41 protein-coding genes and 1 tRNA gene (1 of these 42 running past the window's edge) are annotated in these 57,671 nt (G+C 39.2%); 28 read left to right on the top strand and 14 right to left on the bottom strand.

Translation table 11 applies throughout. The annotated features are described in order from the left end of the window. Positions 1-58 carry the 5' portion of a hypothetical protein gene (locus HDE68_RS22830; RefSeq protein WP_183884553.1) on the bottom strand. Its footprint begins 563 nt before the window's first position, so the window shows 58 of its 621 coding nt (coding positions 1-58); its start codon is at positions 56-58; its stop codon lies beyond the left edge, outside the window. Positions 59-455: 397 nt separating this feature from the next. Here HDE68_RS22830 and HDE68_RS22825 point away from each other — a divergent pair, with 397 nt between their 5' ends. From HDE68_RS22825 to HDE68_RS22815, 3 genes are read left to right on the top strand one after another with little or no spacing between them, the layout of a single operon-like run. After that, positions 456-3,413 (top strand): SusC/RagA family TonB-linked outer membrane protein, encoded by a 2,958-nt coding sequence (locus tag HDE68_RS22825; RefSeq protein WP_183884552.1) that lies wholly within the window; start codon positions 456-458, stop codon positions 3,411-3,413. Between the two features lie 11 nt (positions 3,414-3,424). Continuing rightward, complete coding sequence (locus tag HDE68_RS22820; RefSeq protein ID WP_183884551.1) at positions 3,425-4,777, top strand: RagB/SusD family nutrient uptake outer membrane protein; 1,353 nt, start codon at positions 3,425-3,427, stop codon at positions 4,775-4,777. Between the two features lie 38 nt (positions 4,778-4,815). Beyond that, positions 4,816-6,699 (top strand): CocE/NonD family hydrolase, encoded by a 1,884-nt coding sequence (locus HDE68_RS22815; RefSeq protein WP_183884550.1) that lies wholly within the window; start codon positions 4,816-4,818, stop codon positions 6,697-6,699. Between the two features lie 86 nt (positions 6,700-6,785). Here HDE68_RS22815 and HDE68_RS22810 read toward each other — a convergent pair whose 3' ends face one another. After that, a complete protein-coding gene (locus HDE68_RS22810) occupies positions 6,786-7,775 on the bottom strand; it encodes a Kelch repeat-containing protein (protein WP_183884549.1) in 990 nt (329 codons plus the stop codon). Positions 7,776-7,786: 11 nt separating this feature from the next. Then, entirely contained in the window at positions 7,787-9,142 is a 1,356-nt protein-coding gene (locus HDE68_RS22805; RefSeq protein ID WP_183884548.1) for a DUF4270 family protein, read from the bottom strand. A gap of 137 nt (positions 9,143-9,279) precedes the next feature. Here HDE68_RS22805 and HDE68_RS22800 point away from each other — a divergent pair, with 137 nt between their 5' ends. Then, complete coding sequence (locus HDE68_RS22800) at positions 9,280-10,662, top strand: sensor histidine kinase (protein ID WP_183884547.1); 1,383 nt, start codon at positions 9,280-9,282, stop codon at positions 10,660-10,662. 3 nt (positions 10,663-10,665) lie between these two features. Continuing rightward, complete coding sequence (locus HDE68_RS22795; RefSeq protein ID WP_183884546.1) at positions 10,666-11,337, top strand: response regulator transcription factor; 672 nt, start codon at positions 10,666-10,668, stop codon at positions 11,335-11,337. Here the strand turns inward: HDE68_RS22795 and HDE68_RS22790 are convergent. The 4 genes from HDE68_RS22790 to HDE68_RS22775 all read right to left on the bottom strand — a co-directional run bounded on the left by HDE68_RS22790 (position 11,327) and on the right by HDE68_RS22775 (position 14,961). Beyond that, on the bottom strand, positions 11,327-12,274 hold the full coding sequence (locus HDE68_RS22790; protein WP_183884545.1) for a nitrilase family protein: 948 nt from the start codon (positions 12,272-12,274) through the stop codon (positions 11,327-11,329). The two genes, HDE68_RS22795 and HDE68_RS22790, sit on opposite strands and share 11 nt — an antisense overlap. Positions 12,275-12,350: 76 nt before the next feature. Beyond that, entirely contained in the window at positions 12,351-13,160 is an 810-nt protein-coding gene (locus HDE68_RS22785; RefSeq protein ID WP_183884544.1) for a helix-turn-helix domain-containing protein, read from the bottom strand. 13 nt (positions 13,161-13,173) lie between these two features. Beyond that, complete coding sequence (locus HDE68_RS22780; protein WP_183884543.1) at positions 13,174-14,019, bottom strand: alpha/beta hydrolase; 846 nt, start codon at positions 14,017-14,019, stop codon at positions 13,174-13,176. Between the two features lie 105 nt (positions 14,020-14,124). After that, complete coding sequence (locus tag HDE68_RS22775; protein ID WP_183884542.1) at positions 14,125-14,961, bottom strand: mechanosensitive ion channel family protein; 837 nt, start codon at positions 14,959-14,961, stop codon at positions 14,125-14,127. A gap of 255 nt (positions 14,962-15,216) precedes the next feature. On the opposite strand from HDE68_RS22775, the gene HDE68_RS22770 reads away from it, so the two are divergent. Beyond that, positions 15,217-16,161, top strand: a complete 945-nt coding sequence (locus HDE68_RS22770; protein ID WP_183884541.1) for an NADP-dependent oxidoreductase — start codon at positions 15,217-15,219, stop codon at positions 16,159-16,161. 66 nt (positions 16,162-16,227) lie between these two features. Here the strand turns inward: HDE68_RS22770 and HDE68_RS22765 are convergent, their stop codons facing one another. The 3 genes from HDE68_RS22765 to HDE68_RS22755 form a co-directional block, all read right to left on the bottom strand. After that, complete coding sequence (locus tag HDE68_RS22765) at positions 16,228-17,409, bottom strand: cation:dicarboxylate symporter family transporter (RefSeq protein ID WP_183884540.1); 1,182 nt, start codon at positions 17,407-17,409, stop codon at positions 16,228-16,230. 77 nt (positions 17,410-17,486) lie between these two features. Continuing rightward, entirely contained in the window at positions 17,487-18,803 is a 1,317-nt protein-coding gene (locus tag HDE68_RS22760; protein WP_183884539.1) for a CitMHS family transporter, read from the bottom strand. Between the two features lie 22 nt (positions 18,804-18,825). Then, on the bottom strand, positions 18,826-19,530 hold the full coding sequence (locus tag HDE68_RS22755) for a DUF2490 domain-containing protein (protein ID WP_183884538.1): 705 nt from the start codon (positions 19,528-19,530) through the stop codon (positions 18,826-18,828). Positions 19,531-20,177: 647 nt separating this feature from the next. On the opposite strand from HDE68_RS22755, the gene HDE68_RS22750 reads away from it, so the two are divergent. From HDE68_RS22750 to metQ, 6 genes are all read left to right on the top strand, one after another. Further along, positions 20,178-21,281, top strand: a complete 1,104-nt coding sequence (locus tag HDE68_RS22750) for a sensor histidine kinase (RefSeq protein WP_183884537.1) — start codon at positions 20,178-20,180, stop codon at positions 21,279-21,281. Further along, entirely contained in the window at positions 21,278-21,967 is a 690-nt protein-coding gene (locus HDE68_RS22745; RefSeq protein ID WP_183884536.1) for a LytR/AlgR family response regulator transcription factor, read from the top strand. The genes HDE68_RS22750 and HDE68_RS22745 overlap by 4 nt, the downstream gene beginning before the upstream one ends. 105 nt (positions 21,968-22,072) lie before the next feature. Next, a complete protein-coding gene (locus tag HDE68_RS22740) occupies positions 22,073-23,119 on the top strand; it encodes an NAD(P)-dependent alcohol dehydrogenase (protein WP_183884535.1) in 1,047 nt (348 codons plus the stop codon). Positions 23,120-23,278: 159 nt separating this feature from the next. Further along, positions 23,279-24,337 (top strand): methionine ABC transporter ATP-binding protein MetN, encoded by a 1,059-nt coding sequence (metN, locus tag HDE68_RS22735; RefSeq protein ID WP_317617724.1) that lies wholly within the window; start codon positions 23,279-23,281, stop codon positions 24,335-24,337. Next, positions 24,330-24,986, top strand: coding sequence for a methionine ABC transporter permease MetI (gene metI, locus HDE68_RS22730; protein ID WP_183884534.1), 657 nt, complete (start codon positions 24,330-24,332; stop codon positions 24,984-24,986). The genes metN and metI overlap by 8 nt, the downstream gene beginning before the upstream one ends. 18 nt (positions 24,987-25,004) lie before the next feature. Further along, positions 25,005-25,823: a methionine ABC transporter substrate-binding lipoprotein MetQ gene (gene metQ, locus HDE68_RS22725; protein ID WP_183884533.1), complete on the top strand. Its 819-nt coding sequence runs from the start codon at positions 25,005-25,007 to the stop codon at positions 25,821-25,823. A 68-nt stretch (positions 25,824-25,891) separates the two neighbouring features. Here metQ and HDE68_RS22720 read toward each other — a convergent pair whose 3' ends face one another. After that, complete coding sequence (locus HDE68_RS22720; RefSeq protein WP_183884532.1) at positions 25,892-26,884, bottom strand: helix-turn-helix transcriptional regulator; 993 nt, start codon at positions 26,882-26,884, stop codon at positions 25,892-25,894. Between the two features lie 137 nt (positions 26,885-27,021). On the opposite strand from HDE68_RS22720, the gene HDE68_RS22715 reads away from it, so the two are divergent. Continuing rightward, positions 27,022-28,821 (top strand): ABC transporter ATP-binding protein, encoded by a 1,800-nt coding sequence (locus tag HDE68_RS22715; RefSeq protein ID WP_260171840.1) that lies wholly within the window; start codon positions 27,022-27,024, stop codon positions 28,819-28,821. Positions 28,822-28,846: 25 nt separating this feature from the next. Continuing rightward, positions 28,847-30,577, top strand: a complete 1,731-nt coding sequence (locus HDE68_RS22710) for an ABC transporter ATP-binding protein (protein ID WP_183884531.1) — start codon at positions 28,847-28,849, stop codon at positions 30,575-30,577. A gap of 22 nt (positions 30,578-30,599) precedes the next feature. On the opposite strand, the gene HDE68_RS22705 is transcribed toward HDE68_RS22710, so the two are convergent. Both HDE68_RS22705 and ribB read right to left on the bottom strand, forming a co-directional pair. Then, positions 30,600-31,187 carry a Crp/Fnr family transcriptional regulator gene (locus tag HDE68_RS22705; RefSeq protein ID WP_183884530.1) on the bottom strand — a complete coding sequence of 196 codons (588 nt, stop codon included), beginning with the start codon at positions 31,185-31,187 and terminating at the stop codon, positions 30,600-30,602. A gap of 77 nt (positions 31,188-31,264) precedes the next feature. Next, on the bottom strand, positions 31,265-31,939 hold the full coding sequence (ribB, locus tag HDE68_RS22700; protein WP_183884529.1) for a 3,4-dihydroxy-2-butanone-4-phosphate synthase: 675 nt from the start codon (positions 31,937-31,939) through the stop codon (positions 31,265-31,267). Positions 31,940-32,155: 216 nt separating this feature from the next. On the opposite strand from ribB, the gene HDE68_RS22695 reads away from it, so the two are divergent. The 13 genes from HDE68_RS22695 (at position 32,156) to HDE68_RS22635 (ending at position 53,246) form a co-directional block, all read left to right on the top strand. Continuing rightward, positions 32,156-33,142, top strand: a complete 987-nt coding sequence (locus tag HDE68_RS22695) for an amidohydrolase family protein (RefSeq protein WP_183884528.1) — start codon at positions 32,156-32,158, stop codon at positions 33,140-33,142. Between the two features lie 248 nt (positions 33,143-33,390). Then, complete coding sequence (locus HDE68_RS22690; RefSeq protein ID WP_183884527.1) at positions 33,391-33,996, top strand: RNA polymerase sigma factor; 606 nt, start codon at positions 33,391-33,393, stop codon at positions 33,994-33,996. 43 nt (positions 33,997-34,039) lie between these two features. Further along, positions 34,040-35,194: a FecR family protein gene (locus tag HDE68_RS22685; RefSeq protein ID WP_183884526.1), complete on the top strand. Its 1,155-nt coding sequence runs from the start codon at positions 34,040-34,042 to the stop codon at positions 35,192-35,194. A gap of 214 nt (positions 35,195-35,408) precedes the next feature. Further along, positions 35,409-38,762 (top strand): SusC/RagA family TonB-linked outer membrane protein, encoded by a 3,354-nt coding sequence (locus HDE68_RS22680; RefSeq protein ID WP_183884525.1) that lies wholly within the window; start codon positions 35,409-35,411, stop codon positions 38,760-38,762. Positions 38,763-38,789: 27 nt separating this feature from the next. Continuing rightward, positions 38,790-40,346: a SusD/RagB family nutrient-binding outer membrane lipoprotein gene (locus tag HDE68_RS22675; protein ID WP_183884524.1), complete on the top strand. Its 1,557-nt coding sequence runs from the start codon at positions 38,790-38,792 to the stop codon at positions 40,344-40,346. 266 nt (positions 40,347-40,612) lie between these two features. After that, positions 40,613-41,956, top strand: coding sequence for a serine/threonine-protein kinase (locus tag HDE68_RS22670; protein WP_183884523.1), 1,344 nt, complete (start codon positions 40,613-40,615; stop codon positions 41,954-41,956). 48 nt (positions 41,957-42,004) lie between these two features. Further along, positions 42,005-42,952, top strand: a complete 948-nt coding sequence (locus HDE68_RS22665) for a hypothetical protein (protein WP_183884522.1) — start codon at positions 42,005-42,007, stop codon at positions 42,950-42,952. A gap of 95 nt (positions 42,953-43,047) precedes the next feature. After that, positions 43,048-44,490 carry a PP2C family protein-serine/threonine phosphatase gene (locus HDE68_RS22660; RefSeq protein WP_183884521.1) on the top strand — a complete coding sequence of 481 codons (1,443 nt, stop codon included), beginning with the start codon at positions 43,048-43,050 and terminating at the stop codon, positions 44,488-44,490. A gap of 2 nt (positions 44,491-44,492) precedes the next feature. Next, the gene (locus HDE68_RS22655; RefSeq protein WP_183884520.1) at positions 44,493-48,446 is read left to right on the top strand and encodes an FtsW/RodA/SpoVE family cell cycle protein; all 3,954 of its coding nucleotides are present in this window, start codon (positions 44,493-44,495) and stop codon (positions 48,444-48,446) included. Positions 48,447-48,456: 10 nt separating this feature from the next. Then, on the top strand, positions 48,457-49,242 hold the full coding sequence (locus HDE68_RS22650) for an FHA domain-containing protein (RefSeq protein ID WP_183884519.1): 786 nt from the start codon (positions 48,457-48,459) through the stop codon (positions 49,240-49,242). A 135-nt stretch (positions 49,243-49,377) separates the two neighbouring features. Next, a complete protein-coding gene (locus HDE68_RS22645) occupies positions 49,378-51,702 on the top strand; it encodes a TonB-dependent receptor (protein ID WP_183884518.1) in 2,325 nt (774 codons plus the stop codon). A 1-nt stretch (position 51,703) separates the two neighbouring features. Beyond that, positions 51,704-52,516 (top strand): DUF4249 family protein, encoded by an 813-nt coding sequence (locus tag HDE68_RS22640; RefSeq protein ID WP_183884517.1) that lies wholly within the window; start codon positions 51,704-51,706, stop codon positions 52,514-52,516. 52 nt (positions 52,517-52,568) lie between these two features. Beyond that, positions 52,569-53,246 carry a hypothetical protein gene (locus HDE68_RS22635; protein ID WP_183884516.1) on the top strand — a complete coding sequence of 226 codons (678 nt, stop codon included), beginning with the start codon at positions 52,569-52,571 and terminating at the stop codon, positions 53,244-53,246. Between the two features lie 241 nt (positions 53,247-53,487). Here the strand turns inward: HDE68_RS22635 and HDE68_RS22630 are convergent, their stop codons facing one another. Beyond that, positions 53,488-56,874 carry a DEAD/DEAH box helicase gene (locus HDE68_RS22630; protein ID WP_183884515.1) on the bottom strand — a complete coding sequence of 1,129 codons (3,387 nt, stop codon included), beginning with the start codon at positions 56,872-56,874 and terminating at the stop codon, positions 53,488-53,490. A gap of 180 nt (positions 56,875-57,054) precedes the next feature. On the opposite strand from HDE68_RS22630, the gene HDE68_RS22625 reads away from it, so the two are divergent. Then, positions 57,055-57,125, top strand: a tRNA-Cys gene (locus tag HDE68_RS22625). Positions 57,126-57,671: the final 546 nt, after the last annotated feature.

Here is a 57,671-nt window from a genome sequence, read left to right as displayed (position 1 = left end):
AGCGTTCCATCAGGTTACGGATAGAACTGAGCTCTGAATAAATATCTTCTTCTTGCATTTTTAAAAGAACTTTGAGTTACAAGTAAAACATAAAGATTTAATTCTGCAAGATTTATTTTATTTTAAAAATAAGAGTTCAAAAGCAGGCTCAGGGGCTTAATTATCGGGAATATAGATAGTTTTAAATTAAGTCTATGGAATTAGTAGATTAATGTTTATGTTTGTCGCATATTTAATTATCACGTTGAAATGACGTTACAATCAATCCCTAATTTATCGAGCATGAAACCCGTTTTTTACCCTCCTCTTAACGCAGCAATCCGTTGTTGTTTCTCCTAAATTCTTTTGCCCTTTTTTAGGGGCTGATCTCCTTCTTTTTTAAGCATTTATTAAAGTACCGGCATTTTGTGCCGGAGGAATCTCTATGTCAAAAATTATCAAACACACTCTTGAACATGAATCTGAAATTTACTAAATTTTTATTATTTGCCGTATTATTGCTATTTGTGCCACGGCTATTATTTGCACAGAACCTCACCATTTCCGGACAGGTTAAATCGATCAGTGATGGTCTGGGAATTCCGGGCGTTTCTGTCTCTCTGAAAGGGGGGAAGGGTATGACAACAACCGATGGTAATGGAAACTATACGGTAAGCGTTCCGCCTTCTTCTGTTTTAATCTTCCGGGCAATTGGTTATTTGAATCTGCAGGCTGAAGCCGTAAAAAGCGGTCCGTTAAATATCCTGTTAACGGAAAATATTTCTGCACTGGACGAAGTAGTCGTTTCCGGACTGGCTTCCAGTATTAAACGGTCTAATCTGGCTAATGCAGTAACCACGATCCAGGCTAAAGAGCTGACTGGTACTACGACACCACAGACACTGGATAAGGCTTTATATGGTAAAATACCCGGTGCAAATATCCGTGCAAACAGTGGGGCACCTGGTGGCGGTATTTCCATACAGTTAAGAGGGATAAGTTCTTTGCAGGGCGCTTCTCAGCCCTTATATATTATTGATGGGGTATATCTGAACAACAGTACTTTAAGGACAGGCAGAAGCACCCTTACAGGTGCAAGTCAGGGCGAAGATGATGGCGCGAACAGAATTGCAGATATTAATCCTGATGATGTAGAGAGTATAGAAGTACTGAAAGGTTCTTCGGCTTCTGCGATTTATGGAACAAGAGCGAATGCAGGTGTAATCATTATTACGACTAAAAAAGGTAAAGCTGGTAAAACAAGAGTTAGTCTGAGCCAGGATGTTGGTTTTTCTAAAATCCAGCGTTTTGTCGGGAGTGCATCCTGGGATGAAGATAAGATCAAATCCTACTTTCCTGTTTCTGCACAGCCAGCGGAATTGAAACGTTATAGAGATGCAGTAGCAAATAACGGAATTACTGATTATGAAAAACTGATTTATGGGGAAACACCTATTCTGTTTAATAGTAATCTGAGCATATCAGGTGGAAATGATAAAACGAAATTCTATATTTCAGGGAATGCTGCAAAGGAGAATGGGATTATCAGGTATACTGGATTTGATAAGAAATCAATCCGTTTAAATCTGGATCATAATTTTAATGACTGGGTAAATCTCTCTCTTACCTCCAATTATCTGAATTCAAATAGTGACCGTGGTTTTACTGGAAATGAAAACCAATCGGGAACCAGTTTAGGTTATATCATCGGCTATATGCCAAATTATTTTAATCCAGTACCTGTCAATGGGGTTTATCCTGATAATCCTTATTCAGAAAATCAGAACCCTCTGGAATTGAGAGATAAAGCAATTAATAATTCTAAAATCAACAGGTTTATTCAATCTGCAAATCTGAACGTTTATTTATTGAAGAAAAAGGATGCTAACTTAAAACTGGCTTTGCAAGGTGGGGTAGATTACCTGGGAAGCCGTACAAGACAATATTTTCCTGATAATTTACAGTCTCAGAAAAGTTTACCTAATCCCGGGGATATTATATTGGGTAATGAAACTGATATCAATGCCAATGTTCAGGCCTTTTTAATCTACGGACAGCAGGTAAACAAAGTACATTTTAATACCCAGGTAGGTGCGGTGTTTTTACAAACACAGGCCAATTCAGTATTAAACAGGGGCAGGGGTTTAATTGCAGGACAACAGAATCTCTCACAGGCGGCAGTGCAATCGCTGCTTCAGCAAAGAGACCAGACCGTAAAAGATTTTGGTACAGTTGCACAGGAAGAAATTAATTATGATGATAAAGTGATTACCACTTTAGGAATTCGTTTTGATAAGTCTACCCTGAATGGAAATGCCAATAAGTTTTATGCTTTCCCTAAAGCTTCAGTAGCGGTTAACCTGACTAAATTTGATTTCTGGAAAGTTCCTGTAATAAGTCAGCTGAAGTTGCGTGCTGCTTATGGTCAGACAGGTGGTGTTCCTGCTTTTGGCGATGTTTATTCTTCACTTACCCCTGTGGTTATTGGTGGTCAGGTAGGCTCTGTAGTTTCTCCTTCGGCAGGAAATCCGGATATTAAGCCAGAACGTGCCGGTGAACTTGAATTAGGCGCTGACATAGGTTTCCTGAATGACCGCATTGTACTGGAAGGCACTTATTATAATAAAAAAGTAACGGATCTGATTCAGACGCTTACCCTTGCAGGTTCGGGCGGGATAACCACTAAAAAGGTAAATGCTGCGGATTTAGTAAACCACGGTGTAGAATTTGCATTAAGTGGTACGCCTGTTTCAAGTAAAAACTTTACCTGGACAAGCCGCCTTCTTTTCTGGAAAAATACAAGTAAGATCACAAAACTTGATGTACCATCTTATACTACTGGTGTTTATGGCGTAAGTTATGGTACTTATCTGATTAAAGAAGGATATTCTCCTACAACAATCGTTGGAACCCCGCAAAAAGCTAATGGGGATTATACTGTTTATGGTAATTCTCAGGCCGATTTTCAAACTTCATGGTCCAATACATTCTCATTCCTGAATGGATTTACTTTCTCTTCGCTGATAGATTGGAAAAAGGGTGGGGATATTATGAATATTACCTTATACAATACAGATAACGGAGGGACTTCTGCAGACTGGAATGGAGATTATAACCATAATGGTATTCCTAACGGAAAAGACAGACAGGGAACCGGAGCAGGTGTATATGTTCAGGATGCAGGTTATATCCGTTTGAGAGAAGTTGCATTAAGTTATACTTTACCGCAGGCATTTACACAAAGGGTGTTTAAAAAGGCGATACAAAACATACGTGTTGGAGCTTCAGCGAGTAATCTGTTTCTGATCACTAAATATAAAGGATATGATCCTGAGGTTTCAAGTTTTGGGACGAATGCAATTAATACAGGTACTGATCTGTTTAATTATCCTTCGTCAAAAAGATTCCTGTTTAATTTAAGAGTAGAATTTTAAAAAATATCCCAATGAAAAATCAATCTATTATTACCTATATAACGTTTGCAGTTGTTTTATTAGCCACTTCCTGCAAACTGGATAATATTCCGGATCCAAATAATCCTTCCATAGCCAGTGTAACCAACAATGCAAATGCTGCACAGTTACAGAATCTTGTTTCTGGTCTGGAATCCAGAAGTAAAGACTATGTAGCTACTGCCCAAAATGCTTTTGGTACGTTTGGCAGGGACGTATGGTATTTTAATTCTAATGATTCCCGGAATATCCAATTCTGGCTTGGACTGGGGGGCAGAAAACCAGATGCAGATTTCTATGGTGTTGCCAATATTTATTTAAGTCCTTATCAGGCAATTAAACAGGCCAATGTTCTAATCAGTGCGGTTAATAATACCTCTGTAATTACTGCAGAACAGAAATTAGCTTATAGTGGATTTGCTAAGACTATACAAGGTTATCAGTACCTGATCCCTGCTAATTCGCAATATAAAAACGGGATCAGGATTGATGTTTCCAATGAGTCGAAACCAGGTCCTTTTGTAACTTATGAAGAAGCGCTGAAGGCTATTCAGGCTGTTTTGAAAGATGGTTATACCGATTTAACAAAAGCCGGTACGACCTTACCTTTTAAGCTGACTTCGGGTTATGCCCCTTTTAGTTCACCTGCAGGACTGGCTAAAGTTAACCGGGCACTGGCGGCAAGAACTGCTATTTATCAGAAAGACTGGCAGGGTGCATTAGACGCATTAAGCCTTTCATTTTTCAGTATAACAGGAGACCTGGATCTTGGTCCTGCACATGTTTATGGAGCACCGCCAGAAGCATTTAACCCGTTTTTCTATGTGCTGAATTCAAATGTGAGTAATTTACCGGTAGTACATCCTTCTTTTGTGAAAGATGCTTTGCCAGGTGATTCGCGGATAACAAAAAAGATCTTTGTCCGTAACACCCCTTTAATTAATACAGTAGGTACTATTCCTTTATCCAGTTTATATCAGGATAAACGCTGGGCAACTAATACTTCGGCTGTTCCATTCATCAGGAATGAAGAACTGGTACTGATTTATGCGGAGGCTTCGGCGCAGTTAGGTCATTTTGACGATGCGGTAACAGCGATTAACAGGATCAGAACCGCTGCTAACCTTACTGTTTATACCGGAGAGAAGAACCTGAATGCCCTGATTACTGAAATTCTGTTTCAGAGAAGATATTCTCTGTGGTTTGAACCAGCCGGGCACAGATGGTTTGACCTGAGAAGATATGACCGTTTAAGTGAAATTGATGTTACATTAGATGCTGGAGCCGTATTTACGCAGTTGGAAAGGCCTTCAAGTGAAGTAAACTGGGATAAGTTTAATAAATAAACTTAATTGGTATCTTAAAAAGATTTAAATAAAATATTATGCTTCGAAACATAAGAATACGTTTGTTGCTAAACGGCCTGCTGTTGTTATCCGGATTTTCCGGATACACACAGGGGGTGACTAATAATCCTGATTCTGTTTATATCAGAACGAATTATACTAAAATTGAACGGTTGATTCCCATGCGTGATGGGGTCAGGTTATTTACTTCTATTTATATTCCTAAAGATAAAGCCGAAAAGTATCCCTTTATCATTAACCGTACCCCATATTCTGTAGCTCCTTATGGAGCTGAAAAATACAGAACAAATCTTGGTCCTTCGTCACTTTTTATCAGAGAAGGGTACATTTTCGTTTATCAGGATGTTAGGGGGAAATGGATGTCGGAAGGAAATTTCGTAGATACCAGACCTTTTAATCCACAGAAGAAAGGAAAGAATCAGATTGATGAGAGCAGTGATACTTATGATACTATTGACTGGCTGATTAAAAATATCCCGGGTAATAATGGGAAAGCAGGGGCATGGGGGATTTCATATCCTGGTTTTTACGCTACAGCCAGTATCTTAAGTAATCACCCTGCCTTAAAAGCAGTATCCCCGCAAGCACCTGTGACAGACTGGTATGTTGGTGATGATATTACCCACAATGGAGCCTTCTTTTTGGGAAATTTTATGTTTTTCTCCACTTTTGGGCAAATCAGGCCGCAGCCAACAATTAAAGCTCCCGAAAGGCTCAATTTAGGTACAGAAGATGGATATCAGTTTTTTCTAAAGGAAGGTACATTTACCAATCTGAATGATAAGTATTATAAGAATCAGATTCCGGTGTGGCATGAATTTATGAAACATGGTAATTATGATCAATTCTGGCAAAGCCGTACACCTTTACCACATTTAAAAGGAGTGAAACCAGCTGTTTTAACGGTTGGGGGTTGGTTTGATGCCGAAGATTTATATGGCCCGCTGAAGACTTTTGAAGCTATTAATAAACAAAATTCCAATCCTGATAATATATTGGTGATGGGCCCCTGGGCACATGGAGGATGGGCGAGATCAAGTGGCTCTTCTTTAGGAAATGTAGATTTTGGTTCAGAAACAAGTGTGTATTACCGGGAGAAAATTGAGTTTCCATTTTTCAATGAACATCTTAAAGGAAAAGTTACTGCAGGGTTGCCAAGAGTCATTGTCTTTGAAACAGGGACTAATCAATGGAAAAATTATAAAGTATGGCCACCGGCCGAAGCAAAAGATGTTGATCTTTATTTAAGTCCTGGTCATACTTTGTCCTTAAACCCTGCAGCGGGGTCCGGAGCTTATGATGAATATGTAAGTGATCCGGAAAAGCCTGTACCATTTACTTCCGAAATCAGAATTAGCCCGGGACGTGAATACATGATCGAGGATCAGCGTTTTGCAGCTTTCAGACCCGATGTGATGGTTTATTCTTCTCCTGTTCTGGATAAAGACGTCACTATTGCCGGACATATCTTAGCCGATCTATTTGTTTCTGTAACGGGTACAGATGCCGATTTTGTAGTTAAATTAATTGATGTTTATCCTGATAGCACCATGAACAGAAAAAATACACCTGCTCACATTAAGCTGAGTGGATTTCAGCAATTGGTCCGTGGAGATGTGATCAGGGCTAAGTACCGCAATAGTCTTTCTAAACCTGAACCTTTGGTTCCCGGACAGGTTACCGAAGTGAAATTTGAATTGCAGGATGCCAACCATACCTTTTTAAAAGGTCATCGGATCATGGTGCAGGTACAAAGTTCATGGTTTCCTTTAGTGGATCGTAACCCGAACCAGTTTATGGATATTTATCAGGCTAAACCAGCTGATTATTTAAAAGCAACGCACCGGATTTATACAGCTGGTGAAAAACAATCGCATCTTACACTAAAGGTTGTAGAGTAGGCTGATAGTTGGTTGGTATAAAAAAGAGCATGGCTAAAAAGGATTATTATATCCTTTTTAGCCATGCTCTTTTAACAATTGAAATATTATTTGCTTGGCGAAAATACCCAAAGGTCATCGAAATAGCTCGAGTTTTTACCTGTAGTCACATATCCTTTGCCGTCTACCCCGAAGCCGATTGCCGATTCCCTTGAAACACCCTGGAAGTCCTGATGTTGTTCCCAAAGATCTATTGTCGGATCGTAAGCCCATGTTGTTCCGGTTACACCGCTTGAAATTCCTCCTGTAATATATGCCTTATTGCCAATTGTAAATGCCGATGCAGATCTGCGTCTAAGGTCATACTGGTATTTTTTATTGCTTTCTATTTTATCATCCCGATAAATCTCATTCTTTTTTACCCAGGCATCACTTTGCGTATTATAGCTCCATAAATCGGATAGGTTAGCTCCGTTATTAGTTCCACTGCCGATATAAGAAAGATCTCCGATGGTGAAAGTAAAAGCATAAGCTCTTTTAGTACCTGGTAAACTAGTCACCTGTGTCCAGCTATCTGAAACAGGGTTGTAGCTATAGAAATCTTTAAGATCTCCATTGATTGAGGTACCTGAACCCACAAAACCTTTAGCACTACCAGAAAAGGCAACTGCCCCATATCTCGGATCACCAGGGAAATCAGCAATCTTTTTCCATTGTTTAGTTTCCGGGGTAAATTGATAGAAATCTTTCAGGGCATCTGTACCGTTCGATCCAGTACCTACATAACCTTTTCCATTCACACTAAAAGCTACAGCATAGTTTCTGGCTTCGCCCGGGAAATCTGCATTCGCAATTCTATACCAGTTTGTTAATTTTGGATCATACATCCAGAGGTCGTTTAATCTTTTCTCTCCGTTAAATCCTCCGGTTATATAAATTTTTCCATCTATGATGAAGCTTGCAGCAGCACTACGCGGAGGACCTTCAAAATCAGACCCTCTTACCCATTCTGTTGGATCGTCATTTTTGTCTTTTTTACAGCTTCCTAATAATATGATGACGATAATAAAGGAGGCGGATAATAATTTTTTAATCATTTTTTTAGAATTTAATATTTAGTGTATGTAATTATAAGCTTGATAGAAGGTTTTGTCTCATTGGTATACAATTGAGCTCTGCTCACAGAATTCAGTAACTGTTCTGTTGGTATACTTAAGAATAAGGAAGTGTTTTTATAAGTTCCTTTTTTTAGTTCTGTAGCGTATTGAGTAAGTATAAATCTGTATTTACCTGTTGATCCTATGTCGTTACCTGGCTCAAAATCGGCTGTTTGATTTCCTTCTTTATAATTGTTCGGCAGAATGCTCTTGGGTACATTTGCAGAGTTTGCAATAAATAAGATCATTTTTGGAGGCGCATTAAAAACTGAATAGTAAGTCGGTTTGGTCTCAATAAGCAGCTCAATCTTGTTTACTACTTTTTTTGATTCATTAAGAAAATTGACCAGCGTAGGAAATTGAAGTTTAGTAACTAAACCTGTTCCTCCCTGAATAAATAACATTTGTCCGGTAAGTGCAGCACTCACTTCTTTGTTGGTATTGCTTAGTGTTTTAAGTTTGGTCTGACTTCTGTCCGTATCAAAATGATTAAATTGATAATCGACAGATTTTGCTGAAAAGACTACCTGATCTTTTTTGGTGAACCCTTCTGAATTGACATAGTTATAATTGACATTCATCTTCACTGCATCAGCTTTAAACCCGTTAATGCTATTACCTGTTTTTGTCTTGAGGACTATACCTTTAAAGTATTTAATAAATTCGGCCTCACTGATAAAACGGCTGTCTTTTTTATTCATAAGATCTAAAAACTCTCTTCCCAGTGCTTCATTCAAAGGAATGATAATGCTGTCCCCACTCAAAGGCTTCACTTGTAATGCTAAATTGCCTATCGGAACCATTTCATGTTTAAATGTAGTTGTACTATATAATGCCTCTGCTTTTACATATAGCGGAATTTGTTCACCTTCAGTAGGACCAGGGACTTTACGTAAAATCATTTCCTCTGTGAGGCGTTGAACGGTATAGTTTTGCTGAACGCTTGTATCTCCTGAAGTTGATTTATTATATTTTAATACGAGGTTGAACGAGTCAAATGTTGCTCCTTTTGGAATAGTAGGTACACCTGCAGCAGGGGGTACAATTCTGAAATAAGAAGATGCTTTTAATATTCCAAAATCCTTATCATCTATTTGTCCCACTAATATTCCCCCGGTATTTGTGGTCGGTAAAGAATCCAGCAGATAAGTCGAAGCTTTAACCTGAACAGTATCAACAGTCTCTATATGGATTTCATCATTACCTCCCGGACTGAACGTCTTACCCTTTTTACAGGAGGCAAAAAGAATGGCCATGAAGCAAAATGCGAGGCAGGTTAACCTGTAAATAGTAGAAGTGTGTTTCATTTTTAACTAAAATTATTTGGTCAAATATGAGCTTGAATAGTGTTAATGAAGGTTACAATATGTTAAAAAGAGTTAAGTGATGTGGTTCCTTAAGATGAGCAAATTACATTTGCTGCCATGATCGGAGATAAAGGAATATGACAAACCGCATAAAATATATCTTAGGTTTAATGACCATCTGTATCCTGGGGGTTATACTTACACAAGGCCTCTGGTTATATAAAGATTATAAATACTATAGTGGCCAGCCTCTGTTTTCATCAGACTTTGATCTGTTCCTTCCTATGGATAGTGTGGGGGTGCCTGCGAATGCAAAATCTATAATTGCCTATTCGACAACTGCCATCAGAACAATGCCTGATCAGAATTATACGCCAGTAAAAGCCGGGAAATCAATAACAGCTGGCAGAACCATGCCGGGCAGAACCATGCCGGGTAGAACCATACCAGTCAGAACTATGCCGGCTGAGGTTGTTCAGAAATTGCCTGTTGGTACATTAACACCAAGACTATCAGCTATGGTAGCTTATCCGGCAACCATAGCAGTTGAAACTGTACCTGCCAAACTGATTGAAAAAGGCAGAATAATGAATGTAACTTCCAGAATTGCAGAAACAGATTTACCTCCTGTGGATCTTAAATTTAATAAGACGACCGGAAACTATAAAATTACAGAAAGTGGTGCTGCCCAGGTTTATCAGGCAATTCCATATAAAGCACCTGTTCTACATGTGTTGCAGAAAATGAAATGGCAGTTCGGGGCTTCAATTTTACTGATCTTGTTTACGACTTCCTGTTTTATCTATATGCTGGTGACCATTTTTATGCAGAGGAAATTATCCGTTGTTAAAAATGATATGATCAATAATATGACCCATGAGTTGAAAACCCCACTTTCAACTGTTTCAGTAGCTATTGAAGCCATGCGTAACTATGAAGTTCTGGAAGATAAAGATAAAACCAATTTATATCTGAATGTCTCCAAAAATGAGCTGGATCATCTTTCCCGTTTGATAGAAATGATATTAGAGTTATCAGTCTTTGAACATCATAAGATGGTCTTATTCAGAGAACTGATTGATGTTAATCTTTTGATCAAAGATATAGTTAAAAAATATGCACTGGTAGAAGAACCTGCTGATATACAGATGTACCTGGATGATGTTCCTGAACTATTGGCTGACCATGTTCATCTTGGAAATGCGATAAGAAATCTGATAGATAACGCTATAAAATATACATTGGTAAAACCTAAAATATTAATCAGAAGCAGGCTAACAAAAAAGGGTTGGGTTTTGACGGTAAGTGATAATGGTATAGGTATTCCTGAGATTTACCAAAAAGATGTATTTGATCAGTTTTTCAGGGTTCCTGATAAGCGGCTGGTAAGGGTCAAAGGATTTGGTCTGGGGCTCGCTTACGTTAAACAAGTCATTGATCAGCATAATGGCACAATTACGTTGTTCAGTAATGAAAAGAGCGGCAGTATTTTTACAATTCTAATTCCTGTTAAATTATAAATTATGACTGATATATTATTTGTTGAAGATGAAATGGATCTGGCCCAAATCGTATCTGATTGTCTGGAATTTAAAGGATATTCTGTAAACCATTATACCAATGGGGCAGATGCATTTCAGCATTTTACAAATGTCAAACCGGATATCGTAGTTTTAGATGTCATGGTCCCGGAATTAGATGGTTTTGATCTGGCCCAAAAAATCAGGGAAACAGATCATCAGACTCCAATTATCTTTGTTACAGCAAGAGTTCAGACCGCCGATGTGATCAAAGGCTTTGGAATAGGAGCTAATGATTATATGAAGAAACCATATAGTATCGAAGAATTGATTGTTCGTATGGAAGCACAGCTAAAACGATTAGACAAAATCATTCCTACCAAATATGTTATAGGAAATTATTTTTTTGATGCTATATATAATACATTGGCTTTAAATGGGAAAGAGAAAAAAATCTCCTATAGAGAGTCAGAGCTTTTAAGGATGCTGCTGGAGCACCAGAATCAAATCGTAAAAAGATCAGATATCCTGTCGGAATTATGGGAATACGAAAGTTTCTTTACAGGAAGAAGCCTGGACGTTTTTATATCCAGGCTCAGGTCTTATCTTAAATCAGATCCTAAAATTGAGATCTTAAATATCAGAGGGGTAGGGTATATGCTGATTATTCATTAAGCCACACCACTTTTTGTTCTGATTGATGCGGAAGACTGATAATATCACCATACAGCTCAGGTCTTCTGGCCTGCAGGTAACGATATCCTCCTGCCTGTGTTAGTTTTTCGGGGGTCAGAATAGCTGTTACATAGCTGTCACCTAAAGTTTTGCATTCACTTAATATATCTCCAAAAGGATCAATAATCATTGAGCATCCATTTTTTAACTGATCATCATCCATTCCTATTGGATTAGAAAATATCGTATAAATGGCATTATCATAAGACCTTGCAGGTAACCATTTCATCAGCCAGTCACGGCCTTTCATTCCTTCAAATTCCAGGCGCAGAGAAGTAGGATCATTTTCTCTGTTTTCCCAAAGCGCTGTGGCTACAAATCCTGCTCCCGGTCTTGTAGAAGGCGTACACATAGTCACATGGGGCATAAAAATGATATCGGCGCCAAGCAGTTTTGTTGCCCTTACATTTTCAATGATATTATTATCATAACAGATCAGAATACCACATTTCCACCCATAAAGCTCAAAAACACAATAATTATCACCTGGTATAAGGAAAGGATTGATAAAAGGGTGTAATTTCCTGAATTTAGCGACCAGTCCGTCTTTATCTACACATACATATGCTTTAAACAGGTTATCGTCCTGATCCTTTTCAAAAAGACCAGCGAGAATTACAATATTATATCGGGCAGCAATAGCCTTAAGTTCTAAAATACTTTCTCCTGTGGGAATAAATTCTGCTAAATGAAGCATTTGTTCCTGAGAGAGATTTCTGGCAAAGGTATATCCTGTGATTGAACACTCGTGAAAAGCAATTACCTGTGTACCATCTGCCGCTGCCTTAGCTGCCAGCTCAGCTATGACTGAAAGATTATATTTCTTATCACCACTTTTATGTTCAAATTGTGCTGTAGCTATTTTGAGTTTTTCCATCTTTATTATTTTTTATAACAAAGGTATGGAAGGCGTATTTTTAAAAAATGTACAAATCCGACAGCTTCTTCATGACTTAGAATCCCAGGAAATTAATAGCCAATGGGTTTGATAAACTGCTGTATTGACCTGGAGTGAGCCCTGTGTATTTCTTAAATTCCCTGATCAGATGCGGTTGATCATAATAACCGGCTTCATAACCAAGACAGGTCAGATTGGTTTGATCAGCTCTGTCTCTCAGTTGTTTCAGAAATACATGCAGTTTGATAATATTACTGAATCTTTTAGGGCTGATCCCGATGGTTTCCATAAAATTACGCTCGAGTTTTCTTTCATGAAGGCCTGTAAACTCCAAAAGGCTTTTAATAGGGATTAATCCCTTATGCTGTGTGATATAATTAATAGAAGCAGTAATCAGGGGCTGTGCAGCTGGATTTTTCGTTGCAATTATCTTTCTGAAAAAATCTTCTGCTAAGGAAATTCTATCTTGTATATTCCCGCTTTCAAACAGTTTATCCTGAAGCTCAGTTCCCTTTGAGCCAAATAGGTCCTGCGTTTTAATATTTGTATCGTTGAGTTCTTTTGACGGAATTGACAAGATGTGATTCAAACCATGCGGATGAAAAACAATGATCATTAACGAGGTTTCTCCCTTGCAATACAGATCTTTAAAGGAATTTAGTTGTCCGTATATAAAAGAATCCGGCAGATAAACAGGAGTATTCGGCCCGCTAAATTGGGCAATCAGCTGATTTTTAAAAGAAAATACCATTCCTGTATTTCCATCAGAAAATAAACGCAATTTCTTTACCTCTTTATTCTTCGTATTTAAAAAGAGGTAATGCTTAATATATGCTGATAAATCTATAGCTGGTAATACCTGCATGGCTAATTATAAGTTATTTTTTGGCATTCAATATACCTAATGCTTTGTAAACACTATTGTGTAAAATGGTCAGATGATTTTCTGCCGGCATAGGATTAAAAATTACCTCCAGGTTTTTATCTGCTGATTTTTTCAGGACTTCAGCAAGATTCTTTGCATCATCTTCCATCACCTTACCTTCTGTACCTACTGAAACATATACTTTGATATTTTTATCTGATAAGGATTTCAATAACTGAGGTGCAGCAGTAAGCAAAGATTGATTATCCCACCATAAACTTGGACTGATAATGATATAGTTATTAAAAAGAGATGGCTTTTTCAGTAATACTTCAGTAGCGAATAAACCTCCCAATGACTGTCCAATAATTGTTTTGGTATCATTCGTTCTGTAATTCTGAGCTATATAAGGCTGTAAATCCTTCTCTATAAAAGCCATGAATTTTTCTGATTTTCCAGTAGTGGGGAAGTCTTTAAGATCCTGGGCAATCGTTGTAGGGAAGGTGAAATCTCTTTTCCTGTCAATATTTGCGATACCAATCACAATTGATTTAGGCATTGCTTCTATCATTGCTGAGAATTGAACCAGACCGAATATATGTACGAAATCTTCATTTGCTGATCCGTCTAAAAGATAAATAACCGGATAAGTTGCCTTTAAATCTTTATCATAACCTTCTGGTAAATAGATATTGAGGATGCGCTTTTCTGCTAACTGCGGAGATTGTATTTGTTCAGTTGTACCGAGTTCAAAAGGGTGAGCAGAGGTTCGGATAACTGTTGATTTATATTGTGCCTGACTTGCTGAAATGTTGACAAACAGGCTAAATGATAATAATAAGATTGATGAAAATTTCATCCGATAAAGCTATCAATTTAATTATTATTTAAAAAAGGGAGAAGGTTGTCAATACGATAATATTTAAATTTTGTGACTTGTATTGACAGCCTTCTCTTTATCTGTTTAACCAGGCAGACCTTTGCCTGCAGGTATAATATGTATCTCGCGCTGCGGATATGGAATGCCAATATTATTTTGATCCAAAGCTTCTTTAATGAGTTGAAAATTACGGTGGTAGGCTGGCCAGAAACTGGCATTGGCAGACCATGATCTGATAGTCAGGTTTACTGCGTTATCGCCCAAAGAAGCTACCAGAACTACTGGTGCTGGATCTTTAAAAATCAGCGGGTCATTCGTTAATACTCCCAGAATAACTTTTCTGGCGGTATCAATATTCGCATTGTAAGAAATCCCGATACTATATTCCAGCATCCTGTTTTCATTATCTGAAACGTTATTGATTACCGCATTTGCCAAAGGTCCGTTTGGTGCATACAAAGTCGTTCCGTTTTTTGCTTTGAGTGTTGTATACAGAATGTCGATTTTAAGCACTGTACCTTCTACATTATTGCTGGATGAAATATAGTGACCAACTTTAAATGGTTTGAATAACAGGATCAGTACTCCACCTGCAAAATTGGAAAGACTTCCCTGCAGTGCTAAACCTACTGCAAGACCTGCGGCACCTAAAATAGCCACGAAAGAGGTTGTCTCAATACCAAGAGTCGATGCAACTGTAACCAGTAGAAGGATATAAAGTATAACTTTTAGAATACTGATTAAAAAATTAGATAGCGAGATATCAATTTTTCCTTTATTAAGATGATTGTTTAAAAAACGGATCAGGAATTTGATTAACCAAAAACCTATTAGCAATGTAGCCAATGCAAGTAAAAGAGTGGGGATTCTGCTGATAAAGGAGTCCAGAAGAAGTGATAAGTTAAGTTCTAATTTATTCATAAGAAGATGTTTTTAAAGGCAAAACGCCTTTTTGGCAGATGTCTGTACATTTAGCATTTATGATGCCATTATTTAATTATTATATAATAATAAAAACCATATTATACTTCGGATGTTTCTTCTCATTCTTTAGTTAATTCTTATATATCAGCGTTAAAAAGGCATATATAGCCGTAAAAAGAATAGTTTTTATACTTGTGGCACGATATATATGGCCTAATAAACTGAAAAACATTTTATATTAAAATCAAGCCTATGAAAGCAATTGCAGTAAAAGCATTTAAAGATGTCCCCGAACTGATAGAAATTTTAAAACCCGAAATAAAACCAGGTCATATTCTGATTAAACTCAAAACAGCGGGACTTAATCCGATGGACTGGCGTATAGCTGATGGAATGCTTGATGGGAAGATGCCTCATATATTTCCATTGATATTAGGTGCAGATGGTGCTGGAGTAGTTGAAGAGATAGGAGAAGATGTCAGTCGTTTTAAAACAGGAGATAAAGTATATGGCCAGATGATGCATGCCCCGGTAGGAGAAGGCACTTATGCAGAATATATAGTTGTACCTGAAAAGGTTATTATTGCTAAAATGCCTCCCGGTTTATCTTTTGAACAGGCTGCTGCTTCACCTGTAGCTGGTATGACTGCTTTTCAGCTGGTCAAAGAACTTGGCCTGAGTAAAGAGAAAACACTCTTAATTGTTGGGGCAACTGGTGGAGTAGGCACATTTACAACTATTTTTGCTGCTTTAAATGGGATTAAAGTACTGGCAACAGCAAGAGGCGAGGCTGCAAAAAGCAGTATTAAAAAAGCGGGTGCTTCAGAGACATTTGATTATTCAACAGGCGATCTTGTACAGCAAATCAAAACTGCTTATCCAGAAGGAGTAGATGCTTTGATAGATCTGGCAAGTAATCCCGAAGCATTTGATCAGCTTAGCTCTGTTGTAAAAGCAGGGGGGATAGCTTTGACAACTATAGGGGCTGCTGATGCAGGAAAACTGGAAGCTAAAAATATCCGTGGTGGTAATTTTGAAGTAAAAGGCAGTGTTGCCCTGCTTGAAGGCGTAAGTGCGATGATGGAAGCCGGGAATATCGAAATTCCAGTTCAAAAGATTTCTTTAAGTGAGGCTCCTGATGCCATCGCAAAAAGTAAGACAGGTACGGCTTTAGGGAAAACGGTGATAGTTATTTAAAAATATTAAATGATGAATTGCGGATGTTCTGATCAGGAATGTCCGCTTTTATCATACTGTAATGGCTTATCGTTCTGCAAATTCATTCTCACTTTTTGCAATCACCAGTGTACAGGCTGCATTTCCAATTGTATTGGTAATTGACCTTGCTTCGTTCAGAAACCTTTCTACGGCAACAATAAAGAGTAATCCTTCGGAAGGTATTTCGGGTAGAATATAAATAGCAGAACTTAAGGCCACAAATCCTGCACCTGGTACACCCGAAGCACCTTTAGAAACAAGCATCAGAATCAGGATGATTTTGAAATAAGTATACATATCAGCCTCTATATTGTATAATTGTATCAAAAACATAGTACAAAGACCAAGATAAATAGAAGTCCCGATCAGGTTAAAAGAATAACCTATTGACAATACAAAACCAGTTACTGGTTTACTGCATCCATAGTGTTCAAGCCGGGCAATCAACAATGGAATAACTGTCCTCGAAGAGGAAGTTCCAAAGACAATCAGTATCTCCTCTTTGATCAGGACCAGCAATTGCCATATACTGAATTTATAATAGCGTAAAAGCAAACCCAGAAATGCAAAAACAAAAATGATAACCAGCAGATACATCACAGCAACGAGTTTACTCATCGGCAGAATAGAATGCAGGCCGAAACTGGCAATGGTATAGGCCATGCCACTAAATACAGCCAATGGGGTAAGGCTGAAGAATAAAGTGATTACCCGGAAAATCAGATCTCTTATCTTTTCGAGTTTGAATATATACTTATCTTTTTGAGGCAGAAAATGAAGCAGCAATCCTATAGTCATGGCTGATGTTAAAATCCACAATACATTTTGGGCAGGCAGATAGTTATGCCATCCTGAAGATGTTGTATGATAAGGTAACTGAAAATGAGTTTTGATGATTTCCTGTATATTCCCTTTGTCGATTGTGCCTGGTTTAAGCAAAGCTGCCATAGCTAAACCAAAGATGATAGCGATTGTGGTCAGTACTTCAAAAAGGATAACTGATTTCAGGGCAATTCGTCCCAGTTTTCTTAAACTGGCTATCGCTGCGATACCAGTGGTAATAGAAAGAAAAATAACCGGAGCAGCGAACCACTCTGTGATTTTTATAAAATAAGTGCCTATAAAGCGTTGTTTTACCGCGAAGCCAGGGAAATAAATTCCTGTTGCTACACCGGCAATTAGAGCTATGAGCACCTGGAAAGCCAGGTTGGAAAATATTTTCCGCAAACTATCAGGCATTTAAAAATAGTATCATCTTTCCAGGTTTATCATCAAATCTAATGAAATTATCATTGTATAATATCTTAGAAAGAGATCACGCCAAACAGAAATGCTCCAGCTAACATAACCAGGCAGGTAATACTTGCCCATTTCAGTGTGAAATGCATATGATCAGCAAAACTTACTCCGGCAAGACCAACTAATAAATAAGTGGAAGGCACCAGCGGGCTGAGTAAATGTACCGGGCCCCCAAAAAGGGCTGCTCTGCCTACTTCTGCAATTGGTACATTTAAATGCTGTGCTGTTTGTCCTACTAATGGTAATATTCCGAAATAATAAGCATCGTTACTCATAAAGAAAGTAAGCGGAGGAGTAGCCAATCCAGTAATCAGCGGTAAATGAGTACCCCATTGCGCAGGAATGGCGCCAATCATAGTCATCGCCATGGCATCCATCATCTTTGTCCCCGATAAGATCCCTGTGAAAATCCCTGCTGCAAAAATCATAGCTGATACGGATAATGCATTGTCAGCATGCTTACGTATTCTGTCGTGCTGCTCTTCCAGACGTGGGTAATTGATAATGATTGCAATGGCGAAAGCGATCATAAACATGACTGTCAGAGGCAGCACATTCAGAACCATAGCTATCAGCAGGGCTGCGGTAAGTAAAAAGTTAAATATTAATAGTTTAGGACGTTTCAGGCTCTGATCCCCTGATTCCCCAAATTTTAAATGATTTTCATTTGCAGCTGCAAATTCTGCGGCATTGATATCAATTCCTGCAAGTTGCATTCTTCTTCTTTCCTGCATCCCGAAAATTCTGGCCATAAATATAACCCAGCATGCACCCAGAACGAGTGAAGGCAATACTGGAATAAATAGTTCTGCAGAGCTTAAATGTAAAGAGGTCATTGCTCTTGCGGTAGGCCCACCCCAGGGTAATACATTCATGACTCCGCCAGCACACATAATAATAGCTGTTAGTTTAAGCGCAGGGATACCCAGCTTTTTATAAAGTGGCAGCATTGCCGAAACAACTATAAGATAGGTGGTTGCCCCATCCCCATCTAAAGAGACCATTAATGTAAGAATAGCTGTGCCGATTGTGACTTTCAAAGGGTCACCTTTAACCAGCTTAAGTATTTTGGAAACCAGCGGATCAAAAAGGCCTACATCGATCATAATACTGAAATACATAATCCCGAAAATCAGCATAACCCCGGTTGGGGCGATTTTCTTGATTCCATCCATCATCATCTCACCGAGTTCGTTTCCGAAACCACCGATCAGGCCAAAAATGATAGGAACTATAATCAGAGCTGTTAATGCATACATTTTCTTGCTCATGATCAGGAGCATAAAGGTAATGATCATCAGAAATCCTAAAAAAGCTAACATATAATAAAGTTGTTTTGGGTTCTTAATTCTTGTTTTTTCTCGTGAAATCGAAGTTTTTACGTAACGACAGGACGGCGAAATTGAAAATCCCTCCTGATTCAAACTGGCTCATCCAATAGAACTCTGCTTCGAATGTTTTAGTGATTTTGTATCCCGCCCCGCCCCATAAGCGAAAACTATCAAAAGCTGTTTCTTTGTCTAGATTCATCCTGATCTCGTTTTTCCCGATTAAAGTCCATCTGCCAGTTTCTAAATCACCCAGTTTGTAATTTGCTGTGAGTAAATGTCTTGCCCGCAGGATAAAACGATCGGAGAAGAGAAAGCGTTCTTCGAAACGATATCGCTGTGACAGGTCCAGACGATCGCTCAGTTTATGACCAATGGTTACCTGTTGAAATACACGGTGCTCCAGGATAGTTTTTTTTTCTGTTCCTGTTTCATCGTAAGGTGAGATTTCAAGATACATATAACCGCCCCCAAATTGAACAGGAGCGTTTTTTAGTTTATAATCTGCATAAGTGTTAACCAGGAAAAGTCTGCTGTCACTAATGTCAACATCGTAACTTCTATATTGAACAAGTGAAGTGACTGTCCATTGCGGAGCTACTTTTGCTCTGGCCAGGAACATATAGAACTGATTGAATTTTCCGGGCTGGGCAATGGCAATGGAATAGCCTGACAGGTTGATTATCAATGCTATTAATGTACTTAATAGTATTTGTTTCATGGTTTAATTTGGTTAGAATTAATACGCATTGTTATCAGGTATCAGGTTGAAAATACCTTGGTGCGGATTCTAATATGCTGGTATAAGTTTTAGATAGGAAATAAACTCAGCGAACAACAAGAAAATCAGGTGAACGACTGGGGTTTTTAAAAAACAACAAGCTATGTTCTGGCTGCATTTCCTTTTGCCCTTCGGGGCAACGGCCATGCTATGCCATCACATAGCTTGTTGTTTTTTAAAAATTCTAAAGGTGTAACCTGATTTGGAACTTGTTGAAAGGATGGTTTATTGGTTGGGGGATTTGTTGGGATGACGATAGACTGGTGAATTGGTTTAGGAGAAACCGTTGGATTGCTCTGAAGATTGGTTTAGGATAAACCGGTGAAGATTGTTTTGGAGATTCGCTGAGAAGAAACCGTTGGATTGCTCTGAAGATTGGTTTAGGATAAACCGGTGAAGATTGTTTTGGAGATTTGCTGAGAAGAAACCGTTGGATTGCTTTGAGGATTGGTTTAGGATAAACCGGTGAAGATTGTTTTGGAGATTCGCTGAGAGGAAACTGTTGCTTGCTTTGAGGATTGATTCAGGTAAAACTATTGGCGGTTGCTTTTAAACCCTGAATGGTTTTTAATGATAACTTTGGATTAATGATAATGCTGATAAATATTATTTTCTTAGTGCTGATTTTAAGGTTGTCTTTTGAAAAAAGGATAATTGAATCGGTTTTAAAGAAGGATTGGCCTGTGTTACTTTTGGTGCAGCATGTCTTGTTCTGGGTGATATTTTCTTTTGTGAATGTATATTTTTATATATCATTTGTAGGATTACCCTCTAGTATATATTGTATTTTAATTGCACTGATATGTAATGCGTTTATCTATTATATCAGTTTTAATAAACTGGTACCGGAGTTTTATATCACCAAAAATTATGCACAGTATATACTTTATACGATACTCATATTTGTGATTTTTAGTCTGACAAGAATCCTGATTGAACCTGAAATAACCACTGGTCCGCATGGGGGGATTGAACAGGGGCTTTTGTTTATTTTTATTTATACCTCACATGGGATTTGTATACTGGTGTCGGGGCTGCTGGGGATATCAAAGCATAAATTTATTATTGAGAATGATTTGATCTTGCTGGAAAGTATCAAAAAGGAGACGGATATGAACCTGCTGAAATCTAAGGTAAACCCTCATTTTTTATTGAATACACTGAATAATATTTATGCAATTGGAGATAATATCAATGAACTGCAATCACAGTCTGTTTTGAATCTGAGCCAGTTACTGCAGTATACCATTTATGAAACAGACCATAAAAGAATAAGTATTTCTAAAGAACTGCAAATGATTAAGGCATTAACAGGTTTGTATCAGTTAAAACATGGGAATGCACTGAATATTCAATTTGATTTTATTGAAGAAGATTGGATGGATGAGGTAGAAATACCCCCGGCGGTTTTTCTGACTTTATATGAAAATGCATTGAAACACTCAGCAATTGGAAATGATCCTGAAGCCTGGATTCAAGTAAATATTATGCTGGAAGGAGATAAAATGCGTTTTATCGTCCAGAACAGTATCTCTGGATCTGATGAGATTAATGTACATTATGAATACAAAGGGATAGGATTGACGCTGATCAGACAGCTGATGAATATTGAAATTGGAACTGATAATTATTCATTGCAAACTGATGCGCAAGGAAAGGTTTATCAGGCAGAACTTAGCTTAAAATTATGACCAGATTAAAAACTGTTTGCGTAGATGATGAACTTCCTTCTCTTAAATTAATGAAGGAATATTGTGAACTGGTGCCCGGTATAGAGCTTGTCAAAACTTTTTCCAACTCAAAGGAAGCTATTGTATTTCTGGAAAAGACAAAAGTCGATTTGTTATTACTGGATATACGCATGCCAGGGTTTACAGGACTGGAATTATTACGGCAAATTAATTATAAGCCCCTCTGTATTTTTATTACGGCCGATCTTAATTCTGCAGTCCAGGCCTATGAACTGGATGTGATAGACTATCTGATTAAGCCGGTTCCTTTTACCCGTTTCGAAAAGTCAGTTAATAAAGCGCTGGAATATAAACGGTTTACTGCTTTTAATGATGCAGATGAACAAATTATTATGTTTAAGTCTGATTATATGATCCAGCGGATGCGCCTGGCTGATATACTTTGGATAGAGGGATTTGGAGAGTATATTAAATTAGTGGGAAGGTTTAAGAATTTTACCTTGTTGCAGAGAATGAGTGAATTCGCTGAACAATATGCTTATCTGGGTTTTATCAGAATACATAAATCTTATCTCGTACTTGCCCAGGATATAGAATCCTATTCATCCAGTACAGTAAAACTGAAATCCGGACAAGAATTACCTATCGGCAGGGTGTACAAACAAAATGTACAACTAAGAGGATAATTAATCAGCTTGTGTCATTATTTGATGTTTTATGAATATATAATGAACAAAAAGGCTCCCTTTTTTGTATTTATATTTGTTGCAACACTAAATAATTGAAAAACGATGAAAGCAGTAAAATCCTATGCGGCGCAAAGCGCAGATAAACCTCTTGCTCCTTATCAGTTAGACCGTCGTGAGCCAGGTGCTGATGACGTAGAGATCAAGATCTTATATTGTGGTGTATGCCACTCAGATATTCATACCGCCAGAAACGAATGGGCAGGAACGATGTACCCTGTGGTGCCGGGACACGAAATAGTCGGTAAAGTAACGCGTGTCGGAGAGGGGGTGAGCCGCTTTAAAGTAGGTGATACTGTGGGTGTAGGATGTTTTGTAGACTCTTGCGGCCATTGCAGAAACTGCGAAGAGGATAATGAACAATATTGTGAAAATGGACATTCACAAACCTATAACTCCCTGTTACAGGATAAAAAAACAATTACCTATGGTGGTTACTCCAGCCATATCGTAGTTACACAGAAATTTGTATTGAACGTTTCTGATAAATTGCCTCTTGAAAAAGTAGCTCCTTTATTATGTGCCGGTATCACTACTTATTCTCCGCTGAAACACTGGAATGTTAAAAAAGGAGATAAACTTGCAGTAGTTGGTTTAGGTGGCCTGGGGCATATGGCAGTGAAAATTGCGGCTTCTATGGGCGCAGAAGTAACTGTATTAAGCCGTTCTAAAAGCAAAGAGAAAGATGCTCAGGAATTAGGGGCCCATCACTTCGAGATCACTACTGAAAAAGAAACTATGAAAAAGCTGGCTAACAGTTTTGATTATATCATTGATACGGTTTCTGCAGAACATGATTACAATGAATACCTTGCTTTACTACGTACAAACGGAGTAATGGTCTTGTTAGGTGTACCGCCAAAACCATCAGATGTACATGCTTTTCAATTGATTGGCGGCCGTCGCAGCCTGGTAGGCTCATTGGTTGGTGGAATAAAAGAAACTCAGGAAATGCTGGATTACTGTGCTGAACATAATATCACTTCTGATGTTGAAATGATCAATATCGATCAGATTAATGAAGCTTATGAACGTACCCTTGCCGGTGATGTTCATTACCGTTTCGTGATTGATATGGCATCATTAAATTAAAAGCAGGCTATCCGGATAACCGTTAAATTAAGAATCATCAGATTTAACGTTCATTAAATAAAAATCTTAGATGGAACAATAAAAATAAAAAGGCACTTTTACAGTGCCTTTTTTGTTATCATTCTGATAGTTAAAGTCTATAAATATAATAGACTATTGATGATTATTATTACTTTTGCGGCGAACATGATTGTATTAAAAAATATAACTAAACAATTTCATCAGAAAAACAGAGAGATTACAGCTTTGTCGGACGTCTCCTTAACCGTTCCCAAAGGTAAAATCTATGGGGTAATAGGAGCATCAGGTGCAGGAAAAAGCACGCTGATCCGCTGTGTGAATTTGTTGGAAAGGCCTACCTCCGGAGAAGTTATAGTTGACGGGCTTAACCTGATTAATTTATCTCCGGCTTTATTAGCTAAAGAAAGAAGACAGATAGGAATGATCTTTCAGCATTTCAATCTCTTATCATCCAGAACGGTTTCTGAGAACATCGCTTTCCCTTTAGAACTGGACGGTATTCCTAAAGAACAAATACAGCAAAGAGTTACAGAACTGCTTGCGCTTGTAGGATTGGAAGATAAAGGAAAAGATTATCCTGCTAATTTGTCGGGCGGACAAAAACAGCGTGTTGCAATTGCAAGGACACTTGCCAGCAACCCCAAAGTGCTTTTATGCGATGAAGCTACAAGTGCTTTAGACCCGGCAACTACAAAATCTATCCTTACCTTATTAAAGGATATCAATAAAAGATTAGACATTACGATCTTACTGATCACCCACGAAATGGATGTCGTAAAAAGTATATGTGATGAAGTCGCTGTCATCAGCGCCGGAAAACTCATAGAGCAAGGTACTGTCAGTGAGATATTTGCACATCCCAAAGCAGATCTTACCCGTGAGTTTATCGCTTCTTCTTTAAAAATCAATATTCCGGAAACTTATCTGGAAAGATTAAGTGATACGCTTTCAGCTGATAAAAAACCTTTATTAAAACTTGAATTCACCGGGCAGTCTGTTGATGATCCGGTACTCTCGGAAGTGAGCAGATTGTTTAATCTGAATAACAATATTATTTACGCACAAATTGAATATGCCGGAGGTGTTAAATTCGGGGCCATGGTGATCGAAGTTTCCGGAACACAGGAAGACAGCCTGAAAGCAATAGCATATTATGAAGATAAACAGATTAAAGTGGAGGTATTAGGTTATGTCTGAGTCGATGATTTTAATGATGTTCAAAGGAACATGGGAGACTATAGTCATGACTTTTGTATCCGGCTTTTTTGGTTTTGTCATTGGCCTGCCTACCGGGGTCATGCTTTATCTGACGCGTAAAGGCCAGGTACTGGAAAACAGAACGCTGAATAATGTCGTATCGGTTTTGGTGAATGTTTTTCGCTCCATCCCATTTATCATCCTTATTGTCTGGATGATCCCTTTTACACGTATGCTGGTGGGTACATCAATTGGTATTGAAGCCGCTCTGGTTCCTTTAAGTATTGGTGCAGCACCTTTCATTGCGAGAATGGTAGAAAACAGCCTGATAGAAGTTCCGGGCGGACTGGTTGAAGCAGCGAGGGCAATGGGGGCAACTCCTTTTCAAATCGTTTATAAAGTATTACTTCCGGAAGCTTTACCTTCGCTAATCAATACAGCATCTATCACTTTAATTACCCTTGTCGGTTATTCGGCTATGGGTGGCGCTGTTGGTGCTGGTGGATTAGGACAAATCGGTTACCAATATGGCTATGTAGGTTATGATGTACTGGTCATGAATACTGTACTAATTATACTGGTAGCCCTGGTATTCTCTATACAATTCACAGGTGATCTGATTGCTAAACGTGTTGATCACAGAAAATAATAAAAAATAAAAATACGAATGAAAACAAAAATTCAATTCATTGCAGCTGTTGCTGTTATTGCCTCAGTTACTTTGTTTAGCTGCAGCAGAGGAACTAAAACGAGTGACCCTAACCATATCAAAGTAGGTGTAGAATCAGGACCGGAATATGCCGTTGCACAGGCTGCACAAAAAGTTGCAAAAGAGAAATTTGGTTTAGAGGTAGAATTGGTACAATTCAACGATTTCGTTATGCCTAATGAGGCACTTAGTCAGGGCGATTTAGATGTAAACGTATTTCAGAACAAACCATATCTGGATGTACAGACTAAACAACGTGGTTATAAGTTTGCTATCCAGGGTAACACTTTTGTTTTCCCATTAGCAGGTTATTCAAAAAAAATCAAGAAAATAGAAGAATTAAAGGAAGGAAATACGATTATCATTCCTAATGACCCTACTAACGGTGGCCGTGCCTTATTACTGCTTCAAAAATCAGGGTTATTGAAATTAAAAGATGGTGTTGGCTTATTGCCTACAGTAAATGATATTATTGAAAACCCTAAAAAGATAAAAATCCTTGAACTGGAAGCACCCCAGTTACCAAGAGCTTTGGATGATCAGAATGTAACTATCGCTGTAATCAACAATACTTTTGCTACCTCAGTAGGGTTAATTGCAGACCGTGACGGACTTATTGTAGAAGATAAGAAATCACCTTATGTAAATATCATTGTATCCAGAGAAGATAACAAGGATGAAGAGAAAATCAAGAAATTTGTAAAAGCATTTCAATCTGATGAAGTAGCTGCAGCTGCTGCCCAAATATTTAAAGGCGGTGCTGTTAAAGGCTGGTAGCCAGAGCAGGTTAAACACAAATCATCAAAGAAGGGCGGCAATTCTTAAAATTGCCGCCCTTCTTTTTGCTAATTCATTTTCACCTTTCCCGGAGAAATACCAAATTTCTTACTAAATGCAGTACTAAAATGCTGTACAGAAGAATAGCTCAGGTTTTCTGAGATTACCTTAATTGGGATACCCGAAAGCAATTGTTCTTTGGCCTCAATCAGTTTGATATCACTTAAATAACCAAACACAGTTGTATCAAATAATTCTTTAAAACCATTCTTTAATTTAAACTCATTGATCCCAGCTATCTTAGCCAGTTCGGACAAGGAGGGAGGGGTATGCATATTTTTATTCAGATATTCCCTGGCATGATGAATACAGTCTGTCTCGTAAGCTGTTTTCAAGACAGATTTAACGCTTTTTTTTGCATGTTGTTCAAATGACTGTGCTTGTAAACTCAACAATTCCATGCATTTAGCCTGCAGAAATATCATTTTCAAACCTCCTGAAAAGTTGCAGCTCATAATCTCACGGATGCATTGCTGCATCGCAAAAGTCATTTTTAAATTGCAATCTGAAAGATCAGAAAAATGATTCTTTTGTATGTTTTCGCAAAATGCGGATAATACATTTCCTGTATCTTTTACCAGTTCAAGGAAATAGGCTATTCTGAAGTGAATTTCAAAAAACTGGTAAGGTTCATTTGGTTTATAATTACCGGTACCATCAAATTCAGGACTATAAATCAGGTTATGCTGCATGGCCTTAAATTGGTGGATATGTCCGTTAATATGGTTCTCCATCAATCCACCGCCAGCGAGGGAAAAATGTAATTCTACAAAATCAGGTTCATCTGTGGAGCGAAACCGGAGCCTTTGGCTTTTAAGCCGCATATCTCCAAATACGATAAAGATATTTGGTAAAGCCATTTGCACAATTTCGGCATCAAAAGAAGGAAAACTGTACTTCTCCCTGCGTTCAGTCACCAATGGCAATAGCTGATCAGCATAAACAGGAAGCCCGCCAATTTCTGTCCATTTACCCTGTGCATCACATAAAGCCATTCCCATAATTAATCCTTTTGATATAAAAAGCTATCCTTTTGATGTAAATGTTCTTCTCTGAACAAGAAGCACCTTTGTACAAAGCTAAGATTATTTAGAAATATTATAAATAATCTTTTTCATCATGCTTTAGTTAAATGGATATGAGTACAAAGAAACCAAAAAATGGCATTAGCAGGCTTCTGCAAATTGCCGGCAAAGAAAAACGACTATTAATCTTATCAGCAATATTAGCTATTATACATGTATTACTGACCGTTATTCCTTATGTTTTGATCTATGATGTGATTAAAGCAATGCTGGCTCCACCAGTTGATACTGCTTTGATAGTTAGTTATATCTATAAGGCGGTATTTGCTATGATTGCAGCCTACGGTCTGCTCTATGTTTCTGGTGTAGCCTCACATATTGCTGCATTTAATATTCTCTATGAACTGCGTAAACAAATGGCCGAAAAACTTGGTCGTTTACCCATAGGTTTCATTAATCAAACCAACTCAGGCGCACTGAAAAAAATAATGGCAGATGACGTAGAGCGGGTAGAAAATTTTATCGCGCACAGCATTCCTGATTTTGTAAAAGGAATTGCCTTGCCGGTAGTTACCCTGACTTACCTTTTTACGGTCAACTGGATGCTGGCTTTAAGCAGCTGTCTGCCTATTATTTTGCTTGCTGTATTTATGCCGATACTATTCAGTAAAAGCCGGAACAGTGTATTAAATGATTATCATCATGCTCTGGAAAGTATGAATTCTGGTATTGTAGAATTTGTAAGAGCGATGCCGGTTATTAAAATTTTCGGGCATACGGCCGATAGTTTTGCCAGTTATAGCGGTTCGGTTTATCGGTTCAGAGACATGGTTATTGAATATATCCGTACCTCATCACCAGGTTATGGCGTATTTATTAGTTTTATCAGTAATGCCTCTCTGCCAGTTCTTGCACTGGGTTTCTATTTATATTTTAATGCAGGATTAAGCCCTGCTGTATTTTTCCTTTTCCTGATTCTGGGCGCTGGTTATATCCGTCCCTTATTTGCATTGAGCAGTATCAGTACGCAGATCTCTTTAATCAATCATGGGGTAAAGCGACTGGACTCGATCTTATTCAGCCAGGAGCAGGAAACTACAGGAGAACAGGAGCTGACAAGCGATTTTAGTATTGACTTTGAGGCTGTTTCTTTCAGCTATGATGATCAGGTCCTGGTGTTAAATGGAGTTGATTTCTCGGTTCCACAGGGCAGCATCACTGCTTTGGTTGGCCCCTCAGGATCAGGGAAATCTACTGCTGCCCAGCTTGTTTCCCGTTTCTGGGATGTTAAATACGGACGCATCCTGATCGGTAAACAAGATATCAGGGAACTCAAACCCGAAGAACTGATGAAACATGTTTCTTTCGTCTTTCAGGATAGCTTTATGTTTCAGCAGACCATTTTTGAAAACATCCGCATGGGTATGGACAGAACTGAAAAAGAGATTATTGAGGCCGCAAAGGCTGCACAATGCCATCGTTTTATTAAGCAGCTGCCTAATGGTTATCAGACCCTTTGGGGAGCCAATGGGATTCACCTGAGCGGGGGAGAACAACAGCGTATTCAGCTGGCAAGGGCAATTCTAAAAGATGCACCTATTCTTATTCTGGATGAAGCTACTGCTTTCAGTGATCCTGAAAATGAATATTTGATTCAGCAGGCTTTCAATAAACTGATCAGTAATAAAACTGTAATTGTGATTGCCCATCGTTTAAGTACAATTACCAGTTGTGATCAAATAGTCGTTATGGATCAGGGGCGTGTGACCGGCATCGGTCTGCATGAAGAATTATTGCATGATTGTACACTTTATCAAAAGATGTGGAATGCGCATACCAGGGCTAAAGAATTTTCCCTTTCAGCAGGTACTGCTGAACATCAGGCCACGAAAATCCAGAATACTCACCTTTAATATCCAGAATAATAGTCTTATTGAAATGATAAAGAATCTCTTCTTCACCTTTAAAACATCGCCCAAACTGGTGCGTAAAAGCATCCTTCTTGAATTGCTTCACGGCGCTTTTATTGCCGTTCCTACAGGATTTCTCCTGTTAATTATCAATGAATTATTTAGCGGAAATCCGGTACAGTCAAAACTGTGGACCTATGTCTGGGTGATGATTGTCCTGCTTATCGTTCAGTTATTTGTAGCTGTTAAAACTATTGTAAGCAGTAATATGATGACCTATGAACTTTCTACTCATCTGAGGATCAGTCTGGGAAATCATTTGCAACGCTTATCTATGGGGACTTTCAAACAGCGTGATCCGGGAGATCTGGCTTCGGTTGTCTTGCAGGACGTAGCGAATTTTGAACTGATCTTTGGGCATACCATCGGTAATATGGCTTCAGCTATATTTGCAACAGTAATTATTTCCGGATTTTTATTGATCACAGACTGGCGTTTGGCACTGCTGTTATTAGCAGCACTGCCACTTTGCTGGCTGATGATTAAAATAGCCAATTACCTGATTGGCAAACAAGGTGAAAAGCATGTCAGGGCAAGAAACAATATAGGCGCCCGTTTCCTGGAATATGTACAGGGAATCCGTCATATTAAATCTTTTGGGATGACAGGCAGAAGATTCGAAAGTCTGGACAAGGCCCTCAATGATTTTCGTAAGGCCAGTATCCGTACCGAAGTTATTCCAGGCCCCCTGGTCATTACCGCTGGTCTGATCCTTGAATTATTTTTCCTGCTGATGATCGGTATAGCGGTTACATTTTTTGTGCAAAGGAGTTTAACAGCTACTGCATTTATTACCTTTTTAATTATTGGATACCGCCTTTATGAACCTATAAAAGTTATTCTCGTTGATTATGTCGTGCTTCGTTATATGAATATCAGCCTGAGCAGAGTAGTTGAAGTCCTTCAGATTAAAGAACAAACAGCTGGTGAAAAACTTAAACCCAAAGGAATTGATATCGTGTTTGAGCAGGTAAGCTTTGCTTATCAATACAATAAAAACGTATTAAATAATATCTCATTTCGTGTGCCTGAAAACAGCCTGATGGCATTGGTGGGGCCATCAGGTTCAGGTAAAACAACGATTACTGCATTAATTGCACGGTTCTGGGATGTACAGAAAGGAAATGTGAAAATTGGAGGGGTCAATGTAAAAGACATGGAACCTGCAGAAGTTTACAGTCTGATCAGTGAAGTATTTCAGGAAGTATATCTCTTTGATGATACCATTTTTAATAATATACTTTTTGGCAGGCCCGGTGCGACAGAAGAAGAAGTGATTCAGGCAGCTGATCTGGCGCAGGTACTTGATTTTGCCTGGGAATTGCCTAACGGATTGCATTCAAAAGCAGGAGAGGGGGGCAGTCACCTTTCAGGAGGGCAAAAACAACGGATCAGTATTGCCAGGGCATTGCTTAAAAACGCACCTATTGTTCTGCTGGATGAGGCTACGGCGTCATTAGATCCTGAAAATGAGATTCATATTCAGGAAGCTATTCAGGAACTGGTGAAGAATAAAACAGTAATTGTAGTGGCGCATAAATTAGCGACAATCAAAAATGCAGATCAGATCCTTGTACTTAAAGACGGTAATGTGCAGGAACAGGGGACACACCAGAGCCTGCTTGGGTTTAATAGTGGCCTGTACCGTCATCTATGGGATATTCAGCAGCAACTGGGTGGGTGGAAAATTAAAAGCTAAACAGGTTTTATAACCTGTTTACTTATTTTTTATTGTTTAATAATCTGTGTTTAAGACGGCTCAGTGCTTCCTGTGAAATTCCTAAATAATTGGCAACCAATCGATTTGAAAGGCGCTGCATAATGGTTGGATGTTCAGTAAGGAGTGATTGATATCTTTCCGTCGCATCCATCGTAATAAAACTCATCAGCCTTTTGGTATTGGTTACATACGCAGCCTCGAGGTAACTTCTGTAAAACTTCTCCCATTCAGGGATCTGATCCAGCAGGGTATAAAAATCTTCTCTGCTGATATATAAAACTTCTGTTTTTTCCAGGGCCTGAATGTTTTCCTGTGAAGGCTGCTGGCTGATAAACCCGGTTAAACCAGTAGCGAAATTGTTCTCAAAAGCCAGGTAACGGGTAGCTTCGGCACCATCGGCTTGCAGAAAGTAAATCCGCAGACAGCCTTTTTTTACAAAATACATTCTTTTAGAGGTCTCCCCTTCAGCAAGTAAAATCTCCTCTTTGCATACTTGCAGTTCTTTGAAACAGGAAAGAACAGTATCCAGATTAGTCTGACTAATGGTTATTCTATTTAAAATACAATTGGACAAGGCTTGTTTGCACATCGTTATGAATTAGATATACCTCCAAAAGTCGCAAATTAATCCTATTTAAGTCGAATTCTCCATCTTCTTTAAAGTGGTTAGTTTAAAACAGCTTGTTCCTGAGGCTGTAATTCTTCCAGATGTTTACGGTACTGAGCGATGTCTTCAATTGAAACTACAGTGAATGCATGGCAAATAGCAAATTCACTAATTTCCCTCAGGCGGGACATGGTGCCGTCTTCATTAGTTAATTCGCAGAGTACAGCAGCAGGGCTCATTCCGGCAAGCTGCATCAAATCGACACTGCCTTCGGTATGTCCGCGTCTGCCAAATACACCTGCTTTGTTAGCGATTAGAGGAAATACATGCCCGGGTCTTGACAGATCTTCTGGTAGTGCACCCGGTTTGCAGGCAGTTTGAATCGTATGTAACCTGTCTGCTGCGGATACCCCTGTGGTTACGCCGCTGGCAGCTTCAATGGACACTGTAAATGCAGTCTGATAGCGGCTTGTATTGTGATTTACCATTGGATTTAATGCTAATGAACCGGCTTTCTCAGGAGTCAGGCATAAACAGACTATTCCACTGCAGGAGCGGATCATGAGTGCCATATCTTTAACAGATATCTTTTCTGCTGAAAAAATCAGGTCGCCTTCATTTTCCCGGTTTTCATCGTCAACCAGTAAAATTCCTTTGCCTGCTTGCAGATAACTGATTGCCTTGTTCACTCTTTCTTTATGATCTTTACCAAAATAGGTTAAATAACTATTCATAACTGTAATTTATTTTGGAGCAAAAATCAGATCTGCTTACCTTCAAAACATTGATCTGGATCAAAAAATGAAAGCTTATTGTTTAGAACAATGAATAGTGCTATGATTGCCGCTTATCATGCATCGTATACTAAATATTTACTATCTTCCTTTGTATTACATCCTGATGCATAACCCTGGTTTGAAGATGATTGCCAAAGAATAATCCGATATTAAATGAGAATAGTTACACTTGAAGAACATATTTCCTTCCCGGAAATGGCAGAAAAGATACCTAAAGAGGCTTTAGGTAGTTTTGGTCAATCAGCAGTCATGCAGCGTATAGCTCCAAAACTGGCAGACATTACTCAGGACCGTTTGAACTCAATGGATGATAATGGGATCACAATGCAGGTATTATCTGTGGATAGTTCGGGTGCTAATCTGTTAAGTCCGCAGGCAGGCCCGGCTTTTGCCAGTGCATATAATGACCTTATCGCAGAAAGGATTACAGGTTTTGAAGATCGGTTCACAGCTTTTGCACATTTGCCAATGACTGCCCCGCTTGCAGCAGCCGATGAATTAGAAAGGGCAGTAACTGAACATCATTTTCGCGGTGCTATGATCCGGGGACTGACACAAGACCAATTTTTAGATCAGCCACAATTTGCACCAATATTTGAACGGGCTGAGCGGCTGGATGTCCCGATTTACCTCCATCCCGGGTTGCCCCCAAAAGGAATAGTTGATATTTATTATAGTGGATTACCCAATTATTCTGGCATGGCAGAAGCGCTGGCATGTTATGGCTGGGGATGGCATTCGGAAACTGCGCTGCATGTTTTACGTCTGCTCTTTTCAGGTGTTTTTGATAAGTACCCCAAACTAAACTTAATTATTGGCCATATGGGAGAAATGCTGCCCATGATGATGGCTAGGTCAGAAAAAGCCTTTAAACCGGGAAATGGTGGGGCTAACCAGCGTTCACTCCCTGATACTTTTCATCAGCAGGTCCATATTACCACCAGTGGTTTCTTTACACAGCCGCCATTAAAAATAGCTTTAGATACTTTTGGCGTAGATAATATCATGTTTTCTATCGATTATCCGTTTAGTACAAACGAAATGGGAATTGAATTTTTAAATGCAATTGAACTTCCTGATGAGCAAATCGAAAAAATTGCGCATGGCAATGCAGATAAATTATTGAAATTAAGGGTGTAAAACTTATTTATCTTCGGGTAGCTCATTTCTGAATTTGGCCATCTCTTAAATAGTGAACACAAACGTTTGCGGAATAAATCTTTAGCTTTCTTCTTTTAGCTATGCCTGATTATCTATATATTAGGTATAAATCAGAACAGGGTATGAACGGTGTCTGATAGTTGTGATTTATTGATAAATTAATATTCAATTAATTACGGCATGTTACTTTTGCGGTCTGAAATTAACCTCTTTAAGCCACCTGATTTATGCCTGAAACGTTTGAAAGTGACTTTTTTTCTCTTCTTGACTTAGATAAGAATAAAGCATTCGAAAAACTATTTGATCAATTCTGGCAGCCCCTTTACAGAAAGGCCTATAGTAAAGTTCAATCAGAAGATGTGGCAAAAGATCTTGTTCAGGAAGTTTTTATCGCCTTTTGGGATAATCTGGGTTCCTTAAATGAAGGTTTTAATATTCCTGCCTATTTACATGGCATTTTGAGGAACAAGATCCTTAAGATTTTTGAAAAAGACGCAGTACGCTTAAAGCATGCCCTGCAAATTTGTCCCGTTGATTCTGCTTTTGATTTTTGTTCCCATGAACTGCTTTTGGAAAAAGAGCTGAAATCAATTATTGAAGATGAGGTAAATCGTATGCCTTCGAGAATGAAAGAAATTTATGTCCTGAAAAAGGATGATAATTTTTCTGTTAAGCAAATTGCCGATGAATTAGGTCTTTCGGAGCAGACTATTAAAAATCAATTACAAAATGCCTATAACCGCTTAAGGTTGAAATTAAAGGAGTACAATCCTGATTTGGCAAGCTTTTCCATTATTCTAATTAAATTTCTATTTTTTTTTAAATCCATATAGTACTTTCTTCTTTCTGAACGGATAGATAAGAAACGAACAGATTTTGGATACCGAACAATTCAGGGCACTCCTTGCCAGATACAATAATAATACAGCAACCGATCAGGAAAGAGCATGGGTAGAGCAGTGGTATGAAAAGCTCTATGGAGCTGATCTTATATCAGAAGAAACCAATCTTAAAGATCAGCTGTACAGCAGGGTGAAAGAACAGATCAGTATTGATCAGCCAGCTCCTGTTCAGGTTTCTAAGTTCAGAAAACTATATCCCTGGATTGCTGCAGCTGCAATTCTCTGTGTATTATTTAATATTGGTTTACTATATTTTAATAAGGCAACAGGTTCAAATACACCTCAGCCTGCAGAAATGGTCCATGCTGCAGCAAACCATACGATTGCTCCGGGTTCCAACAAAGCGATATTAACTTTAGCGGACGGCAGTAAGATCAGTTTATCTGACGCAGGTAAAGGAAAGCTTGCAGAGCAGGCAGGTGTTGTGGTAACCAAAGCAGCAAATGGCGGGTTAATCTATAAAATTACCGGCGATAGCCATACTGCCGCAAAATACAATACAATCTCTACGCCACGCGGCGGACAATATCAGCTGCTGCTGGCCGATGGTACAAAAATCTGGCTCAATGCCAATTCTTCTTTAACTTTTCCTACTGCATTTCCTGGGGACAGCCGCCGGGTATCTCTTCAGGGAGAAGCTTATTTTGAAGTAGCAAAAGATAAGTCAAAAGCTTTTTTTGTGAAAACCGGGCAAACCGAGATCAGGGTTTTAGGTACACATTTCAATATCATGGCTTATGAAGATGAAAATTATCAGCATACTACCTTGCTCGAAGGTTCAGTAGAAATAAGCAAAGGAATAGAGAAATCACTATTAAGACCTGGGCAGCAGGCCAGAACAGCAGCTTCTTCCAGTCTGATCCGGATTCGGGATATAGAAAACCCGGAAAGCGTAATTGCCTGGAAAAACGGTTATTTCCAATTTGAGAAATCAGATCTCCATTCACTGATGCGTCAAATTTCAAGATGGTATGCAACAGATGTGTTGTACCAGGGTGAAATTCCAAGAAAAGAATATTCTGGTAAGATCCCAAGAACCGTTAACGTGAAAACACTGATTGAAATGCTTTCTTATTCTGGCATCCACTGCCGTGTCGAAAACAATAAAATTATTGTAAGTGAGCGCTAAAAAAATTGTCTCTCAAATAATTATAAACCTTTAAAGCCATGTCTATGTAACAGTACTAACTCAGCCTTCTGTTAAAACGGTTAACCAATAAAAAAGCGGGATTGTTCGAACCAACCCCGCTATAGTATATGGGTTAAAACTCCTTAAGGACAAAGTCCTGGATCCGGAATAAAAATTATCTAAGCAATAATGTTTTAAAAACCCAATGCAATTTATGAATTTTCGTGCATTCTTTACGACTGTACCACGAATACAGTTTAAATCTTCTCAATTTTTATTAGTGATGAAACTATTTGTAATCCTGTTATTCGCAGGGCTGATGCAGGTTCACGCCAGTGTATACAGCCAGAAAATAACAATCAGACAAAAAAATGTTTCCATAGAAACAGTGTTAAAAGCGATAGAAAAACAAAGTGATTATCTGTTCTTGTATGATAATCTGGAACTTCAGGGGACAGCTAAGATTTCTATCGATATTAATCAGGGTTCTATTGAACAGGTTCTGGATTTATGTCTTAAAAATCAACCTTTAATCTATAAGGTTTTTGAAAAAAACATTGTCCTCAAAAAGAAGATTCCAGTTGTCGGAAATATAGCCTCAGAGCCAGTAAAAGGTACAGTTCTGGATGCTGGTGGTCTGCCGGTTATTGGGGCAAGTGTTTTGATCAAAGGCACAAAAACAGGGGTGGTAACTGACCGTAATGGTGATTTCAGTTTGAATGCCCCACAGGGAGCAACGCTGGTTATTTCTTTTATTGGTTATAGCGCACAGGAGATTACCGTGGGAACCGAAAAAAAGTATATCATTTCACTTAAGGCCGAAGAAAACAAACTGACAGAAGTAGTTGTAACTGCTTTAGGGATCAAACGTTCAGAAAAATCTCTGGGTTATGCGGTACAAAAGGTCTCTGGTAAAGAACTTCAAACAGTCAAAGGGGTAGATGTAGGAACTTCTTTAACGGGTAGGGTAGCAGGTTTAGTGGTGAAAAATTCTACTGAATTTAACGGTAAACCGATCCTGGAACTGAGAGGTGAACCCGCTATTTTAGTGGTTGACGGGGTTGATTACGATAATCTTACACTTAGAGATATCCCTACTGATGATATCGAGAGTATAGATATTCTGAAAGGCCCGACTGCATCTGCTTTATACGGGGCAAGGGCCAAAGGAGGCGTTTATCTGATCACCACTAAAAAAGGGGCAGCAGGAAAGGGATTCTCTGTGGATGTGAACAGCAATACCATGTTTCAATTAGGTTATTTAGCTATCCCTAAGGTTCAAAGTTCTTATGCACGTGGTGATAATGGAAACTTAAATAACGATTATGTTTGGGGACCAAAGCTGGATATTGGTAAAACAGGAAGAGACTGGAACCCGGTAACTAAACAATTTGAAGATAATATGCCCCTGCGTTCTGTAGGGAAAGATAACCTAAAGAATTTTACCAGTACAGGTATCATTGCCAACAATAATATTACCATTGCACAAACCGGTGAAAACGGAAGTTTTAAAATTGGTTTGAACCATGTTTATAATAAAGGCCAGTTTCCTAACCAGACACTGAACATGATTAACCTGACCTCTGGTGGCGAAATCAGGATTAATGACAAATTTAAAATAGAAAGTCATTTTGGTTTAAGCCGCCGTACAGCTCCGCAGGTTTGGGGGGGCGGTTATCAGAACCAGGGATATTTGTATCAGCTTGTCATGTGGACGGGTACTGAATATGATATCAGAGATTATAAAGATTACTGGAAAGTACCCAATCAGACACAAAACTGGATGTACACCAACTGGTATGACAATCCTTACCTGATTGCGAATGAAAAACTGGATGCCATTCAGGAAAATACGGTGAATGCCAGTGTGACTGCGAATTACAAAATCACGCCAGATCTGAATTTAATGCTTCGCCTGGGTTATGACAATTACAGTAACCGGGAAACCATGCGTAATCCGACAGCTAATATTTACTCTACCCGCGGGGGATGGGATGCTAAAGGGATGTATAGTATCAATAATACCAAAGGATATAGTACAAGTAATGACCTGATCTTATCTTATAATAAAAGAGTGAACAAATTCTCTTTTGAAACACTGGCAGGAGGTAACTTTTTCCATAAAGAAGATGAGGGTTTATATGCTGTCACTAAAAATGGGTTAATCTCACCAACTTATTTTTCTTTGAACGGCTCTATAGAACCGCCAAGGGTAACCCCATCTTTTTCACCTAAAGAATCCAGCAGTTTATATGCAAGAGCTGCGGTAGGATGGAATGATGCTGTGTTTTTAGACTTTACCGGCCGTAACGACTGGATTTCTACGCAGCCAAAAGCTACAGGTTCTTATTTATATCCTTCGGTAGGTTCAAGTGTGGTTATCTCACAACTAACCAAATTACCCGAAGTGATTGATCTGTTTAAAGTAAGAGGATCTTTTGCGGTATTTAAAACACCAGCGGGAATTTTTGAGACTAACACGGTTTACAAAACAAATAGTGCTGCATGGGGTAATTTAAACTCTGCAAGTTATCCTTATAAACTGGCAGGTGCCAGTGATATTCTGCCAAGTTCACAGCGTACCTGGGAAATCGGGGCAGCTGGTTACCTGTTTAAAAAACGTTTGCATTTTGATGTCGCGTATTTTAACAAGTATTACTATAACCAGCAGACCAATGCAAAACTTGCAGCAACTACCGGTTTTGCAACTACCCTGGTTAATACCAAAGAAACTTATACACGCCGCGGACTAGAGATTACCGTTGACGGATCTGTTTTAAAGAGCAGGAATTTTGAATGGTATTCTATGGTGAACTGGTCTAATCAGCACAGGTATTATGATCAGCTTGACCCTATTTATTCTAAGGATAACCAATGGGTGCAAAAAGGGCAGCGTTTAGATACTTATACAGATAATTACTGGCTGACAGATCCTTCAGGGAATGTAATCCATAACAATGGAATTCCCGTGAACAGTGATTATGTTAAGAAATATGGATATAGTGAACCCGATTTCAGTTTTGGCTTTATCAATAACTTCAGCTATAAAAACTGGATGCTGGGTATAAATATAGATGGCAGGATTGGTGGTCTGATGTACAATTATATTTATGACAAAATGTGGGATTCTGGTACCAATCCGGAGTCTGATAACCAGTACCGCTACGATCAGGTAGTGAATGGCCTGAACAATTATGTAGGTAAAGGGGTAAAAGTGGTTTCCGGAGTAGCTACTTACGATAAGTATGGAAACATTACCAGTGATACCCGCAAGTACGCACCAAATGATGTACAGGTCGGTTATCAGGATTATGCCCAAAATTTCAGGGGCGGTGATAAGGGTGTGCAAAGTGCGTCTTTTATTAAACTGAGAGAAGTTTCTTTAGGCTACAAAGTCCCTGCATCTTTTACTGGTAAACTAGGTGTTAAATCGGCCTCTTTATCCCTTACCGGGCAAAATTTGTTTATGTGGACCAAATTCAAATATTCTGACCCGGATATCAGTAAAGAAGATTTGAATTCTCCTTCGATGCGTATGGTTGGGTTTAATCTTAGAGTTGGATTTTAATTGGCATTTTTTTTAAAGAAAGATATTATGAAGATTTTAAAATATATTTTAGTGTTATCCGGTTTAGCAGTTGTGATAGGTGGTTGTCAGAAGTATGAAGAGATTAACACTAATCCGAATGCGACAACGCAAGTGAACTCGTCGATGCTGGCGACAACGTTGATTTTGAATATTACCCGAAATTCAATCAGCACACAGAAAAGTTTTATGCAGCCATTTTTACTGGGCAAATATCTGACCTGGGGCGAGGGGCAGGAGGGGTTTCAATACAACAAATTAGGCAGAGCAGATTTTGATTCCGTTAAGGTTTTAAGAAATATTCCGCCAATGATTAAATATGCAACCACAGATGGTTTAAAAAAGTCTTATGAAGGATTAGGCCATTTTATCAGCGCATACCAGTTTTTTATCAGTACGATGCAAGTTGGTGATATGCCATATTCTGAGGCAAACAGAGGGGAGTCTGATCGGATTTTACAGCCAAAATATGATACGCAAAAAGCAGTTTTCTTAGGGATATTGAAAGAGTTGGATCAGGCAAATGAACTGTTGGCAGCTGGTGAAAACTTTGGCGGTGATCCGATATACGGTGGAAAGGCCGACAACTGGCGCAGACTGGCCAATAGTTTTGAATTGCATGTACTGCTGAATTTGTATAAAAAGACAGGGGATGCAGATCTAAAAGTGATTGAACGTTTCAAAGATATTGTAGCTAACCGTCCGCTGCTGCGTGATTATAAAGATAATTTTGCTTTAGCTTATACTTCAATGGCTGGACAGAATTATCCCTGGTCTGATGTGCCTGCGGGATCAGGAAATTCATTTGTAAAGTCAAATTACACGATGTTAACAAACGTGCTTATCGATCCTTTGAAGACATTAAATGATAAAAGGTTATTTTATTTTGCCAAGCCTTCACCAGTGAAAATTACTGCTGGTGCAGATCAGTCAGATTACAATGCCTATGTAGGCGTAGAGCCTTCAAATGCTTTTACCACCTTACAAACAACAAGGGGAAGTAAAGATTATTCTGATTTAAATAACAGATATGTTCAGTTGGTAAATGCTGAACCTGTAAGTGTTTTCAGCTATTGGGATTTGCAGTTTGTTTTAGCAGAAGCTACTGTGAGAGGCTGGATAGGAGGAACCTCTGCTCAGACTTATTATGCCGCAGGAATTACCGGTTCTATGAAATTTATTGCTTCTAATACACCTGATCTGGCAGAATATCATCATAACATGAAAATGGATGATGCTTATATTGGTGCATACCCAGCTTCGGCGAGCGTTGCTTTAAGTGGTTCAAATGAGCAACAAATTGCACAGATTATTACGCAAAAGTATCTGGCTAACTTTTTACAGGGCAGTAAATTTATCTCCTGGTTTGAAAACAGAAGGACCGGATATCCGGTCTTCAAGCTGAATGCTTCTACAAGTTTGAATATTCCGTCTTCTAATTTTCCTGTGCGGTGGTTTTATCCATCAGCAGAACTCGACTATAATTCTGCAAATGTAAATGCAGCGATTTCCAGTCAGTATAATGGGAGCGATGATAATAACCAGCTCATGTGGATATTGAAATAATTGATTGTAAAGGCTGCCTTAAGGGCAGCCTTTTTTGTTTAAGGGTCCACCTGTTTACCAGGAAAAGATGGACTCATATACTGGTCAACTACAATTAAACTAATTGATTTAGCCTGATATATTCCTGGTTTTTCCTTACAAAAACAGGTTGTCCCCGGTTCATCTTATTTTACAAAATGCCTGTGCTGTCCTGCAATGATTTTTTAAATAAACATTGGAACTAAAATTGTAGTAATTTTACCACACACAGAGTTGAATTAGCTTAAATGAGTAAAGTATTTACGATTACTGAAGGCCTGGAAAATATGGGCGCATTGCGTACCGGTGGTCAGGGTTCAGTTTACAAGGGAAGACGTTTTGGTCCTATTATCACGGCGGTGAAATTATTGCCAACACCAGTCCATACAGAAAGCAAGGAAGATAAAAATTTCAGGAGTTTTCAGAATGAAGTGGAGAAATTGAAAAAGGTAAATGAAGAGCCTAATCCTAATATAGTTAAAATCTTAAATTCGGGGATTACCGAAAGCGGGTCTTTTCCATTTATAGAAATGGAATATATCGAAGGGCCTGATCTGGAAGAATTGCTGAAAGAGCCGCATGATAAAATATTTACGGTAAAAGAAGTGATTAAAGTAGCAGACCATTTGGCCAATGCTTTAGCGCACTGTCATAAAGTAACTGTAAAACATGGTGATATTAAGAGCAATAATGTAAAACTTAATATGCATACGGGTAATTATGTTTTACTGGATTTTGGTTTGTCGGCGATGTCTGATGAACAGCGAAGAACCAGTATCCGCCATGCCGGAGCTATTGAATTTATGGCACCAGAGCAAAGTGAGGGGCAAATGCTTTTTGAAACTGATATTTACAGTTATGGGGTAATCCTGTATGAATTGCTTGCAGGACAAGTTCCCTTTCCTTTATTGGATAATGGGCAGAAATCACGCAATGATGTTTTAGTCGGTCATTTAGAACTGCCTGTTCCTGATCTGCTGGCCCTGCGGAAAGCGAATATGCCTGAAAGCTGGTCACCAGAAAAAGCTGCGCACGAAATGCAGGTTCCCGGATGGCTGATCGCTCTGATCAGTAAATGTCTGGAAAAAGCACCTGCTTCGAGATATAGCAATGGAATGGAGCTGCAATATGCAATTGTACATAGCAGTATAGCTGATTCAGCAAGTGCAGCAACCGATGTTACGGGTCTTTCTTTAATGCAAAAAGAGAATGACAGATTGCAAAACCTGCTCTTGCATTATCAGGAGACGCAGGATGGAATACCTGTAAGGGATGCGGGAGTAATTGTGATCTCTAAACCTGTATTTTATGTTTTATCGGCAGGGGTAGTTTTTATGATTGCCTTATTGAGTTATTTTCTGTTATTTAAAGAGCCGGTTAAACCTGTGAAAAAAGAACAGCCTGCGAAACAGAACCCTGCTCAGGGTACAACAAACCAGGATGAGGAAGATAAAGGGTATAGCTGGGATAAAAACCGTGATTCATTCAACGATAGCGGTACGACACAAACGCAGCCGGTACAGCTTAAACCTGTTCCACAGCCCGCTCAGGATACCACAACAATGAATTTAGATACTACGCTTCATTTTTAGCGTACGTTTTAAAATTAAACAGACTCTTAACAGATAAAAAGGGATAAAATGGCAGAGAAGTCAACTTTCTGGAAAAAAACAGGTCTGCAGGACTGGTTTCTTCCAACAGAGAAAAGTAAAGCGAAAAAAGCGGTCAAAGGGTTAACTCCCGATGAAGTTTATAAATATATACTGGATAAATTCAAAGAATCTATTGGTCAGCTGTCTTTCGCGAACCGTATAGTTTTTTATCATGAATTTATTATTTGTTTCAATGAAGAGGACTATAAGGAGTTTCTGGAACATAAACAAGGCTTATTTGGGATCATTGTTCATGAATCTGTCAATCAGTTTTATGAGATCTTAAAAGAATACCGGAAAATGGGAAAAACTGTTGAGCCCTCAAGTTCTAAATGGGTTTTCAGACTGGCTTCTCATCCGGATTATGAACGTGGTGATAAAGGCTTTATCGGGAAATTACTTCCTGGAAGTACCAAAAAGGAAGAAAATTTAAGAGTGACCTTTATTCCTAGACAAACCGGGATTGCAGAAACGCTTGACGTGAACCAGGATATTTTAAATGGCTTTACTTATTATAGCGAAGGCTATTATGAGCTGCCTTATGCGATGGATCTTGAAAATGTGCAACTCGTGAAAGGGAAATCTGATAAAGTCCTTGCGCGTTTAGAAACCATTATGCCGGATCAGAATTTCAGAGGTAAAAAAGTGGAGTATCTGATGACCACCCGGGAAATTGTAGTTTCGGGTAAGGATGAAACCAGAAAAGAGCCTTATATTTTTACTATCCCTTCTGATTGGGTCAATACACCTCATTTGAGTATCCGGTATAATGAACCTGAAGGTAAATTTTATCTGGCTTCTTTTGGTGAAAAAACAATGGTAAATGAAGTAGAGGTATATCGGAGTGCTGTCAATGCACCGGACTGGGTTGAACTTCCTTTCAATTCAAAAATATTGCTAAACGGTATTATTGGTGTTAACATTTTTAAACCTTAATCCTGTATGGGTAATTATTTATCAATAGGGCTATTGGCCATAGGAATTTTGTTGCTGGTATGGCATTTTACGGATATTAAAAAATCACAGAGATAATGGCTGACCGTTTATTTGGAATTACTCATGCCGGCAGGGTAAGAGAGAATAATGAAGATGAATTCATTACGCAGGAAGTGATGCATAATAAATTTATGATTGCAGGGGTGATTGATGGTGTTGGCGGATATGCTGGCGGAGAAATTGCAGCTGCATTGACTAAAGGTGTTATTTTAAAAGAACTGGAAACGATTGAACCCGATTTAATCAGTCAGCTGAACCGGGTTTTTTATCTGGCCAATGAACAGATTATTGAGCATAAACAAGGTGATCTGGAATTGATGGATATGGCTTGTGTGGCTACATTGGCTGTAATTGACAGACAGAATAACCTGCTGCATTATGTGCATGTAGGAGATACCAGGTTATATTTGTTCCGTGATCATTCATTGATTAAGATTTCGCATGATCAGTCTTTTGTAGGTTTTTTGGAAGATTCTGGCAGGTTAACTGAAGAAGCAGCTATGCAGCATCCTAAAAGGAATCAGATCAACCAGGCTTTGGGTTTGGCAAGCCGTAAGGGAATGACTGATGCTTATTTTGAAACCGGATCATCACCTTTCTTACCTGGTGACCTGATCCTGATCTGCAGTGATGGGCTGACCGATATGATTGACGCTGCTTTAATAACTGCAGTGTTAAATGGCCCGGAAACCCTTGCTGTAAAAGCACAGCGTTTAATAGAGGAGGCAAATCTTGCCGGTGGTAAGGATAATGTGACTGTTGTACTGGCTAAAAATGATAAAATACCGGCGGTATATGAAATTCCGGCAGCAGGCAAACCTGTGTCTAAAACTCAATCTGCAGAAAAACCTTCATTAGCAGAGCCTTTAAGGGAGACGGTTAAATCTGTACCTGAGCAAAGTATTGTCAAACAAAAGAGTTCTAATGGTTTGATTTTTTTACTGTCAGTTTTATGCTTGTTGTTTTTAGGAACCACAGTATGGTTGTTTTTCTATCATACTGCCGAAGGGACAAAGCTTGATCAGCCTGGAACAGTTTTGATAACCCCGATAAAATCCGCATTAAATCCACAGGAAAGAATGATCAGTGATACACTGCTGAAGCTCAAAGGAGATACTTTATTGCTTTCAGATACAGTATTTAAGGTGCCGGTTCGTCTGAGCCAGCCGCTGAACATTGACCGGGATACTTTAATTCTGAAAACCAAAGGCAATATTGTTTTTCAAAGTGATTCGGCTTACAAAGGACCTGCACTGATCCTTTCTCCAAAATGCAGGTATGTAAAGATAGATCAGCTGGTGCTGGAGAATTTTGAAACAGGAATATTATCTTATAACAATGTGCTGGATATAAAGAATATCCGCTTTAATAAAGTGAATTATCCTCTACAGGTACGGTTTGTTTTTCAGGATCAGTTTTATGTGAATGGCAGAATATCTAAAAAAGGCTTTGCGGCAGATTCACTGGCTAAGAAATAATTATGGATAAAGGAAATACGGAACATCGGGGAAGAGGGCAGGAGCGCTTGTTTTTAGGGCTGATTGCTATTTTACTGGTGACTTTGTTCGTCAGGCTATTTGGAGTACTCCAGGGCAGGATAAAGGATGTAGATCAGCGGCTGAAAGCTGGGACAACAGTCAATTTAAATGCACCTGAACCTGCTAAAGCAGTGAAGGCTTTACTGACCAGAGGTTATTATCTGGAAGATCCGCTGGATATTGAGATCATCAGTAACGCTATTGCTGCGCAAGAATCAAAAGGCCTGTCTTTTACGAATATCGGTGATCTGAATAAAAGAAAATTCAATGTGGTGGCCGATGAGGCTTATAACAATGGGGGCGCTGGTTTCAAAAAGAGGGTAGCGGTATCCAGGTCATTATTAGGTTTTACCGGAGATGATGAGGCCCGTTTCACACAGGAAAAAAATAATGCCCCGTCTATGCCAGCTGTTAAAAGCATGGCGATGGGCAACGGCGTGATTAAAGGTAAGGTAGAACATAAAGGAGAAGCCGTTGCCGGGGTTTTGGTGAGGCTGTCTACTGTGCTTCCTGCTGACAGTATTGATGCCAGGTCGTTTTCGGCTTATGCCCGGACGGATGCATCAGGGCAGTATTCATTTAATGAGTTGCCGGAAGGGAAAGCTTATGAAGTAATTCCTTTAAAACCAGGTGCTGAATTTGGACAGGTTAAAGGAGTACAGGAATTAAATGGTTCCAAACAACTGAATTTTAATGAAGCACCTCATGTGATCAGGTTAATTGCTTCCCGCGAATTTAATATGCTGAAAAATGACGGTGCTTTAGTTGTACGTACGCCTGAGCAGTTTAAGTTTTGGTATTTTGTAGTTACAGGAGGTTTTTTGCTGGCATTTGTCATTATTCATTTACTGCTGTCGTTTAAATTCCCGGAGGCGGATCAATTGATTTTACCTTTGTTAATGCTGCTGACAGGATTGTCTTTTCTGACTTTACTGAGTTTGCAGGACCCGGTAAGGGATAGGTTCCTTGCTGTTGACTCTCTCTGGTTTTTATATATCGGAGTTGCTGGTTTTTGTGTGCTGTTGTTTTTGCAGCTGAAACGCTTTACAGCTGATTCTGCTTTTTATCGTTTATTCTTTTTTAAAGACCGTTCTGCGGCTAATGGATGGCCATGGATTGCAGGGGCTATTTTACTGCTGGCAGGTACACTTTTATTTGGAGCAGGCCCGGAAGGCAGCGGGGTTAAAGTGAATCTACTGGGTGTACAGCCCAGTGAAGTGGTCAAATATATCGTCGTGCTGTTTCTGGCAGGTTTCTTTGCGCAGAATGAACAATTTATAGCGACCTATTCGAGCTGGAAAAAGCGCTGGTCATTTTTCTCTTTTGCACTGGCAGCAATCCTGTTCACGTTATTTTTGTTTTTACTGTTAGGGGACCTTGGCCCGGCAATCGTAATCTGTTTTACTTTTATTCTGCTTTTCTCTTTCTCCAGAGGAGATTTTATGGAGATGGCAGCTTTTGTTTTACTGTATGTACTGGTTGCCTGGTTTGTAGATAATGTATGGTTTGATGCTTTAGTTACTTTTGCTGTTTTAGGGCTATACCATGTTCTAAAACGTAAGTCAATGAGCGAATCGGCGGTGATGGCACTGATTGTGATCACAGCCTTTTTAACGATTGATAAAATCCCTTATCTGGATAAAATTGTTCCGGGGCCGGTAGCCAGACTGTCTGACAGGAAAGCGATTTGGCAGGATGCCTGGAATAATGAAGTTTATGGTGGTGATCAGGTTGCCAACGGCCTTTGGGGAATTGCAACTGGTGGAATCAGCGGACAGGGAACCGGAAAAGGGTTCGCTAAAACTATTCCTGAAGCCCATACGGATATGATTCTTCCGGCTATCGGAGAAGAGTTTGGCTGGACAGGTATTACCTGTATTTTCATCTTGTTTTTAATCTATCTGCACCGTTCAATAATTATTGGCCGGCGTACCGGTACGCCATTCCTCTTTTATATTTGCTCAGGTATTGGGATCTGTACTTTTATTCAGTTTCTGCTAATTGCCGGCGGCTCTATTGGTGCGTTGCCTTTATCGGGTGTATCACTTCCTTTTGAAAGTTATGGTGGTTCTTCGCTGGTGATAAATTTCGTGGCAGCAGGGTTTTTATTATCAGTTTCCTCAGTAAGAGGGACAGCTGTACAGATGAAATATCTGACCTCGCAACAGGATAAAAACCTGGTTCCGGCATTAATTGCAGCTTGTGCGGCTATATTGCTGTTGGTGATTAATGTATCCCGCTATAGCTTCAATACACCTGCATGGGTGGTTAAACCTGCTTTGGTAGCAGATAAAAGCGGGAGCAGGATGTTCAGCTATAATCCCCGGATAGGGATATTAATGAAAAAATTAGAAGCAGGAACTATATATGACCGCTCGGGGCTGATTTTAGCAACCAGTAACCCAGAACTGGTGAAGAAACAAATGGAGCAATTGCGTGAAGCAGGGGCTGCCGGTTATCAGCTGGATTCTGCCATGCACAAAAGGGTAACCCGTTATTATCCTTTTGAAGAACAAATGTTCTTTTGGACCGGAGATGCGAATACTGGCGTGTTTAATGGGGGTATTAACGGTTATTTTGCAGAATATGAGCATGCCGCTGAATTAAGGGGTTTTAAAATGCCGCTGACCAGTTATACGATGATGGCTTCCCGTTATAAGGAAGACCGTTTTTTGCCCAGAGGACCAAAGGAAATGACTGTGCTTAAAAAGGATTATTCTGCTTTGACATCACTGTTGATATCCGGACTGGACAGTACAGAAATCCAGACTTTTAAAAAGCGTAACCGTGAAGTCAGGTTAAGTGTAGATGCCAGTTTACAAACACATTTGCAGGCTGGTTTAGCACATGATCCTAAATTAAGTAAAAACAGGGTTTCTGTGGTTGTGATGTCTTCTAAAACAGGTGATGTCCTGGCTTCGGCTGCTTTTCCTTTACCTCCTGTAAAAAATTGGGAACAACTCACCATGAGCCTTTCAGATCAGAATAAACTGGATTCATGGACAACTACTGCCGATCCGGGTTTTGCCATTGCCACACAGCCGGGATCTACTGCTAAACTATTGACAGCTATGGCTGGTTTTAATAAACTGGGAATGGCAGCTGCGAAACAGACTTATCTGGTTAAAGCAAATGAGCGGATCCGTACCCGTGGTGCGGAACCTGATGAAACAGGTCTGATTGATATGGAACAGGCAATTGTGAAATCGAATAATGTCTATTTTATTAAATTGGCTAATCAACAGCACTTACAGGAACAAATGGGTGATCTTTATTTGAAAACCGGAATGTTCCTGCATGGGGTTGGAGGATATTATTATGGCCGGAAAACAGTTAATGAAGAGCAGGAACAGCGCTGGTTTGACTTATGGCGGAAAACTGAATTCAGGTCTGCCTATAACCCGAATAACATTTACAGGAACCGGGCAACTGGTATTTCCGGAATGGCCTGGGGACAGGGTGAGTTAATTTCTACGCCTGCTGCAATGGCCAGGTTGGGTTCTGCAATTGCTAATGACGGGGTTTTAGTCCCTAACCGTTATGTGTTAAAACTGGCTGATTCTACGATAAAGGAAAAGCAAGGGGTTGTGCTGGCTAAAGATCCTGCTGCTGCGGCTTTGTTAAAACAGTATATGATTGAACAGAGCGCACGTAAAGCTGGTGTATTTGGTATTGCAGTTGCTGGTAAAACCGGTACGCCCGAAAGGATTATTAAAAAGAAAAAGGTAAACGATGGCTGGTATGTATTTTTTGCGCCTGATGCAAAGGGACCTGGTTATACCGTAGTTTGTATCCGGATAGAATCGGCCAGAGGATCTTCGGAAGCGGTAAGGGTTGCTGGTGAAACGGTCATTCCATTGCTGGTACAAAAAGGATATATGAAAAGCATAAACTAAAAATAGAAGGATGTTTGATTTTTTTAAAAAGAATAAAACGGATAATCCGTTAGATGCTAAAAGTTTAAGAGATTTGATTTTGCAGCTGATTAAAGAGGAGCTGCAGAAATTAGATGGTGGGGAAGGATCACATTTAAAAGCTTTACAGCTTTATGTGAATGCTGGTGCAGAAGAATTGTTTATGTACGAAACAGCTTTGTATAGTGCCGAACCAGAACAGTTTAAGGATGAAGTACAACGCATTGCTGATAATTTTGCCCTGGATCTACCTGCCGACTGGAAACTGGAAGTGCAATATGTAAGTGAATTGCCTGCCGGGGCTATCCGGAATAACGAAGTTAAACTAGGATTGATTTTAAAAAATTCTGATGTAAAAAGTGGTGCCCAAACGGGATCATCAAGGGTTTGTTTAAAAGTGATTGCTGGTCATGCGGAACAGGAACAATATATCATTAAACCGGGTACTGGCCGTGTAAATATAGGCAGGGATAGCAGTGTGCAGGGAAAAGATGGGAGTTACCGTGTCAATACGATTGCATTTTTAGGGGACGCACAGGAAAGTAATAAATATATCAGCAGACAGCATGCACATCTGGAATGGGACAAAGAACAGCTTTGTTTTAAGTTATATGCTGATGAAGGTGGCGTGCCTCCGGGAAATAAAACTAAAGTTAAGGTCGCACAGGATGAAAGTACGCACAAATTGAATTCGACACAAATAGGTTATACTTTGAGAGCAGGCGATCAGATTATTCTGGCAGATGTTGCTGTGCTTGAATTTACGATTGATGGATAGCAGGCTTGCTTAAGCTTTTGATGAATCTGTTAAAGTTTTTTTAAGACATTATCGACAGAAAATTGCAGATTTAACATATCCTGCATACATTTTTTATTTAGTTTAGCGAATATATCCAAAAACCGTTAAAATTAAATGAAGATAAAAGTACTTTACCTGATACCCTTATTGATTTTACTGAATATTTGTAAGATAAATGCACAAACGAAACATACGATCAGCGGATATGTCAAAGACGCCCAGACAGGGGAACAGTTAATTGGAACGACAATCAGGGTGGAGGGGCCTGCAAATGTATCTGCAACTTCTAATGAGTATGGCTTTTTCTCTCTGACTACACAAGACGGCAGTTATAAGCTGTTGATTGGTTCAGTTGGTTATATTATTGATACCAGAACAATAGACCTGAACAAAAATATCCACCTAAAAATTGCTTTGGTTTCACAGGATAATAACCTTTCGGAGGTTGTCATTTCTGGCGCAGCTAAAGATGAACATGTGAGTTCTGCAAAAATGGGGGTCGAAAAGCTCAGTATGAAAGAGATTGACAGGGTTCCTGTTCTTTTTGGAGAAAGAGATCTGATTAAGGTGGTACAGCTTTTACCGGGTGTAAAATCTGCAGGTGAAGGAAATAGCGGCTTCTTTGTAAGAGGTGGCGCAGCCGATCAGAACCTGATTCTGCTGGATGAGGCTATTGTTTATAATCCTTCCCACTTGCTGGGTTTCTTTTCTACATTTAATTCTGATGCGATTAAGGATGTTACCCTGTATAAAGGGAATACGCCTGCAAATTATGGCGGCAGATTGTCTTCTGTAATGGATGTGAAAATGAATGATGGAAATAATCAGAAATTCAGCGTCAATGGCGGAATCGGAATTATTGCTTCAAGACTAACTATTGAAGGGCCTATCGTTAAAAACAAGGGTTCGTTTTTAATCAGCGCAAGAAGAACTTATGTAGATGCTTTCCTTAAAGCAAGCAGTGATACGGTTATTAAAAAAAGTGCGCTGTACTTTTATGATTTAAACCTGAAAGCTAATTATCAGTTTGGAGAAAATGATAAGGTATATCTGTCGGGTTATCTTGGACAGGATAAACTTGGTCTGGGTGGCTTATTTGGTCTGGACTGGGGAAATAAAACTGGTACGCTAAGATGGAACCACCAGTTCAGCCCTAAATTATTTTCTAATACTTCGTTAATCTATAGTGATTACCGCTATAATATTGATCTGACTAATTCCAGTACTTTTAATGGTAAAATAACTTCTCAGATCAAGGACTGGAACCTGAAAGAGGAATTCAGTTTTTATCCGAATACAAAAAACACCTGGAAATTTGGTTTGAATTCTGTTTACCATACGATAAAACCGGGTCAGTATAGTGGTGATTTTACACTGAACAGCCAGCCTTTTACGCATAGCTGGGAAAATGCAGCGTATGTAAGTAATGAGTGGAAGGCTTCTGACCGTTTGAAAGTGGAGTACGGAGTACGCCTGAGTGCTTTTTCTGTGTTAGGCGGGGATAATAATTTTTATAACCTGAATGCAGCCGGAGCAATTGTAGATACACTTCATTATGCAAAGGGGAAAATTGTAAAGACTTATTTTAATGTGGAACCGAGATTTTCTGCAGCTTATCAGCTGAATGAGGTTTCTTCTTTGAAGGCTGCTTATTCAAGAAATACGCAACCGCTGCATCAGCTGTCTAATTCTGCAACGAGCAGCCCAACGGATAAATGGGTAGCAACAAATAATATTATTAAACCGGAAACTGCAGATCAGGTTTCTTTTGGTTATTTCCGTAATCTGAAGGATAATGCTTATGAGTTTAGTGCGGAAACGTATTATAAAGTGATGAACAACCAGGTAGATTATAGGGATGGAGCTAATATCAGGAGTAATGATCCTATTGAACCGCAGCTTTTATTTGGTAAAGGGAGAGCTTATGGACTTGAATTGTTGTTACGCAAAAAAACAGGTCGTCTGACCGGATGGATTGGTTATACTTTGTCCCGTTCAGAAAAAATGATTGACGGGATTAATGATGGGGACTGGTATGCCGCAAGACAGGACCGCACGCATGATGTTTCTATTGTGGGGATGTATGAAGTCAATAAAAAATGGTCACTGTCTGCAACCTTTGTTTATTATACGGGTAATGCAGTGTCTTTCCCAAGTGGAAAGTATTATACGGATAACCAGGTGGTGTTTTTATATACGAAGCGTAATGCTTATAGAATGCCGGCTTATCACAGGCTGGACCTGAGTGCTACATGTAAGCTGAAAGAGCGTAAAAACTTCTCTTCTGAACTGGCATTTGGCCTTTATAATGCTTATGGACGTGAGAATGCCTATGCGATAACTTTCCGTGATAATCCTGATGACCGCTCCCGTACGCAGGCTGTACAAACTTCTTTGTTCAGATTTGTTCCTTCAATTTCTTACAACTTTAAATTTTAAAATGATGAAGCGCATTATAGGTGTTTTTTACTTGGTGATATTCGCTGCAATGTTCAGTGCCTGCGAAAAGGTGATTGATGTGAAGCTGGATGGATCGGCTATACAAATTGTTATCGAAGGGCAGATTACTGCCAATGCAGGACCTTATCAGGTCCGTATTTCTGAAACGAAGGATTTTGAGGGGGATAATAATTTTGTGGGGCGTAATGATGGGGTAGTCGAAATTAAAGACCTGACTTCGGGTGTTGCCGAAACGTTGACGAGTAAGAATGGTGGTGTTTATGAAACGGGTGCAATGCGCGGGATGAGTGGGCATACTTATCAGATGACTGTTAAACTGAGTGGTAAAACTTATATCGCAACTTCAACTATTCCTTTGGAAGCGATTAAGGTGGATAAGCTTTATGCGAAACGCTTTGAGCTGGACGCAGACAAGATATATATGGTTCCTGTATATACTGACCCGGTAGGGAAAGGGAATTATTACAGGTTAAGGCAGTGGGTAAATAATGTCCAGATAAAGGGTTCTTTTGTACGTAATGATGATGCAACTGATGGCAGAACTTATGATAATCAGCTTTATTATGATACTGATGCTAAAGTTGGGAATCCAAGAATCAACAATGGTGATCTGATGACGGTCGAATTGCAGTGTATCGATAAGGGCACTTATGATTATTTCAGAACTTTAAATGCAACAATTGATCAGAATACGGATACGCCTTCAAACCCGCTGAGCAATATTTCTGGTGGTGCTTTAGGGGTTTTTAATGCTTGTCAGTCGACTAATATAACGGCTATAGCTAAATTTTAATTGTAATTTTGCGGCGCAGATAGCAATGTCTGCTTTATTAAAGCGTAAAAAAATGGATAAGTCTGAAGTTGAACAGGTATTAATCACAGTGAAGTCGGGAACGGAAGAAGCACTGAATATAAAAATTTATAAGAATGGAATCCTTGCCCGCAGAGGTTGTGGTGGTTTACCAGGAGTAAAGATTTCTGGAATGAGCTTTACCGGGGATTCTACGTATTTTGATAAGCTGATGAATAGTGTATCTCAGCAGGTACTGGATGAAAATATTAACCATGAGGAGAAGATTATTACGGGTTCTCTGGAATATCTGGTAGCTTTTTATGGGGTAAGCAGCAATGGTGATCAGGGCGAAAGAGCGGAATGGACGAAGTCTACAGGATTAAGGTTTTTTATGGATGAAGGCACTAGTTTCAGACATAATTTGCTGGGTTTTGTCGATGGTCTGGCTATTGAAGCAATGAAATTGACGGATTCATGGTATTTTGATATTATGATGATCGGGCTGGAGAAAATGAGGTCAACTTCATTGCCTGAACAGACGCTGGCTACAGCTCCGAAAACTGATGAAGCACTGAAACAGGATTTTCAAAGTTATTTTGAACAGGTAAGTAAGAAGGATTTGGCAGGCTTTGCGAAGGGAAAGGTTTATTTGAATGAAGAAGGTGCAGGGCATGAATTGGAGTTTTCGGGCGACGAAAAGTCAATCACCTACAAGTTCACTGCTTCTTAGTGTAAAGGGAAATAAAAAACCGCCACTACATTTCGGCCGACGTTCATTTGAAGGAATGAACAATGTCCGAAATGTAGTGGCGGTTTTTTTATTTCTCTAAACTGGCGAAATGGTGGAGATTGCTGGATTGCCTTAGGATTGTTTACTTGTTAGTTGCTTGTTGGATTGCTAATTTGTTAGTTGCCCCAGGATTGCTGGTTTGTTGGTCACACTTTGAGTTGCCCTTTGGATTTTCAGTGGTTTAACTGAATAGTTCAATCAGATCGCTTTTTGAAAGCGACTTGAGCAGGGAAGTATCGGTTTTTATGATATCGTTTACAAGCTCCTTCTTTGTTTCCTGAAGTTTCATGATTTTTTCTTCGATAGTGTCCGGACAGATTAAACGGATAGCTACCACGTTTTTTTTCTGGCCGATACGGTAACAACGGTCGATGGCCTGGTTTTCAACAGCCGGGTTCCACCAGGGATCTACGAGATATACGTAATCGGCCTCGGTGAGGTTCAGGCCGGTTCCGCCCGCTTTCAGACTGATGAGGAAAACACGGATGTTCTCGTTTTGGCGGAAGCTTTCCACACGCTTTTCCCGGTTGGTTGTTTTACCACTAAGGTACTCGAAGGGGATAGCTTTTTGTTCAAGCTCCTTTTTGATGAGGTCGAGCATAGAGACGAACTGTGAGAATACCAGGATTTTGTGCTGGGGCGAATGACTGTCTATTTCTTCCATCAGGGTCGTGATCTTAGAAGAAGTGGCTCCGTGGAGCAGGTTGTCTTTGAGCAGGGCAGGCGAATTACAGATCTGTCTGAGTTGGGTAAGGCCCTTCAGGATGTGTAAGATGCGTTTTTCTTCGAGGTCTTCTTTTCCAGATAGCAGAAATTTCTTGTATTCGTTTTTGCAGGCATCGTAAGCAGTTTTTTGAGCTGTACCCATCTCGCAATAAATGACCATCTCGGTTTTGTCCGGAAGCTCCGCTGCTACTTCTTTTTTTGTTCTGCGCAGGATGAATGGACTTACCTTCTTTTTAAGGGCAAGGGCAGCTCTTGAATCCTTGAATTTATCTATAGGGGAAGAGTAGTGGTCTCTGAAATATTGCTTGCTGCCAAGCAGTCCAGGGCAGGCAAAAGAGAGTTGCCCGTACAAATCAAAGGTGTTGTTCTCAATTGGGGTTCCTGTCAGGACGATTTTATTCCGGGACTGTAAAAGACGAACCGCACTATAGCGTAGAGAGTCTGGGTTTTTTATAGTTTGTGACTCATCCAGGAAAATATAATTAAAGTGGTATTTCTTTAGCCAGCTGATATCGTAGAGCAATGTGCCGTATGAAGTTAGAATGATTTCGTAATTGCTGAAATCTTCATGATCCTTGATCCGGTCTGCGCCATATATGGTATGGATATTCAGGTCGGGCGCGAATTTGGCTATTTCTGCCTGCCAGTTAAAGATCAGGGTAGTAGGAACGACAATCAGATTGGTGTTTTGATGCCCCTTCTCCCGCTGGGAAAGAATGAAGGCAATAATTTGTATGGTTTTTCCAAGACCCATATCGTCAGCAAGACAGCCTCCGAAGTTAAATTCATCAAGGAAATTTAACCAGTTCAGGCCTTCCTTCTGGTAATCTCTAAGGGTTCCGTTCAGGGCTTCCGGGACTTCTACTTTTTCAATGTTTTTGAAGTCTGCTATCTTGGCCTTATAAGCCGATAATTCCATTTTTACGGCTGCCGAAAGAATTTCTTCTTCATACAGCTCTGTGATCTCTGTGAAGTTTACTTTCGGGGTACGAATGGATTCATCTACGACTTCTCCGGCATTGAAGAATTTTGTCAGACGCTCAATCCACTCCTGCGGAAGAATACCCATGGTGCCATCACCAAGTTTAACAAATTTACTTTTGTTTCTGATCGATCTGTGAAGGTGCTTGAGTTGTACTTTTTGATTTCCAAAAGTAACTTCAAATGCAGTGTCAAACCAGTTAAGACCACTGTTTACAGCTATGGATATTTTTGCTTTATTAGGGTTTATAGGATTGCCTTTTAATTGATTGAAACCTAGTATGGTGATGTCCTGCTGCTGCCATTCTTCAAAGGCAGCTAAAAACCAGCCTTCATCCAGAAAACGCTTTTTATGAAGGTAAAAGGATTCTTTGTCAAGCTGCTCTTCAAAATGAGGATGCTGACGCGTCACCGATGATATAAACTGAAGCTCTTGGTGCTCATCACGGGTTACTGTAAATATATTGCCTGCATGATCCGCAGCATGTATTTGCTTTCTGGACAATACAGGGACTTCCACATTTCCATATTTCATCACTGGCGTGATTAATACATAGTTTTCAGAGTCTGATAGATAAATAATCTTCTCTCCCGACTGATCAAAATGGGCTTCTTTTAATTGTTCCGGTGTAGCTGGTTTGAGGTAAGAGTAATTGATATGAATTTTAGTCTCCAGTTTGGAAAGGATGTCTTCTTTAAATTCTGAAAATTTAGATTCATGAATTACGAGATGATTGTTATGCTGCCTGAAAAAATCAACTATTTTGATGAAATCAGGGCTGTCAATAAGATATAAGGTTCCATTGTAGAAAATGAAATAACTGAATTTTATATTCAGAACCTTTAAATCATAGGCCTTGCCCTCTAAAATAAGCTCACCCGAAACCGTATAAAATCCATTGGTCAGGTTAACCGCCAGACGGATATCTATATGAAGATTACTGATCTTAACAGGAACAATCGAACTGACAGTCAGATTAGGAGAGACTTCGGGATCATGATAAAATACATCAAGATTCATTGGGTTCTTGACCAATGCCTTTAACCCGTTAATATCAGCCTCTGCCTGGTTGGTATCGTAATTCTGCTGGAATTTAGAAATTGCTGTATAGAATTTTAACTCTTCTGGATTTTCGGTGGCCCATATATAGTCAATTGCATTTAATTGCTTTAATGGATTCCTGATCTTCCCGGTAGCAGTAGTTGTGCAGGCTAATAATAAGTCGGCCTGAAAATGTGAGTAGTAACGGTGCTGCTTTAAAACGAGTATTTTTTTTTCTTCTTCTTTTACATGCCGCGTTAAAAAACTGAGGTCAGCTTTAGGTAAAAGAAGTGCTTTTAGCATATCGTTTTTCTCTTTTGTAATGGGCAAGAGGTCCTTGATGACAGGAATGATCTCAAAATTCTTTTTTCCATATTCAATGGTGAACAAATCATCCGGACTCTCATTTTCCAGACCATAAGCTGCCGCGAATTGTCTTATTTTTTCGTGTCTTAACCTGCTGTCAAAAAATATACGGAGCTCTGGACGTTCTATGATATTAAACAGGACCTGCATCTGATGTTCACATAACCTGTTCTTTATTACAGGACAGCGACAGGACAAAATGAGATCGTTTTGATGAAGACGTACATCTACCTGTGGGAACTTTATAGGAAGACCCTGGTTCCCAAAAGAGGAATATCCTATGGAAATATGCTGTGGCGACAAATCAAAATAGCCCGGTGCCGTAATATCTGCCGGACCAGAACTATGTTTTAATATAAAAACTGTATTGAAAAGTTCTGGTTTGAAATCACTGATTATATAGGTCTCAGGGCTGTTTCTGACTGTCTCAGATAGGTTTTTGATGTCGGCCATAGTGTTGATTGCAAAGATAGTTCTTTAAGCCGAATGCCTGAAGAACAGAAAAGAATAAAAATATTTAAAATAAATTCTACTATTTCAGTAGACATTATTATATTTGCTCTCAGTAACAACGTTAGAAAAGGAAATACAAGGAAGAAAAACAATGGTTACTTAGTTTTTCTTCGCTAAAATAGTCATGTGGCCGAGTGGTTAGGTGTGGGTCTGCAAAACCTTTAACGGCGGTTCGAATCCGCCCATGACGTCAAAGTAATGTTGAATCATTACACCCGATACTTGATTTTGGTTAGATCTAAGTTTTGTTTTGTTGATACTCCAGGTTGGATGGCCTGGAGTATCTTAGTTTAGGGGGATTGATAAACCCTATGTCTATTTTCCTGAAAAGATTGAAAATATGGTGTAAAAGCTGTTTTTGCTGAATATTCAAAATGAAAATTACTCATAAGTCAGTGTTGGTGTAAGTAAACAAGCTGTTGGCGTAAAAATATTTAAAGATCAAATGCTCTTGCGTAACTTTATCGGTAAGCTCGGTTTAATCAAGTTGATAATTCATATTTGTATTAAGCTTAGCCCTCAAATTGGTGTGTTTGATATACTAAAGGGGAATCTCGATTCCCCTTTAGTTATTTATAAGGATTCCCTTTATTCTTTTCGCTTTATTCTTTAAATCCAATTGTAATGGATCAAGTCATAAATTTGTGGATTAGGGATTAAATTCCAAGTTTTGGGTTTGATATTTTTTGAGTTCAAAGCAGATGGTTACGATTCTTTAATAAGCTAATTACTTCCTG

Origin of the sequence: Pedobacter cryoconitis, assembly GCF_014200605.1 — a bacterium.
In the GTDB taxonomy this organism is placed as follows: Bacteria; Bacteroidota; Bacteroidia; order Sphingobacteriales; family Sphingobacteriaceae; genus Pedobacter; species Pedobacter cryoconitis_B.
Note: the sequence above shows the minus strand (reverse complement) of the source record. Positions and strands in the feature narration are given on the sequence as shown.

Coding starts and splice junctions, on each gene's coding strand:
- HDE68_RS22745 (WP_183884536.1), top strand. CDS start 21,278: ATGACCAGATTAAAAACTGTTTGCGTAGATGATGAACTTCCTTCTCTT.
- HDE68_RS22670 (WP_183884523.1), top strand. CDS start 40,613: ATGAGTAAAGTATTTACGATTACTGAAGGCCTGGAAAATATGGGCGCA.
- HDE68_RS22740 (WP_183884535.1), top strand. CDS start 22,073: ATGAAAGCAGTAAAATCCTATGCGGCGCAAAGCGCAGATAAACCTCTT.
- HDE68_RS22790 (WP_183884545.1), bottom strand. CDS start 12,274: ATGGAAAAACTCAAAATAGCTACAGCACAATTTGAACATAAAAGTGGT.
- HDE68_RS22815 (WP_183884550.1), top strand. CDS start 4,816: ATGCTTCGAAACATAAGAATACGTTTGTTGCTAAACGGCCTGCTGTTG.
- HDE68_RS22770 (WP_183884541.1), top strand. CDS start 15,217: ATGAAAGCAATTGCAGTAAAAGCATTTAAAGATGTCCCCGAACTGATA.
- HDE68_RS22775 (WP_183884542.1), bottom strand. CDS start 14,961: ATGAATAAATTAGAACTTAACTTATCACTTCTTCTGGACTCCTTTATC.
- HDE68_RS22810 (WP_183884549.1), bottom strand. CDS start 7,775: ATGATTAAAAAATTATTATCCGCCTCCTTTATTATCGTCATCATATTA.
- metQ (WP_183884533.1), top strand. CDS start 25,005: ATGAAAACAAAAATTCAATTCATTGCAGCTGTTGCTGTTATTGCCTCA.
- metI (WP_183884534.1), top strand. CDS start 24,330: ATGTCTGAGTCGATGATTTTAATGATGTTCAAAGGAACATGGGAGACT.
- HDE68_RS22720 (WP_183884532.1), bottom strand. CDS start 26,884: ATGGGAATGGCTTTATGTGATGCACAGGGTAAATGGACAGAAATTGGC.
- HDE68_RS22780 (WP_183884543.1), bottom strand. CDS start 14,019: ATGAAATTTTCATCAATCTTATTATTATCATTTAGCCTGTTTGTCAAC.
- HDE68_RS22630 (WP_183884515.1), bottom strand. CDS start 56,874: ATGGCCGACATCAAAAACCTATCTGAGACAGTCAGAAACAGCCCTGAG.
- HDE68_RS22655 (WP_183884520.1), top strand. CDS start 44,493: ATGGATAAAGGAAATACGGAACATCGGGGAAGAGGGCAGGAGCGCTTG.
- HDE68_RS22715 (WP_260171840.1), top strand. CDS start 27,022: ATGAGTACAAAGAAACCAAAAAATGGCATTAGCAGGCTTCTGCAAATT.
- HDE68_RS22785 (WP_183884544.1), bottom strand. CDS start 13,160: ATGCAGGTATTACCAGCTATAGATTTATCAGCATATATTAAGCATTAC.
- HDE68_RS22710 (WP_183884531.1), top strand. CDS start 28,847: ATGATAAAGAATCTCTTCTTCACCTTTAAAACATCGCCCAAACTGGTG.
- HDE68_RS22690 (WP_183884527.1), top strand. CDS start 33,391: ATGCCTGAAACGTTTGAAAGTGACTTTTTTTCTCTTCTTGACTTAGAT.
- HDE68_RS22820 (WP_183884551.1), top strand. CDS start 3,425: ATGAAAAATCAATCTATTATTACCTATATAACGTTTGCAGTTGTTTTA.
- HDE68_RS22750 (WP_183884537.1), top strand. CDS start 20,178: ATGATAATGCTGATAAATATTATTTTCTTAGTGCTGATTTTAAGGTTG.
- HDE68_RS22645 (WP_183884518.1), top strand. CDS start 49,378: ATGAAGATAAAAGTACTTTACCTGATACCCTTATTGATTTTACTGAAT.
- HDE68_RS22635 (WP_183884516.1), top strand. CDS start 52,569: ATGGATAAGTCTGAAGTTGAACAGGTATTAATCACAGTGAAGTCGGGA.
- HDE68_RS22755 (WP_183884538.1), bottom strand. CDS start 19,530: ATGAAACAAATACTATTAAGTACATTAATAGCATTGATAATCAACCTG.
- HDE68_RS22805 (WP_183884548.1), bottom strand. CDS start 9,142: ATGAAACACACTTCTACTATTTACAGGTTAACCTGCCTCGCATTTTGC.
- HDE68_RS22825 (WP_183884552.1), top strand. CDS start 456: ATGAATCTGAAATTTACTAAATTTTTATTATTTGCCGTATTATTGCTA.
- HDE68_RS22675 (WP_183884524.1), top strand. CDS start 38,790: ATGAAGATTTTAAAATATATTTTAGTGTTATCCGGTTTAGCAGTTGTG.
- metN (WP_317617724.1), top strand. CDS start 23,279: ATGATTATTATTACTTTTGCGGCGAACATGATTGTATTAAAAAATATA.
- HDE68_RS22640 (WP_183884517.1), top strand. CDS start 51,704: ATGATGAAGCGCATTATAGGTGTTTTTTACTTGGTGATATTCGCTGCA.
- HDE68_RS22695 (WP_183884528.1), top strand. CDS start 32,156: ATGAGAATAGTTACACTTGAAGAACATATTTCCTTCCCGGAAATGGCA.
- HDE68_RS22800 (WP_183884547.1), top strand. CDS start 9,280: ATGACAAACCGCATAAAATATATCTTAGGTTTAATGACCATCTGTATC.
- ribB (WP_183884529.1), bottom strand. CDS start 31,939: ATGAATAGTTATTTAACCTATTTTGGTAAAGATCATAAAGAAAGAGTG.
- HDE68_RS22795 (WP_183884546.1), top strand. CDS start 10,666: ATGACTGATATATTATTTGTTGAAGATGAAATGGATCTGGCCCAAATC.
- HDE68_RS22665 (WP_183884522.1), top strand. CDS start 42,005: ATGGCAGAGAAGTCAACTTTCTGGAAAAAAACAGGTCTGCAGGACTGG.
- HDE68_RS22650 (WP_183884519.1), top strand. CDS start 48,457: ATGTTTGATTTTTTTAAAAAGAATAAAACGGATAATCCGTTAGATGCT.
- HDE68_RS22705 (WP_183884530.1), bottom strand. CDS start 31,187: ATGTGCAAACAAGCCTTGTCCAATTGTATTTTAAATAGAATAACCATT.
- HDE68_RS22660 (WP_183884521.1), top strand. CDS start 43,048: ATGGCTGACCGTTTATTTGGAATTACTCATGCCGGCAGGGTAAGAGAG.
- HDE68_RS22760 (WP_183884539.1), bottom strand. CDS start 18,803: ATGTTAGCTTTTTTAGGATTTCTGATGATCATTACCTTTATGCTCCTG.
- HDE68_RS22680 (WP_183884525.1), top strand. CDS start 35,409: ATGAATTTTCGTGCATTCTTTACGACTGTACCACGAATACAGTTTAAA.